Origin of the sequence: Corynebacterium sp. Marseille-Q2823 (assembly GCF_903645345.1) — a bacterium.
Classification (GTDB): Bacteria; Actinomycetota; Actinomycetes; order Mycobacteriales; family Mycobacteriaceae; genus Corynebacterium; species Corynebacterium hiratae.
Genome location: NZ_CAHJXS010000004.1, coordinates 173,015 through 230,685, shown reverse-complemented (window position 1 = coordinate 230,685; position 57,671 = coordinate 173,015). Strand labels below are relative to the sequence as shown.

Here is a 57,671-nt window from a genome sequence, read left to right as displayed (position 1 = left end):
TGGCCAGTGGACGCTGAAGCGCTGGGCGGATACCGAGGTTTAGTTTCGCTCTGGCTACGGTAGGCGCCTACCCCCAGCCGAGCTCGTGGAGGCGGTCCTCCTCGAAACCGAAATAGTGCCCGACCTCGTGGAAGACGGTCACCATGACCTCGTGGGCGAGCTCCTCCTCGGAGTTGCTGATGGCCTGCAAAGGTTGTCGGTAAATGGAGATGGTATCCGGCAAGTAGCCGGTGTGCGAGGCGGTGCGGTGCGTGAGCATCACGCCTTCGTAGAGGCCCAGCAGGTTAGGGTTTTCTGGGTTTTCTTCCTCCACCAAGATGACCAGGTTGCGCATCTGGTCGACGAATCGATCGGGGATCTTATCCAGGGCCTCACCGACTAGCTCTTCGAAGCGTTCCTCGCTGACCTCGTACATGTGCTTACTCCCTGTGGAATAGTCGGGGTTTATTGGGCCGGCGCCGGTGCAGTAGTGGCGGCAGGAACGGCACTGTCGCCAGCCGGCTGGGAGTTCTCGCCGCCCGGCTGGGTGTTCTGATCACGCAGCGGGTTGCGCTTCGGCTGCTCGGTGGGCGGGGCGCCGTTGATGTTCAGGGAATCTCGTCCCTCCGCAGCGGAGCCGGTAATGGTGGAAAACAGACCGTCGTTGACGTGGATGAGGGAGCAGTTCACCGAACGGGAGCCGGCTTCCCAGGACTCGCGGTTCATCGCGCCCCAGAAAGGCTGCAGTGTGGATTGGTAGAGGTTTTCCTCGCCGCCCAGGTAGTCCATGGCGTCCTGAGTACACGTTTCGGAGAGGAACTTATCCATGTCCTCGTCGTTGGGGTAGCCATCGGGGAATTTCTCGGCGAGGTTAATGACGGATACGGTCTCCATCTGGTGCGGCTCGCTACACGGAACGGTGCTGAGCACTTGGTTCTCGTCCACCTTGCGGCATTCGCCTGGCTTGGCGACGACCGCCTGGTCCACCTCACTGACCTTGCCAGTGGATTCCTGGGGGACGCCGTTGGCGTCGGTGGTTTGCAGGCCGCACAGCAAGGTGCGGTCGCCCTGCTCCCAGGAGGCGGCCGGCGGCAGGATGGAGGCGATGTCGTAGCGGCCGTTGGGATCCCACTTGCCGTTGAGGTAGCTCACCGTGGGGGCTTCGCACAGCTCGTCGCGCAGGGCGTTTTGCCGTGTGATGTCGGGGCGCTTGGCATTGGGTCCGAACTCGCTGGTGGGGTAGGTGCTGAGGTCCTCGCGGGAGGAGACCTCGAAGCGGTGCGGCTTATCGCAGCTGGTCTGCTCGAAGCCGGTGGCAGTGCCGTCTGGGGCGATGTCCCATGTCACGCACGAACCAGCGGAGGCGGTAGTAAAGGATGCGATCTCTCCTTCGGAGGGATCGGCGGCCTGACTGCCGTCGGCGTTGGGGGTAGCGGAGCCTTGTGCGGCCGAATCGGTGCCGGTTGGCTCGCCGCTAAAGAGGCCGTAGGACGCCATGAAGGCGGCCGCGGCCACGGCTGCAACGAGGACGACGCGGATGGCGGAGGCGGAGCGCCACGCAGATGAAGTGCTCATAGAACTCTTCATACTACTCCCTTGGCGGCCCTGGCTTCTAGCCCGCCCGGCGCCGTGCGGGAGCACGGCGCCGCTAGATACGTGCGCGGGAGACGTGCGTTGTGAGCCGGTAGCGGTCTGTGCGGTAGACCGAGGAGCACCACTCCACGGGGCGATCGCCGGAGCGGGCGAGGCGGGTGATGTGGAGGAGAGGGGTGTTCGGGGGGACGTCGAGAAGCTCAGCGATGTCCTCCTCTGCTGCGACGGCCGTGACCGTCTGCTCGGCCCCGGTGATGGGGACCTCGAAGGTGCTATCCAAAATCGCGTAGACGGAATTGTAGATGTCATTCTCCAGCAATGACGGAGCAAAGGTGGAGTTATACCAGCCATCGTCGATGGAATAGGGCTCGCCATCGCCCAAGCGCAGGCGCCGCAGGTGGGTATGGGCCACGGTGGTTTCCGTGCCGAAAAACTCGCAGACTTCGCTGGGGGCGGCGCTGCGTTCACCCAGCAGGATGCGCGAGGAGGCTTGTACTTTCTGATAGCCCATCTCATCGGAGAAGGACGCCAGATGGAGCCGGGAGACCAGTGGGTTCGGAGCCACGAAGGTACCTTTACCGCGCACGCGGCGCAGGCGGCCCTCCGCCACCAAGTCACCAATGGCGCGGCGCACGGTGATGCGGGAGACGCCGTAGGTTTCCTCGAGAATGCGCTCGCCCGGGAGGATGTCACCAGGTTTGAGGGTGGTGCGGCAGAGCTCGGAGAGAATATCCCGCAGCTGAGCGTGCTTGGGCACGGGGCCGTCGGTAATAATGTGAGCTGCCATGTTTTCCATGATAGCCAGCTGGTTATGACCAGCGCAAAGGTGTGGCCGTGCGCTAGACTATCCGGCGTGATTGATCTCAAATTTCTTCGCGAAAATCCCGATGTCGTCCGCGCCTCTCAGGTAAACCGTGGGGAGGACCCCGCCCTGGTGGACCAGCTGCTCGCCGCCGATGAGCAGCGCCGCGCGGCAATTGTGAAGGCTGACCAGCTGCGCTCGGAGCAGAAGGCCTTTGGCAAGAAGATTGGCCAGGCCTCCCCGGAAGAGCGCCCCGCGCTGCTGGAGGGCTCCAATGAGCTGAAGGAAAAGGTCAAGGCGGCCGGCGAGGAAGCGGCCGCGGCCGAAGCCAAGGTGGAGGAGCTGCAGTACCAGCTCTCCAACGTGGTGGAGGGTGCCCCGGCTGGTGGTGAGGATGATTTCGTCGTGCTCGAGGAGGTCGGCGAGAAGCCGCAGTTCGACTTTGAGCCGAAGGATCACCTGGAGTTGGGTGAGACGCTGGGGCTTATCGACGTCAAGCGGGGCGCCAAGGTCGGCGGCGCACGTTTCTACTACCTCACCGGCGACGGCGCCTTCCTGCAGCTGGGCACGCTTATGCTGGCTGCGCAGAAGGCCCGTGAGGCCGGCTTTAGCCTCATGATCCCGCCGGTGCTCGTGCGCCCGGACGTGATGCAGGGCACCGGTTTCTTGGGTCAGCATGCGGATGAGGTCTACTACCTGCCGGCGGATGATCTCTACCTGGTCGGTACTTCGGAGGTGGCTCTGGCTGGCTACCACAAGGAAGAGATCATCGACCTGTCCAAGGGCCCGCTGCAGTATGCGGGCTGGTCCTCCTGCTTCCGCCGCGAGGCGGGTTCGCACGGCAAGGACACCCGCGGCATTCTGCGCGTGCACCAGTTCGACAAGCTGGAGATGTTTGTCTACTGCAAGCCGGAAGACGCCGAGGAGATGCACCAGAAGCTGCTGAACATGGAAAAGGACATGCTCGCGGCGATGGAGCTGCCCTACCGCACCATCGACATCGCGGGCGGAGACCTCGGTTCTTCTGCAGCCCGCAAGTTCGATAACGAGGCGTGGGTGCCTACCCAGGGCACGTACCGCGAGCTCACTTCGACCTCGAACTGCACCACCTTCCAGGCGCGCCGCCTCTCCACGCGCTACCGCGACGAGAACGGCAAGACCCAGTACGCCGCCACGCTCAACGGCACCCTGGCTACCACCCGCTGGCTCGTGGCCATCCTGGAGAACCACCAGCAGGCAGATGGCTCCGTGGTGGTTCCGGAGGCCCTGCGCCCATTCGTGGGCAAGGACGTGCTGTACCCCGTAAACTCCTAGAAGAACGCGGTGCGCGGGGCTTCGCGCGCCGCCCTCTCTTGTCCCTCCTCGCTGCTCTCAACGGCGGGGCCTTAGCTGTTTGGAGCACCATGAGCGCTGTGACTAACTTCCTCTACCGGCAGATCACACACATCGGCCGCGGGGTGACTCTGGCCCAGGGGCTCAAGATGCGCTTGTCCGGGGAGGAGAATATCCCGGATAAGGGCGGGGCCGTCATCGTGTGCAACCACACGGGTTACATGGATTTCCTTTTCGGGGCCTTCTTGGCTTACCGCAAGCGCCGTTTGGTGCGCTATTTGGCTAAGGCCTCCATCTTCCAGACGCCGGTGGCCGGTCAGCTTTTTCAGGTGATGGGGCATGTTCCGGTGGATCGCATCGATGGCGGGGCGTCGATTGTCAAAGGCATCGAGCTGGCCAAGAATGGCGAGCTCGTGGGGGTCTTCGCTGAGGGCACGATTTCCCGCAGCTTCGAGATCCGCAGCATGCGCAACGGTGCGGCGCGTATCGCCCACGGCGCGGGTGTGCCGATCATCCCGCAGGTCATCTTCGGTTCCCAGCGTATTTGGACGAAGGGCCAGAAGAAGCACCTAGGCCGCACCAAGACCCCAGTGCTGATCACGGCTCTTGAGCCCTACTACACCACGGGCGATTTCGATGCGGATATCACGGAGGTGCGCCGCCGGATGCAGGAGGCTCTGGAGGGACTGTGGGCTCAGTACGAGGAGGAATTCGGCCCGATGCCGGCCGGCGAATACTGGGTACCGGCCCGCAAGGGTGGGGGCGCGCCGACGCTGGAGGAGGCCGAGGCCCAGGATTCCGAGGTGGAGACTGAGCGCTACCGCGTGCGCCGGCTGCGCGATGATCTGACCAACCTCAAGGAGCACGTGTCCGAGGCCACCGTGGAGCTCATGCGCGATCGGATGGCGTTGATGAAGCCGGGCAGTAATGAGGAAACCGGTACCGCAGAAGCCGGAGCCGAGGCCACCGAGAAGGACCGCCCGCGTACCGCGCCGGAAACCCTCGAGTGGATCAAGGAAAACCTCAACTCGGTGGTGGAAGAGGCTATGCGCGGTGTCGAGGAGGGCCGCGACAAGGTCACGGGGGTGATGGCGCAACTGAAGTCTGATGTCATGGAGGCCCAAGCTTCCATGGCTGCGAGCAGCAAGGAAATCTTCGCTGGCTCCGTGGTGGAACAGGGGTTGCTCTCCGCGGCGACGCAATCTCGGCTCATTGTCTCGCGCCTGCCCCACCGCGTGAAGGCTCAATACTCTGAGGTGCCGCGCGTGATCGTGGCGGATCAGAGTGCGCTGAGCATGGAGAACGGGGAAATCTCGGCGCGGCTCCAGGAAGCGCTGACGCAGCTCCACCCGCAGGTTGAGGAGTTTGTCGTGCTCTCGCCGCAGGGCGAGGTGCTGGACGCTGCCGCCTTTGGGGACCTTCCGCAATCGTGTTGGCGCATCGCCTGCTCGGAAGGTGCCGAAGGGGTGCAGTTCAACGATGCCCCCGGGGGAGTGGTGGCGACGGCTTCTTCCCCCGCGGAAGGGCTGGCGGCCGTGGTGAAGAAGATTGGGGCCGAGCCTAAGGATCTCCTGTTCTTTGCCAATGAGCCCGGGGATGAAACCTTTGCGGAGGGCGGGGACGGCGTCGCCGTGCGCATGGTGGCGCTTGAGACTGCGCCCATTGAGGTGATTAAGGCTGCGCAGGCGGTGACGTATTCCACTGAGCGCTACGGAATGGCCGAGGTGCTGGAGGCGATGGCGCGCTTGCAGTAGGAGAAGAAATAAGTCTTGACACCCTGGACTTAAGAAGCGTTCGCAACGCCCGTTAGCACCCCCGGAAGGGGGTGTTATTTTATTTTGTCATCCTATGAAACGGCTTAGAAACTCCAGCTTACGGCGGCGGAACTTACGTGTGAGTAGCGTCTCCGGAGAGAAAATCGGGTGATCTATAGCATTGGCAGTGGGAGAAAACTTCTTCTTCATCCGCTATCCGAGCAATTAGCCGAGGAATCGGCACACTGGGTGCGTGGTGGATGAGCACAATATGCTGCGCATACCGTCAACGAGGGCAGGGCTTTCTGGCGCCGTGCAGCGAGAGAGGAGACTCGGTCAACAATGACCACGACGAGTATTAACAGCTTCAACCCTGAGTATTTTGAAAAGACATGGAACGACTACTCCACCGAGGACTATGACGTTGTCATCATCGGCGGCGGCTCAGTCGGCGCTGGTGCTGCGGTGGATGCGGCCACCCGCGGTTTAAAGACGGCCGTGCTGGAATCCCAAGACTTTGCGGCAGGAACGTCCTCGCGTTCCTCCAAGATGTTCCACGGTGGCTTGCGCTACCTGGCCATGTTCGACTTCCGCCTCGTTGCGGAGTCCCTCAAGGAGCGCGAGCTCAACATGTCGACCCTGGCGCCGCACCTGGTCAAGCCGCTGAAGTTCATCTTCCCCCTGACCCACCGTGGTTGGGAGCGCGTCATGATGTTCGGCGGCTTTACCCTCTATGACCTGATGGGCGGAGCCAAGAGCGTCCCGATGCAGAAGCACCTCACCCGCAAGGGCGTGCTCAAGGTCACCCCGGGCCTTAAGGAAGACGCCGTCGTCGGTGGCGTGCGCTACTACGACACGCTTGTCGACGACGCCCGCCACACCATGACCGTCCTGCGTACCGCCGCTGAATATGGCGCAAGCGTGCGCACCGGCACTGAGGTTATCGGCTTCGAGAAGGACAACCGCGGCCGCATCACCGCCGCAAAGGTCCGTGACCTCGAGACCGGCCGCGAGACCACCGTGAAGGGCAAGGTCTTCATCAACGCCACGGGTGTCTGGAACGACAAGATCCAGGACATGGCCGGCGCGGAGGGCAAGTTCACCGTCCACGCTTCCAAGGGCGTGCACATCGTGGTTCCGAAGGATGCCCTCGATGCCGACGCCGCGCTGTGCTTCGTCACCGAAAAGTCCGTGCTCTTCGTCATCCCGTGGGGCGAGTACTGGATCATCGGTACCACCGATACTGACTGGGAGAAGGGCCTGTCCCTGCCCGACCCGGCCCCGACCAAGGCAGATATCGACTACATTCTGGACCAGGTCAACCAGCGCGTGCGCAACAAGATCACCCGCGAGGACATCGTTGGTGTCTACTCCGGTCTGCGCCCGCTGCTGTCCGGTAAGTCCGACTCCACCACCAACCTCTCCCGCAACCACGCTGTTGCCCGCGTAGCCCCGGGCATGGTCTCCGTTGCTGGTGGTAAGTACACGACTTACCGCGTCATCGGTAAGGACGCGGTGGACCTGGCCGCCAAGGAACTGGGCTTCAAGGTGGCAGAATCCGTCACCGAGCGCACTCCGATCTTGGGCGCGGACGGCTACCACGCTCTGGCCAACCAGGTTCCGGCGCTTGCTCGCCGCTACAACCTCGACGAGAAGCGCATCGAGCACCTGCTTGGCCGCTACGGTTCGCTCATCAGCGAGGTGCTGGCTCCGGCCGCCGAAGATGCCTCTCTCCTTGAGCCGATTCCGGGCGCTGAGAGCTACATCTGGGCAGAGGCCCGCTACGCCGTCACCCACGAGGGCGCCCTGCACATCGACGACATCGTCTCCCGCCGCCTGCGCGTGGCCATCGAGTTCGCCGACCGAGGCGTTGCCGCTGCTCAGCCTATTGCTGAGTTCGTCGCGCCGCTGCTGGGCTGGGACCAGAGCGACATTGAGCGCGAGGTTTCCCACTTCAAGCAGCACACCGAGGCGGAGCTTGCCGCCGAGGCTGCCCTCACCGACCGTGAGGCAAATGACATTCTCGAGCGCGCTGGCAGCGCACGAGCCACTAAGGAAGAAGCCTAAGCATCACGGGCCCAGCGAGGACGTTTGCTGTCTCTCGCTGGGCCTTTGGCCTAGGCAAAAGAGAAAGGACAAGTTATGACCGGAACTGATGCATTCCTGTGGGAGTTCCTTGGCACGGCAGTGCTGCTCCTGTTGGGTAACGGCGTCTGCGCCACTGTAAACCTCCGCACCTCCGCGGCGCGCGGTTCAGACTGGATCGTTATCGCAATGGGCTGGGGTCTCGGCGTCTACTTGGGCGCTAGCATCGCGGACCCCACTGGCGGTCACCTTAACCCGGCGGTGACCATCATGCTCGCTGTCAATGGCTCTCTCGAGTGGAGCCTCGTGCCTTATTACCTCCTGGGTCAGATCCTGGGCGCCATGCTTGGTGCCTTCCTGGCGTGGGCAACGTTTAAGCAGCTTTTCGACGCCAACAATGTCGACGAAGCCGGCAACGTCACCGGAGCCAACAAGAACACCGGCGGTATTTTCTTCACGAACCCGGCGCACCCGAACAACGGCTGGAACGCAGTGACGGAGTTCATCGCTACCACTGTGCTGCTCATGTTCATCGCCTTCGGTCCTACCGGCGGCGAGCTCGGCCCGCTGAGCTACTTCGGCGTTGCCTTCGTCATCGTGTCTATCGGTCTGTCCCTCGGTACCCCCACCGGATACGCCATCAACCCGGTCCGTGACCTCGGTCCCCGCATCATGTACGCCTTTGTCCTCCCCATCAAGGACAAGGGCACTGGAAACTGGAGCTATGCCTGGGTTCCGGTCGTCGCGCCGATGCTGTCGGCCGTCGCCGTTGGCCTGCTATCCATAGCCCTTTAAAACACCCCCGACAAGGAGAAAGTTATGTCCACCAAGAGCTACGTTGCAGCGATTGACCAGGGCACCACGTCCACGCGCTGCATTATCTTTGACCACGACGGCGAGCAGGTGTCCGTCGGCCAGCTCGAGCACGAGCAGATTTTCCCAGAGAAGGGCTGGGTCGAGCATGACCCAGAGGAAATCTGGAGCAATACCCGCCGCGCGGTGGGTGAGGCCTTGGCCAACGGCGACATCAACGTTGAAGACATCGCCGCTTTGGGTATCACCAACCAGCGTGAGACCACCGTTGTGTGGGACAAGAACACCGGCAAGCCGGTCTACAACGCCATCGTGTGGCAGGACACCCGAACCACCGACATTTGTAAGGAACTCGCCGGCGACGACGGCGCGGACAAGTGGCGTCGCCGCACCGGCCTCATCATCAATTCCTACCCGGCCGGCCCGAAGGTGAAGTGGATCCTCGATAACGTCGAGGGCGCCCGCGAGCGCGCTGAGAAGGGCGAGCTGCTCTTCGGCACCATCGATACCTGGCTGCTGTGGAACCTCACCGGTGGCGCCGACGGCGACAACGGCCAAGAGGCCCTGCACGCGACCGACGTCACCAATGCCTCCCGTACCCTCCTCATGGACATCGAGAAGCTTGAGTGGGATGAGGAACTGTGCAAGGAGATGGGTATCCCGACCTCCATGCTCCCGGAGATCCGTCCGTCCCTGGGCGACTTCCGCACCGTCCGCGAGCGTGGCTCGCTGTCCGGTGTGCCGATTCGCGCCATCCTGGGTGACCAGCAGGCCGCCATGTTTGGCCAGGGCTGCTTCCGCCCGGGTTCTGCCAAGAACACTTACGGCACCGGTCTGTTCCTCCTGCTCAACACCGGTACCACGCCGAAGTTCTCCGATAACGGCCTGCTCACCACCGTGTGCTTCCAGCGCGAGGGCGAGCGCCCAGTCTATGCGCTCGAGGGTTCCGTCTCCATGGGTGGCTCCCTGGTGCAGTGGTTGCGCGATAACCTGCAGCTTATTCCGAACTCCGCGTCCATTGAGAACCTGGCCCGCGAGGTCAAGGACAACGGCGGCGTCTACATCGTGCCGGCCTTCTCCGGCCTCTTCGCTCCGTACTGGCGCCCGGACGCTCGTGGTGTCATCGTGGGCTTGACCCGCTACGCCAACCGCAAGCACCTGGCCCGCGCGGTCCTGGAATCCACCGCGTACCAGACCCGTGACGTCGCCGATGCCATGGTGGCGGACTCCGGCGTGGAGATCACCGAGCTGCGCGTCGACGGCGGCATGACCATGAACGAGCTGCTCATGCAGTTCCAGGCGGACATGCTTGGCGTGGAGGTGCACCGCCCGAAGAACGTGGAGACTACCGCCACCGGTGCGGCCTTTGCCGCCGGCTTGGACTCCGGCTTCTGGGATGACCTCAGCGTGCTGGGCTCCCAGCAGGGAGACTTCAAGGTCTGGAAGCCACAGCGCGAGAAGGACGAGGTAGACGCTCTCTACCGCGACTGGAAGCGCGCCATCAAGCGTTCCCTGAACTGGGAAGACGTGGACGATGACGACATTATCGCCTAAGTCCTAAGCTGCAGTCTTTGCAGGCAAGCGCGGCTGTCACGAGCATTCTCGTGGCGGCCGCCTTCGTCGTTGTGTGCGTGGCGGACTGCGGCACGGTGGTAGGGGGTCAACGCTGCAGTGGACGTTGTTGTGGCTGCCAGCGTTGCAGGCGCGCCCTCGTGTGCATCGCTCTGACGTAGACTCAGGTCTATGGCCAGTGACGTATTTTCGGACCGCGCTCCGCGCCTCATCATCAGCGATATCGACGGCACCTTGTTGGATCGGAACCACCGAGTTCCCCGGCGAAACCGCGAGGCAGTGGCCCGAGCAGTTGCCGCGGGCAGCGAGTTTGCGCTGGCAACTGGCCGCCCCTTCCGCTGGATCATGCCCGTGCTGGAGCAGCTGACCGTGCGCCCGGTGTGCGTGACCTCAAACGGTGCGGTGATTTATGACTCGGCGGAAGACTGCGTGCTCTCCGCCCACGAGCTCTCGCCGGAGGCCCTCGCGGAAATCGTGGAGGTGGCCACCAAGGTACTCGAGCCCCATGGCGGCGTTGGCTTCGGTGCGGAACGCACGGGAGGCTCGGTTATGGATCCGGTTGAGGAACTCTTTGTGGTTGAGTCGCACTATTCGGAAAACGCGCTCTTCGAAGGCTTTGGGCTGGTTAGCGTGGGGGAGTTGGTGTCCCGGCCGGCGGTGAAGCTGTTGATTCGCAACACCGCATTCTCCGCGCCGGAGCTCTACAGCCTCATCGCTCCCCACATCGATTCCGAGCTTGCCCACGTCACCTATTCGATGTCCGAGGGCATCCTCGAGGTGGCGGCCCCCAACGTGACGAAGCAGCGCGGAATTAAGTGGTTGGCTGAGCACCACGGTATCGCCCGCGAAGACATCATCGCCTTTGGCGATATGCCCAACGATATCGAGATGCTCGAGTGGGCTGGGTGCGGTGTTGCCATGGAGAACGCACACCCGGATGTAGTGGCAGCCGCAGATACTGTGGCGCTAGCGCACCACCAAGCAGGCGTAGCAAAGCTCCTTGAGCGTTGGTTCTAGCGCTGATGTACCCCGCCGCGCTGTAGCCGTGAAAACCCGCGCTACCTGCCCTGCTTGTAGCGGAGCCTGAGAGTTTTTGCCTCCGGTTGCGGGGTGGGTGGTGGTGTTTTAGTCTCTTGGCCATGGGGGATTTGGAGACTTATTTCTCCTACCGCAGTTCGGGGTTGGATCTTGTGGGGCTTGCGGTAGGCAGTGTGGATGATTTACGCGCGCGTGGTGCATCAAGGGCTGATGCTGCGGAGTTGGCTGGGTTGCATGGGGTGTATTTCGGGTCGACGCGTTTTACGGGCAAGCAGCGCCAGGCGCGTGCGGCTGCGGTTGCTCACAAGCATGATGTGGCGACGTTGAGTTTGATTGAGTCGTATACCGCCAGGGTGAAGAAGGAGTTGGATGCGTGGAATCTGCGTGTCCGTTTGGCGGGCACCCCAGCAGACCGTATCCCGAAGGTGGCCAAGGAGAGGTTGAAGCAGTTGCGGCCGCGGCGGGTGCCGGAGGGTGGGGTGCGTCTGACGTATCGGGCGTCGGGTCCGCATTCGTTGACGATTACTGATTCGCCGCTGCGCATTAGTGAGATGCGTGGGGTGTTGGAGTCGATTAATCCGGCTGATTTGTTGGATGCGGCCGGTCAGGTGTTTTTCTACCAGGCGCATGGGGGCACTAAGCCTGCGGTGGCGACCAACGTGGTGGTGACCTTGGATGAGTTGGACCGGATTGTGCGGGGTGAGGGTGATGATATTGAGCTGGTACTCACCAATGGCGGGCGGATGACGGGTCGGGAGTTTGTCACTTATAAGTTTGCTGAGGTTGGGTATGTGACGTTGGTGCATCCAACGATTGGGCCGGTGTGGTTGCACAGGGTGCGGCGTTTGGCTGGGTTTGAGCAGCGGATTATGGCTAGTGCGGAGCATCCGACGTGTGCGCGTGAGGGGTGTAATAAGCCGGCGGATTATTGTCAGGTGCATCATTTGGTGCCGTGGCAGGCGGGTGGGACCACGGATCCGCCGAATTTGACGATGTTGTGCGCTTATCACAATGGCATTAATGATGATGATCCGGATAAGCCGACTGGTGCTGGCTATGTCTTCCGGTTGCGGGGTGGGGTGGGTTATGTGCCACCCTGGGCGGAGCCAATTACGTCCCAGCCGGCGTACAAGGCAGCGCAAGCAGCATTGCAGCAGCAGGCCACAGGAGACTTAGCGGGCACAGCGCCACCGGATACCTAAACCCCAATCCCAAACAAACGCCGAAGCGGAAGCCACCGGGTGGCTCCCGCAACATCGGCGATCCCACAGAGCCGCACGCGCACACGGTGCGGCTGGGATTAGTTCGTGAAGACCTGAATCTGCTCAGTCTCCGGGTTGTAGACAATGGAACCGCCCTGGAACTGCACGCGGACTTCCTTGCCGAAGCCGGTGGGGAGTTCGTCGGACGTCGGCAAGCCGAGCGTCGCCGAGTTGTCGCCCGACGCCCATTCCTTGGCGATGCGTCCCACCAGAGCGTGCGTACCGGTGTCCTCGGAGCTCAGCACGACGCCGTTCTGGAAGAGCTGGTAGATGATGCCGGCGGATTCATCCGGACCACCAACAGCCAGACCCAGCGCTGGGCCGAAGGCATTAAGGACTGTCGTCCACGTTTGCTTCAGGCCCTCGTTCTTGCTCAGGGACAACACTTTGGTCACGATGCCCGGGATCTGCTCCACCGGCAGGCCATTGACCGTCTTATCCGTGTCAATCTGCTGGTCCGAGCGGGCATACATGATGGCGAAGAGCGTGCCAGCCAGGCCGACTAGTGCGGTGATGGTGCTCATCGGGATTTCAGTATCGCCCAGCGAGGACGTTGCCTCCTGTGCGGGAGCTGCCGGTGCAGGAGCGGAAGGCGCGTGGTTGTCGTTCGGCGTGGAGTCGGAGGTATCCGGCGTAGGGGTATCCACGCTGCCCCAGTCCGTGGAGGTCGAACCAGACGCGCCCGACTTGATGGCGAGGTACTTCTTATGCGCTGCCGCACGGATCTGCGGCCAGCGGGCAATGGTGTACTGGCCCGGGCACGCGGTGTAGTGAACGTCGCTGTGGCCGAAGAAACCGTAGACTGGGGCATCCGAACCGGCCGGGTACTTCGAGCCGCGGAAGTTCTCCGCCGAGCGCAGGGAAACGCGGGAGGTCGGATCAACACCGGAAATCGCGCCCTTCCAGCCGGCAAGATCGGTGACGGACTCCAGCAAGGCTTCCGTTGGCTGAGCCGTCTCGTAGTTACCAATCATGGAAATGCCCCACGTATTCCGGTTGAAGCCACCGATGTGGGCGCCCTGCACGGCTTCATCGAGTCCGCCGTAGCGGCCCTCGTAGATAGTGCCGTACTTATCCACCAGCGCGTTGTATCCGATATCGCACCATCCCAGGTTCTGCGCATGGTACTTGTACGCGGCGCGCACCTGCGCGGCCGCCTGCGCGCGGGTGTAATTATTGGAGCCCGCGGTGTGGTGCAGCGCAATGGCCTCCACACCATCGTCATAGGTGGGACTCGAGCAGCGGATGCTCTCATCCGCGCCCCAACCTGCGCGCGAGACCACGCGCGGCATACCGTCGGTCTCGGCGGTCGGCTCAATGACCTCGCCCTCCTGGGCGTTGCCGTCCATGAAGACAGCCTCCAGGCCTTCCACGTCGCTATTGACGGGAAGTTCTTCGGTCTCGGCGACGGGGGCGATGTCGCCGACGTTGAAGGAGGCGTCGTCAAGCGCGGTGTCCTCAACGGGAGTCTCGGTGAACTCTTCGTCCAGATTCGACCCGGTTACCAGATCCACATTGTTGATGGAGACCTGCACGTCGTTGGTATCGCCCACGAAGATGAGCTCGGTGCCATTCGTAGCGTTGGGGTCATCGTTGTTGTAGGACATAGAGTCCATGTCGTACCACTCGGACCAAGACCCGTCCGGCTGCTTGGCGCGGGCGAAGGCTGCGACGTCGCGCGCACCCTTCCACGTGACGGCGAAAGAAGAGAAGGTCTCATCGCGGTGGAATTGCTTGACGGCGCGCGGGCCTTCGCCCTCGCCCTGGGCGGCGATGGCCGGGTCATCCACCACGACCGTTTCGCCGGACCTGAAGGATTCGGAGGCCGAGCTCACTTCGATGGGGCCGCTGCCCGCTTCCTGGGTATGGATGAGGGTTTGGCCACCCACGGCTGCGGCAGCGACCACAGCGATCGAGGTGACCGTAGCGATAACCGGCGTAGACCACGTCGATTTCGCGGGAACAAGACGACGTTTGAGGTGCACTGTTACTCCCTAGGGTGGTGTGCGCCACGAGGTTAAGAGAAGCGCAAAAAGTTAACTAACGGGACAAATGTTACGTCAGGTGTTGAAGTGAAAGAAGGTGTGACACGCGAGTTTTCTCGCTTGGGTGTCACCCGCCGTTCTGTGCGTGCTACTGCTTTAAGCTGATGCTCATGACTGCATATGACCTCATTGTTGTTGGATCTGGATTCTTCGGCCTCACCGTGGCCGAGCGCGCAGCCTCCCAGCTGGGCAAGAAGGTGCTCATCGTGGAGCGCCGCGAGCACCTGGGCGGCAACGCCTATTCGGAGGCCGAGCCGGAGACCGGCATCGAGGTCCACAAGTACGGCGCGCACCTCTTCCACACGTCGAATAAGCGCGTGTGGGAGTACTGCAACCAGTTCACGGATTTCACCGACTACCAGCACCGCGTCTTTGCCATGCATGACGGCACGGCCTACCAGTTCCCGATGGGTCTGGGTCTGATTAACCAGTTCTTCGGCCGCTACTACTCCCCGGATGAGGCGCGCCAGCTCATCAAGGAGCAGGCTGGTGAGTTCGCCGTGGATGAGGCGAAGAACCTGGAGGAGAAGGCCATCGCGCTCATTGGCCGCCCGCTCTACGAGGCCTTCATCCGCGATTACACCGCCAAGCAGTGGCAGACCGACCCGAAGGAGCTGCCAGCCGGCAACATCACGCGCCTGCCGGTGCGCTATACCTTCAACAACCGCTACTTCAACGACACCTACGAGGGTCTGCCCGTCGACGGCTACGCGGCCTGGCTGGAGAAGATGGCGGAGCATGAGCTTATCGACGTCCGCCTCAATATCGACTGGTTCGACGTGCGCGAGGAGCTGCGAGAGGCGTCGCCAAACGCGCCGGTGGTCTACACGGGCCCGCTGGACCGCTACTTCGACTTCGCTGAGGGTGAGTTGGGCTGGCGCACGCTCGATTTCGACATGGAGGTGCTGGAGACCGGTGACTTCCAGGGCACCCCGGTGATGAACTACAACGATGCGGACGTGGACTACACCCGCATCCACGAGTTCCGCCACTTCCACCCGGAGCGCGCCGATAAGTACCCCAAGGATAAGACGGTGATCATGAAGGAGTACTCGCGCTTCGCGGAGAAGGGTGATGAGCCGTACTACCCGATTAACACCCCGGAGGACCGCTCCAAGCTGGAGGCCTACCGCAAGCTCGCCGCCGCTGAGGCCCGCGAGAACCAGGTCCTCTTCGGCGGCCGCCTGGGCACTTACCAGTACCTGGACATGCACATGGCCATCGCGTCTGCGCTGAGCCTGTTCGATAACAAGCTGGCCCCGTTCTGGAACGAGGGCAAGGCGCTGGAACAGGAGCGCGGTCACTAGGCTGCGGTGCTGCCCCGGCTGCTCGCGGTAGTGCAGCGTGGCGCGCTATGCTGAAACACCTCGATGGAAGGAGGTGACGGCATGGCGCAGCGCAAGAAGAAGCGCGCAGACCGCAGCATGTGGAAGATGTCCCCGGAGCGGCTCGAGGAACACCTCAAGCTGCGCAGTCGCGCAACGCGCATTCCCGATAAGAAGAAGGAACAATCCAAGAAGGCCTGCCGGAACACCCGGCGGGCCTTTGGCCGTTTATGGGGGACGTTTTGCCAGCGTGCGGAACTAGACCAAAGAAAATTAAAACTTGTGGTCTGGCCAACAATCACTTAAGGTTAACAGTAGGTTAACAATAGGCGAACAGAAAGTGAGTTTAGAGATGACTTCCCCGAACGCCCGCCGTTTCGATACGTTGCGCCAGGATTTACACGCAGATTATGGCCACGAGTACACCGCGCAGGAGATTGACTCCTTCCTCGATGCCACTATTGAGCGTCACGAGGCTGGCGCGACTTTAGAAGAGTTCATTCCCGTGATGGTGGAGCGCGAGGTGCGCGAGCACTTCGGCCCCCATCGCATCCACGTGCGTTTCTCGGCAGGTGCCGACCATGCGCTGGCGCAGGCAGCCGTGGCTTTGACGAAGAAGTATGCCGGTAACGCGCTGCTGGTGGACGCCGCCGTAGCCCACCCCGAAAATGATCCGGACTCGCACATGGCTCACGTGCTTCAGGAGCGCGGCATGGCGGAGCACCCGGACCGCTACGTCGAGGACCTGCGTCTGGTGACGATCCCGGATTACATCGTGTATCTCGGCCGCGAGGTGCCGCGCGATGAAGCCGGCAAGGACGTCAAGATCTGGGACATCGCCACCGCCGAAACCGTGGAGGAGACCCGTGAACTGGCCGATGACCTCGGCGCCCGCGTGCTCTACATGCTCAACCGCCTGGGCATCGATCCCATCTCGGAGGATGCCGCTGTCACGGCCTAAATCAGCTGGATAAAGACTTCCTCAACGCGGTCGACACTGCGCAGGGAATCTGGAAGGTTAAGACCGGCATGGGCGATGACGTAGGCGTCGCGTACATCGGTCTTGGAGTTGCCGACGTGGATGCGAGAGAGCTGTCGCATCGCAAGCCCCGGTAGATAGCGAACATCTGCCCCCATGTCTTGGGCGACTGCGACGGTTAATCGGCCGATGTTGTTGGGCTGATCGACAATGACAAGGACCGAGGCGTTGTCGGCGAGGAATTGGCCGAAGAGCTTGCGTAGCGAGCCTTCATGCTGATTGATGCGTTTGGACAGGACTTGCCTGCCTTGGGGATCGAGGACGCAGGCGTGGTGGAAGTATTTGCCGACGTCTACGCCAATGACGAAGTCATAGGCCATGGGTGTATGCCTCCTAGCGATGAATTAGAAGTTGGACTATTTAAGCTTCATCGCTGGGGTTGTCGGACATGCTTGCGCTGGCATCCACATTACTGTGAGACCTCATACCACCTGGGCTGGGTCGGGTTCCTATTAGCAGTTTGAGGATGTCACTGTCTTCGGCGGCATCACCCCCGGATCATTTTCGGACAGGGGCGGGAATAAGCCATACCGAAGCCAGCGACTAGTTCCACTGTCCTTTCAGACGGAGGGACCGGAAATAAACATAACCAGCCCAATCGGGTGGACAGGCTATGAATCTTCGGTGCCCTGAGGTGGAACTGCTAACAACGTAATGGGGGGAAGCGGGGGCAAAGTCAATAATTCGAGTCTGGCATAAGTTGATAAGGATTGCCTAACCTAATACTGTTTCAAGTTATGTTCCGATCGGGAATCGGCAACGGAAGCGAGGCGGCGACGATGAACAGAAAACGTGGATCGACCAGAGAACCCCTCTCCGGAGGGGGAGTCGGGGACGCGGGCCCGGACGGGACGGGCGACGGCGACGCGGTGGCGTCGCAGACGGACGACGGGCGGTTGGTACACGTCGCACCGGTCGCAGCGGGTGGCCGACCATCCACCCGCGATATGCTCGTCGCCGCCGCGATCGGCGTCGCGGGGTCTCTCGTCGTCGTGCCCCTGACCTACCTGCAGGTGTTCGCCGGCATCGCCCACGTTTATCTCGTCGCGGCGACGCTCGGGTTGTGGTTCCTGCAGTGCGTCGTTCCCCTCATCGTCGTCCGCAAGCCTGGCGCGAGCCTCATTGCGTGCCTTGCCATGGGCGTCGTGTCCGCGGCGACCACCCCGTTCGGCGTCGCCGCGATCGGGGCGCTGATCATGGAAGGATTGCTCATCGAGCTTCCATTCATGGTCACCCTGTACCGGCGGTGGACGCGTACCCAGTTCGTGGCGTCGGCGATGTTGTTCTCCGCGCTGATGGGAACGATGGCCCCGCGCGCAGTTGGCGTCGACTCGCCGACCACGCCCATGACCCTGATCAGCTTCGCCGTAGCCTTGGCATCGAGCTTGGTGTTTTTGGTCCTGGGCTTTGCCGTCGCAAAGGGGCTTCGCAGCCGCGGGGTCACCCGGTGACCGGCGGAGCACCCGCGTGCGCCGGTGCGACACGCGGGACGGCCCCGGCCCGGTTACGGGTTAGGGGCGCGGGCGTGCGGCACGCCGATGGGCGATGGGCACCCGACATGGTGGATCTCTCCTTCGATTTCGGCACGATCAACGCCATCACGGGACCCGTGGGATGCGGAAAGACAAGCCTGGCCCACCTCATCGCTGGACTGATTCCCTCGCACATCCCCATCGACCATGCCGGATTCGTGCACATCGTCGATGCCGACGGCACCGAACGCCCCGTGGACGGGGACCGGGTCACCTTCGTCGGGCAAGACCCGGCGACGCAGGTGCTCACGCTCCGAGTCGTCGATGACGTGGCCATGGCCCTCGAGTTTTCCCTCGTGGAAGCCGGTATCGTCGCAAAGCGATCAGCCGAGGCTCTATCGGAGCTCGGGCTGTCAGAGCTCGCGGAGAAGGATCCGTGGGCTTTGTCGGGCGGGCAACGCCAGCGGATGGCCATCGCTGGTGCGGTGGCCAGGGCGCCGGAGGTCATGATCTTCGACGAGCCCGCGGCCCACGTCGACGAGGACGGTCGCCGGTCGCTGTTCGCCGCCATCCGTGATTTGCGGGCCCCGGGGCGCGTCATCCTGGTCATCGAGCACGACCTCCGTCCGTTCGACGGGTGGGTCGACACGGTGACGATCCTCGATGCGGACGGGAGCGTCGCCGCCCACGGAGCGCCGGATGGCATCGCGGTGAAGGGCATTGCGACGACGGCCGCGACCGCCGGAACGCCGGACGCCAGTACGCCGGGCACGGGGGCACCGGACCGTCTCAGTCCGGACCGGCGGCGAAGGCCCCGGGGAGCCGGGGATGGCGCCGATCCGGAATCGGAGGCGGACGCCGTTCCACTGCTGGCCTTGACCGGAGCCCATGTGGCCCGGGGCAGGGAGCGGATCCTGAACGGGGCCGATCTGACACTGGAACGGGGCGAGATTCATGCCCTAGTCGGTGCCAACGGAGTCGGTAAGTCCACCTTGCTGGCGGTGCTGTCGGGCCAGATGAAGGCGGGAGCGGACCTCCGGATTGACGGCGCGTCCGCCCGGCGCGTCCCCGACGCCTTCGCGTCGTTGGCGTTCCAGAACCCCGAGCACCAGTTCACCCGCGCGACCGTCGCCGCGGAAATCGACTCCGCGCTGGCCGGCACGGACCCGCACGGACCACTCGGCGCCGATGAGCTGTGGAAACTGCGGGAAGCCTTGTGCCCCCGGGCACTTGACCCCGTCTCGCCGTTCGTCCTGTCGGGCGGACAGAAAAGACGGTTGGGCATCTTCCTGGCGGTGGCGGCCAATCGCCGTTTGCTGCTTCTCGACGAGCCGTTGGCGCATCTGGATTCGCCGAGCTCGCGCATCGTACTGGATGCCCTAGCGGAATACGCAGGGGCCGGCGGAACCGTTGTGTTCACGTGCCACGACCGCCGTGCTGCGCGAACGTGGGCGGATCGGGCGAGCATCGTCGCCGAAGGGAAGGTCGCCTGGTCCGGTCCCGCAGCCGACGTGCCGGCTTCCCCGGAGTCGTCCCGGCGGGATCGCGCACTGCCCGCGGCCGGCGCACGGACGTCCTTGGACGAAAGCCCCTGGACCAGTGGATCCGCCGCTCGAAGGCGCGCGGGGTTGAACGCCATCACGATTGTCGCGGCGGTGATGCTCGTCCTCGTCGCCGGGCTGCTCTCCGGCGGAGACGCCGTTCTCGCTCTGACGGGGGTCGCGTTCCTCGCACTCGCTGCGATCGCGGAACGTGACGTTCGGGCGACGGCGGGGAAGGTCCTCCTCGTCCTGTTGATCGGGGTGTTCTTCGGCCTGCTCGGGTGGCGCTCCGAGTTCTACGGCAGTGGGGATCCAGCGGAGGCTGTCCGCCACGGCATCCATCACGGACTGCTACTGACGGCCGTGTTTGCGGGGACGGTCCTGGTCTCCGCGTGTATGCGCGTCGAGGAGCTTTTCGACGCCATGGTGCAACGCCTCCGGGTGCCCTACACATGGTGCACCATAGCGATTTCCGGGGTGAGCATCGCGGCGTTCCTGCGCAGCGAAATCCCCCAGCTGACATGGGCGATTAGATTGCGCTCGATGCGACCGGGGCAGTCTTTCCGCTCCGGCTTCATTCGCGCGACGACGCCCGCGCGCATCGCCTTTCCCCTGTTCGTCAGCGCCGTGCGCTGCGCCGAAAAGCTGTCCCTGACCCTGGCGATGCGCAACTTCGGCCGCCATCCGCGGCGTACCTTCCGCACCGATCACCCCTGGCGAGTGCGTGACGGTTTCGCGGCCGCAGCGTCCGCCGCGGCCTTCGTTGCCGCCCTGGTGTCCGCAGTGACTTGACGGGCACCCGGAACCGGCGGGTCCCGGGCCCGCGAGCGTTTCCGAGCTTGTGCGGAGACGCGCCCCACCCAGTTGCTTCACCCTTTCAACCCTTCAGACACATCCTCCGGGTCACGCCATGCGGGCCCGGTCCGCCCGGCACCGGCATGGCGCCGACAACCGAAAGAGGTACCAATGAACACGATCCGGACCATCAGCGACGTGCTTCGGGACAAGGCCGATGAGACGAAGAAGGGGATCACCTTCGTCGAGAATCGGCGGGACGTCCTCGTCCCGTACGGCCGGGTCCATGCGGAGGCGGTGGCGGCTGCGACTCGGCTGGCCGAAGCCGGCATCGGCCCGTTCGAGGTGCATGCAGACTCACTCGCCCGTGCTTGCATCGACTCAGGCACCGGGTACATCGACGTCAACGATTCGATCGACGCCCGCCGCGCAATCATGGCCCTCGACGGGGATGCTCGGCGGGAGGGGGTTCCCGTGCTCACCGGGTTCGGCCTGTGCCCGGGCTTGTCGACGGCCCTGTTGATGCTCGGGGCCTGCGCTGCGGGGGCCGAAGAGGTCCGCGATGTGCGGGTCGATCTGCGAATTGGCGCCGACCAGGAATCCGGGCCGCGGCGGGCGAGGCGATGCTCCGGACCATTCGCGGCGGATACCGCGCGATGCTCGGCGGCGCCATCGTCGAAGTGTGGCGCAACCTGGTGTCGTCGCAAAGCGGAATCGGCTACGAATGCCCGGACATCGACGTCGTACGCGGGGTGTGCCCCTCGATCCTCGGATTTTCCTACCACGTCGCCTTCGATGCTCTCCCCGATGAGTCGGTGGAGAAGATCCGCACGTCGAGACTGTACGCGATGTCCGTCGTCTCCGGTCTGCTCGCCCGTCTCGGGGCGGCCGTGACGTCGCGGAAGGCGCGGGCGAACGGCACTCCGCAACCCGCCGAGCTGGTCATCGCACTGTCCTCCGCCGGCACGGGCGATGCGGGGTCGGCGGCCGAGACGACCGTAGTCCGGGCGACCGGCCCAGGTTCCTACAAAATGACCGCGGCGATTGCTGCCGCCACCGTTGCGTCGGTCGCGGGGAAGCCGGTCGCGCCGGGGTGCCGGGATCTCGTCGGCCACCCCCGGCTCCTCGAACCGGTCCTCGCCTTCGCCCGCGATGCGGGCATCCATATCGAAACGCCGCATGACAACCCGACCACGGGGCCACTGCCGGCAGCGGCCCACTGCGACACCAAAGAAAAGGAGAAACGATGACAGATCAAGCTGAACGGGGTGCGGCGATCGTCGTCCGCGACCTCACGAAGAGCTACCCGATTGCGGGCAAAGCCGGCACCGCGCCCGAAGGCGGGGCAGGTGCTCCGCCGGACGGCGGGCGCAAGGGAAAGCGCGGCGCCCGGATGCGCAAGCATGTGCTCGACGGCGTGAGTTTCACCGTGCCCGCCGGGTCGATCGTGTCGTTCCTCGGCCACAACGGCGCAGGCAAGACCACCCTCATCCGAATCCTGTCGACGCTCATCACCGCAGACTCCGGCGAGGTGAGCATCTTCTCGCGCGATGTGAAAGAGGATCCGGCGGGCGCGCGTGCCGACATTGCCACCACCGGCCAATTCGCGGCGATTGACGAGAACCTCACCGGCCGGGAGAACCTGGAGTTCTTCGGGCGTCTGCGCGGACTCGACCGCGCCGACGCGGCCGCCCGCGCGACGGAACTGCTCGCGCAATTCTCGCTCGCGGACAGTGCCTCGACGCTGGCGTCGGCCTATTCGGGTGGCATGCGGCGCCGCCTCGACATCGCCGCGTCGCTGTGCGTCGTGCCCAGGTTGCTGTTCCTCGACGAACCCACGACGGGGCTGGACCCGGTCAGCCGCGAAGAGTTGTGGGGCTTCATCCGGCAACTGCGGGACGACGGAATGACCCTGGTGCTGACCACCCAGTACCTGGAAGAGGCGGAGGCGCTGGCAGACCACGTCCATCTGCTCAAGGACCGCCGCATCGTCGCCAGCGGAACGCCGGAGGAATTGCGCCGCGACTTCGGGTCGCACGTGCTCCGCGTGTCCTTTGCCACCACCGCCGAGGCGGAGGCGTTCGCCCGCTGCCTAAGGGGAGCGTGTCTGGACCGTGCCCGCGTCGCGGGGAAGTTGGTGTCCCTCGACGTCGACCCCGGACCGCAGGTCCTCGAGGCGGTGGCGCGGGCGATGGAGGCCTCGGAAACGTTGCCGGATTCGCTGAGCGTGTCGCCGCCCACCCTCAACGAAGTGTTCATATCGATGAACGCGGGGGGTGCGGCGCGATGAGTGCGACGTCGGTCGCGGCGTTTCTCCGTCGGGATCTGCTGCTGCTGCGACGCAACACCGCGTCGCTGATCTCCATGTTCGTCGTTCCTCCCCTCTTCCTGCTGTGCCTGTACGCGGTGTTTGGGTACTCGGCAGGGCAATCCGGCTTCGGGTACCTGCGTTTCGTGCTCGGCGGCTGCCTGTTCCAGGCGGCGATGTTCACCGCCGCGGCGTCGGCGATGGCGGTGGGACAGGACGTCGAATCCGGGCTCGTCGACCGTGTGCGCGTGTTGCCCGGGGCCACGGGCGGCTATGTCGCCGGCAGGCTCGCCACCGATGTGCTGCGGATGTCCGCGTCGATCGCGGCGCTGCTGATCGTCGCGTGGGCCTGTGGCCTCGACATGGCTCTCGGTGACGTCGCGTGGACAGTCCTGTGGTCACTGCTCGCCGCCGCGGTCCTGTCCCTGGTCACGGACGGGGTGATCCTGATGGTGCCCGCCCCGGTGTCGACAGCCTCATCGATCCAGGCGCTGGAAATGCTGCTGCTCATGTTCTCCACCGCGTTCATTCCGGCGACCGCTTTGGACGGCTCCCTGCGCGACGTCGTACGTCACATGCCGTTTTCGCCGATCATCGAGGTGATCAGGGCGGCGTCCCCGGATGCCTTCCCGGATAGTGCCGGGGAAGAGGCAGCCCTGTGGCTCGGTGTCGCGGCGGTCGCCGGAATCGTCCTGTTCATCCGCCGGTTCACCTCGAGGAGCGAATCATGATCGGCCCCATCTTCGTGCATCTGCGGCGCATTGCCCACATTTGGCTGCGGCGCCCCGACTTCTGGTTCATGACGTTCATTGCTCCGCTCGTGTACCTGTTCATCGTCAACCGCATGTTCGGTAGCCTGGTCAGGCAGCTCACCGGAGAGTTCGAACTCCCGAACGCGGTCATCCTGGTCGTGACGACGTGGGCGTTCATCTTGGCCATCACGGGATCGTCCACTGTGTTCGTTGAACGCAGCAATGGCCTCCACGAGCGGTTGATCACCATGCCGGCACCGTACGCGGCCGTGCCGACCGCACGGATCATCGCCGAGTTCATCCGGATCATGGCGATGACGGTCGTCGTCGCGGCGATGGCCGCCTTGCTTTCCGACAGCCCCCCTGAGGCGTCCTGGTGGTGGAGGATCGCGGTGACCGGCGCGATGGTTGCCGCGGCGGCCGCATGCACCGGCACGTACATCGCGTTCTCCATCACCAGCCCCCAGGGATCCGTGGCCCTCATCCCGTTAATCATCGTTGCGATGTTCGTCAACACGGTGCTCATGCCCGCCGACCACTTCCGTCCCCTCCTGCGCGGAATCGCCGGGCACACCCCCGTATCCGCGGCCGGCGAGGCCGTCAACGGCACCGGGGCTGCGGGTCTGGTGGTCTGCGCGGCCTGGTTCTTAGGCATCGCCGTGCTTGCGGCGTGGGGCATCGCCGTGAAAACGAGGCCGGGGGAGTCTGCATGACGGGCACGTCCACGGGGGCATCGCCGCCGACGACGGCCCGCGAATCCGAGCATCTAACCCGAAACCGCCGCGTGGACGCGGCCCACACACCCGGAGACAGAACCAGATGAAGTCGATCGCCCAGATCGTCCAGAACAACCGCAGGCTCCTCGCGGCCTACGAGGACAAGGTCCAGCCGAGGTTCCTAAGCCGCTATGCGCGCGAACCGATGGACGCCGCCGCCGTGTACCGGAAGCTCCGTGCGCTGGATCCCGGGCCGGATGCGCCGGCCCGGGTCCTCGACCTCGGTTGTGGAACCGGGTGGCTCGCCCGCACGCTCGCCGCTGAGTCTCGCTATCGCAGGGCGAACATCGTCGGCTACGACCTGTCGCCCAATGCGATCCGCATCGCCCGCGAACGCGCCGCCGCCGACGGGCTCGGGGCCCGGACGGATTTCCACGTTGCCGACATCCTCACGCCGCTCGCGGGAGAGCCCGGCGGGGCCTGTGAAATCTGGGTGTGTGGCGCGCTCCACCAAATGAAGGATGCGGGAGCCGCGCTCGGCAGGGGCTCCGGGCTGCTCGCCGACGGCGGCATCGCTTACGTGCAGACGTTCGTCGAGGATCCCGACGTGAACGAGCGGGCCGACATGGCCGGCATGGCGAAGATGGGCCACCGGGTGTTCCGGGGCAGCGAGCTCGAGGACCTCGCCGAAGCCAACGGGCTGAAGCTGGACGGAGCCTCACGCGCCGGCATGGTGTATTTCTGCACTCTCGCGAAGAAAAGCGCGATCGGGGAGGCGGGGAAGTGAGCGCCGTGGACGGGACCGTCGGCCCGTGGTCGCTGCTCGCCCCGATCCGGACCCGGATGCGTGCGGTGGTCGCGTTGTCCGTCCTGTCGTCGGTGGCTACCGTCGCTTCGCTGGTCGGCATCATCGACATCGCGATGACGTACCCGGAGGCCCCGGTGCATCGGACGTGGTTGGCCGTGGTTGTCATCGTCGTCGCCGCGACGGTGCGAATGGCTGCGGACGGCGCCGCCGGCATGCTCTCGCACCGGGCGGATAACGACCTGCAGCTCTACCTCCGGCGCCGGTTGGTTGCCCATATCCGGAAGCTGCCGCTGGGTTGGTTGGACGCCCGGCGCTCGTCGGGGATCATCGGGTCGGTTGAGAAGGACGTCGCGGCCGTCCACCAGCTCATGGGCCACACCGTCGGCGAGACCGTGGTGGCGGTGCTGGTGCCCCTGCTTTCCCTCATCGCGCTCGTCGCGGTCGATTGGCAGATCGCGGCGGTGGCGGTCGTCCCGGTGCTGGTCACCTTCGCCCTGATGGGCGTGATGATTTCGCGCGGAGCCGGTCTTCAGCGCGACTACGAGCGAGCCTCCGAAGGAGTGACGGCCGCGGTCATCGAGTTGGTGCGCGGTATCCCGGTGATGAAGTCCTTCGGACGCGCCAACCAGGGCGCGGGTCGCTACGATGCCGCGGCGTCGTCGTTCGTCCGCGCGTGGTCCGCCTGGTCCCGGCAGTCGAACATCTATCTCGGGCTCATCGACGTGGTGACGTCCCCGACCACAGTCCTCGCAGTGGTGTGCGGCGCCGGCCTCGCTCTGAGGGACACCGAGGGCGGCAAACCGGAGGGTCTCGTCGCCGGGCTGGTTCTCGGCCTTGGACTCTCCGCGGCGATCGTGAGGGTGGCTATGAACTCCGAACCCATCATCGCGGGGATCGCCGCCCTGAAGTCCATCGCGGAGGTGCTGGGCACGCCGCCGATCACCGAGTCCGCCGAGCCGGTGCCCGTGCACGGAGGCGCGCTCGAGGTTCGGAACCTGGTCTTCTCCTACGGCGATGGGCCGCGGGTCCTCGACGGGATGTCCGCGACGTTCGAACCAGGGACCCTCACGGCGCTGGTGGGGTCCTCCGGTTCCGGAAAGTCCACCGTCGCCCGGCTGTTGGCGCGTTTCCACGACCCCGTTGAAGGCTCGGTGCTGCTAGGCGGCGACGATCTTCGCGACATCGCCGTGCGCGACGTGCACCGCTCGGTGTCGGTGGTGTTCCAAGATCCGCAGTTGTTCACGCTGCCGTTGCGGGAGAACATCCGGCTGGCCAGGAGAGACGCCACCGACGATGAAATCATGGCGGCCGCGAAGCTCGCGAACCTCGATACGGTCATCGCGGCGCTGCCGAAGGGCCTGGATTCGGTGGTCAACGTCGACGTGACCTTTTCCGGTGGTGAGGCGCAGCGCGTGGCCATCGCGAGGTCGATCGTTACGGACGCGCCGGTGCTCATCTTCGACGAGGCAACCGCTTACGCGGATCCGGCTTCCGAGGCCCTCATTCAGTCCGCAATCGAGCGTTTGGCTCGTTCGCGGACGGTGATCGTGATTGCGCACAGATTGAGCACGATCCGCAACGCCGATCGCATCCTCGTTCTCGATGGGGGAGCGGTCGCGGAGGCGGGTACCCACGACGAGTTGCTTGCGCGCGGTGGCCGCTACCGGGATCTGTGGCGCGCGTTCGCGCTCGACGACGAACCATCCGCTCCGCGGGGCACTGAATCAGACGATGAAAAGGCAGGGAACCGATGATTCGGGACTTGTGGTCGATGACGGATCGGCTCTCGAGAATGACACTGGTGTGGCTCATTGCGTTGGCCACGCTTGCCGCGCTGGCCCAGGGAGCGGCGTTCGTCGCGCTGCTGCCGCTGCTGTCGGCTCTGGCCGAGGGAGATGATGCGACGGCGTGGCGTTTCACCGGCGTCATCGCCGGCCTCGCGGCCGCCCATGCGGTGCTGTCCCTCGCCGCGGGGACGGTCGGCAGAGCGAATTCCGCAGCGGTGCTGTCGTCCCTGCTGCGTTCCCTGGGCGAACGCGTGCTGACGTTGCCACTCGGGTACGTCACCAAGTCCACGGCCGGCCGCTTTTCGGAGATGGCGTCGTCGGGTATCGCGTTCGCGGCGTCCGTGCCGCACGTGATCCTGCGGCCCGTCATCGCCGCGGTGGTTACGCCGACCGTCATCGCCTTCGGAATTCTGGCGGTGGATTGGCGCGTCGGTTTGGTTCTTGTCGCGTCGGCACCGGTGCTCTTCTTCGCCTACCGGGCCATTGGCCGGGTCGGCGGGGAGTCGGACGAAGCGCATGCTGACGCCGTCGCTGCCGTCTCCGGCAGGCTGATCGAGTTCACCCGCGGCCAGCAGGCGATTCGCGCCGCGGGCGACGGTTCGGCGGCGGACGCGATGGTGGATGAGGCGATCCGGGCCCAACACGATGCGTTCGCGAAGGCGACGTCGACGCAGGGGGCGGCCATCGGACGGTTGGGTTCGGTCGTCCATGCGGTGTTCACAGCGGCGGTGATCGTCGCCGTGGCAGTCGCCGCGACGGTGGACGCCGACGCATTTGGCGCCGATGTCCGTCTCGTCCAGTTCACGGCCGATCACGGGGAGCGTAGCCGCGGCGTGCCTGCCGTACCTGCGCATCCGGCGTTCACCTCTACCGCGGAGCTGCCCGACGGGCATGACGTGGAGTTCCGCGACGTGAGCTTCGGGTACGGGGATAAGAAGGTTCTCGACGGCGTCAGCTTCCGTGCACCTCAGGGAGCACTGGTTGCCGTAGTGGGACCGTCGGGGGCGGGCAAGACGACGGTCATGCGGCTGCTGTCGCGTTTTCATGATCCAGACTCGGGGGAGATCCTCATCGGCGGGGTGCCCTTGCCTCGGATCGGCACCGACGGCGTGAACTCGCTGGTGACCCCGGTGTTCCAGGAGACGTTCCTCTTCGACGCGTCCGTGCGGGACAACGTGGTCTTCGCCGACCCCGGATTCGGTTCCGGGCCCGGCGACGGAGACCGCTTGCGCGAGGCCGCCCGGCGATCCGGGGTGGACCGCATCGTGGAGCTGCTGCCTTCCGGTTGGGATAACCCGGTGGGGGAGGAGGGGACGCTGCTGTCGGGAGGCGAGCGGCAGCGCCTCGCCATCGCCCGGGCGCTTCTGAAGGATTCCCCGGTGGTGCTTTTCGACGAGCCGACGTCCTCGCTGGATGCGGCCACTGAGCGGGCGATTGTCGGCACGATGGAAGCGTTGCGCGGCGATCACACCGTGATCGTCGTCGCCCATCGCCTGCACACCGTCCGCGATGCCGACCTCATCGTCGTGCTTTCGGAGGACGGGACGGTCGCAGAACGGGGCACGCACGATGAATTGCTGGCGAAGGGCGGCCGCTACGCCGAGTCGTGGACGTGCCGGACGGGAGGCTCCCCGGGCGCCTGATCCTCGTCCGTCGAGGACTATCGCTCCGGTACCGGTGCAGTGGTCCCGCCACGCCGTCCCGGTCAGCGGGTCCTCGACGATGCCCTGGGCGATAGGGTCGTAATTGAAGCCGTAGTGCTCGGTGCGGTGGGCGGGGCACACGTCTTGGACGGTGATGTTGGTGACGCCGGGTTCCCGCACGAAGGAGTTTTAGTGGGGGAGCACGGCATTGTCGTGCCGCGTGCCCAGGAAGGTGTACCGCACGCCCGGTCTCGTGATGTCGCCGATGGTCAGCTCATTCAGCAGCATGGAACCGGAGATCTGCTGTTCCCAGGCAAGCGCGTTCGTTTTGCCGGCGTTTCGGGAGTATCCGTGGCGCATCTCGGGGTGGAGGTCAAAGCGATCGGCTGCGCTGTGCGCCCGGGGCCTGTGGTTCGAGGCACCGGTACCGATGAGCTGTTCGACGACCCGGTCCCCGGAATGAGGATGACGGGCAATTCACCGTCCCGGGGCGGCACCGGAAGTCGTTGGCGCCGGGGGCACCAGACCGGGCTTGGCCATGGACAGGGCCCGGGCGGCCGCGGGTGAGGTTTGCCGGCGGCCGGGCCACCGGTCGGGAAACCGCCGTCCGACAGCGACGAGGGGATTCTCGTCACCTCGTCGGGGGTGTTCCTATATAGGTTGTGAACTCCACGGGTGGGCTTGGGGCCTGACCCCCGGAGAGTAGACACGTCGGGGGTCAGGCCCATCCTTGGTTCCTCATTGGGGCATGTGATGGCGGGGATTTCTCTGAAGGTTTCGTTTTCCCTTGCTGGCGTTCTTTTTGCAGCATTTCTTGTTTGTGCCGGCGTTTATCTCACTTGGGGAGCAGTTGGGAAGAGGTTCGCTAAAGTCGACTCTTTGATCTGACTGAAATAGGAAGAAAGACACTCTGATCATGTGTTGCTATGAGGAGTATCCTTCTTATTGTACAGAGTTAATAGTTGTCAGTTAGCGAAAAATTAGTCAGTATTGTTCTCTACTTTCTCAATCTCCCTCCGATTCGACACTCTCTTGAGCCTCTGACAATTGCGGCCACGAGTTCGTGACCATCGAGGTCGATTTCCTTTTGGCGCCGCAATCATAGGCGACGAAGTCGGCAAGGACATCAAGATTTGGGATATCGCTACGGCAGAAACCGTAGAGGAGACCCGCGAGCTGGCTGACGACCTCGGCGCCCGCGTGCTTTACATGCTCAACCGTCTGGGCATCGAACCCATCTCGGAGGATGCACCCCTCTCGGCTTAGCTTTCAGCCGCGTGGGAACTCAGTGCAGCAGTACTTAACCACTAATCTTGGTTTCTGAATACTGTCGAAATCTGTGTGGAGAACCGAAGATATCGTGACTGCCAACAATACTGCTGCGTACGAACCCGTACAGCGCATCCTGCTGCCCAAGCGTGGCGAGCCGGTCGACGTCCGCATGCTCTACCTCATCGAGTCCGAGCAGAACCGCGAGCGACTCAGCTGGAGTGGCCGCACCTCCGTGACCATCCCGGCCGGCGAAGAGGCCTCCTTCGAGACCTATTTCAACGCGTTCCCGGCTGCCTATTGGCGCCGCTGGTCCCAGCTGAAGTCCATCGTGCTGGTCATGGACGTCGAGGGCGAGGCCAACATCTCCCTGTACCGATCCAAGCAGGACGGCCAGCGCATCGCCGTGGCCAACCACGTGGTGACCACCGGCCACCACGAGTTTGAGCTGCCCCTGAAGAACTTCGAGGACGGCGGCCTGCTGTGGTTCGATGCCTCCGCCGTTGAGGACACCGTGCTTGCCGACGCCTCCTGGTGCGCCCCGCACGCCCCGAACCCGCAGCTCCTGCCGGACGGCAGCGAGTACCCGGCGCAGGAGAAGCGTGTGGCCGTGGGTATCCCGACCTTCAACCGTCCCACCGACGCCGTCGCGGCGCTGCAGGCACTGGCGGAGGACCCGGTGGTGGACGGCATCATCGACTACGTTCTCATGCCGGACCAGGGCAACCAGCACCCGGCGGACGAGCCGGGCTATGACGAGGCCGTGGCGCACTTTGGTGAGCGCTTCCGCGAATTCCGCCAGGGCAACCTGGGCGGCTCGGGTGGGTATTCCCGCATCATGTTCGAGGCGCTGGAGAATACAGACTCGCCCTACATCCTCTACATGGATGATGACATTGCCATCGAGCCGGATTCCATCCTCCGCGCAGTCCAGGCGGCGCGTTATGCCGCCAAGCCCTTCATCGTGGGCGGGCAGATGCTTAACCTGCAGGAGCGCTCCCAGCTGCGTACCACCGGCGAGCGCGTGAACCGCGCTGACTTCATGTGGGGCGCGGCCGAGCACGCCGTCTACGACCACGACTTTGCCAAGTACCCGCTGCGCGCCATCGGTGACGCGCAGTCCCGCCTCGACCCGAAGAAGTATGACTCCCGCGCGCTGCACCGCCGCGTCGACGTGGAATACAACGGCTGGTGGATGTGCCTCTTCCCGCGCGTCGTCGCGGAAAGCATCGGGCAGCCGCTACCGCTGTTTATCAAGTGGGACGACACCGAATACTCCCTGCGTGCTGCCGCCCACGGTTTCCCCACGGTGACCTGGCCGGGCGCGGCCATCTGGCACATGGCATGGGCGGATAAGGACGATGCCATCGACTGGCAGGCCTACTTCCACCTGCGCAACCGCCTCATCGTGGCGGCCCTCTACCACGAGGGCGATGCGCGCGGGATTACCAAGTCCATCTTCAAGTCCACCCTCAAGCACACCATGTGCATGGAGTACTCCACCATGGCCATCCAGTTGGAGGCTATGAAGGACTTCCTGGCCGGCCCGGATCAGCTCTTCGACATCCTGGAGTCCTCGTTGCCGCGCATCGCCGCAATCCGTAAGGAATTCCCGGATGCTGTCATTATCGATTCGGCGGACCAACTGCCCGCGCCCACCGGCGCGCCGGGCGTGCCGACCCGCAATGTCGGTGGCCGCCTGGGCAAGATCAAGAAGATCCCGTGGCTCATCAAGTCTGCCAAGCACTTGGTCACCAAGGAAGATCCAGCGCACCATGAAGCGCCGCAGCTCAACCTCACCCCGGAGGAGGCCCGCTGGTTCACGCTCTCCCGCGTTGATTCGGCGACTGTTTCCACCGCGGGTGGCACCGGCGTGGCCTTCCGCAAGCGCGACCGCGAGCTGGCCCTCGAGCTGGTGAAGTCCACCCGCGAGCTGCTCAAGGAAATCGAGGATAACTTCGATGACCTGCGCGCCGAGTACCGCGCGGCCCTGCCGGAGCTGACCTCCCGCGAGTCCTGGCGAAAGGTCTTCGATGCCCAATAAGCTTTCTGTCGCCGAATCCCACGTCCTTGAAAAGATTCAGGACGCGGCCTTTGATGCGCCCGGTGTTCTGCCCACCGCGCGGGGTTTAAGCCACTTCGGCGAGCACGCCCTGGGCTGGCTGGCGCTCTCCGGCTTAGGTGTCGCCGTGAATTACCAGAATCCGGCGCGTCGCCGCCAGTGGCTAGCCGTCGGTGCGGGTGCTTTCACGGCGCACGCGGCCAGCGTTGTGATCAAGCGCATTGTGCCCCGCAAGCGCCCGGACTATGACTACGTCAAAGTCGGCGTGAAAACCCCTTCTAAGCTGTCCTTTCCTTCTTCGCACGCGACGTCGACAAGCGCGTTCCTCGTGGGTGCCGCGCACGTTCTGGGATCCCCGGCACCGCTCGTTGGTGTGCCGGTCATGATGGCCTCGCGTATGGTGCTCGGGGTACATTACCCATCCGATACGGCGATCGGTGCCCTGCTGGGAGCCGCCACCGCGGAAGCATGCTATCGCTATGAAAGGAAGACCGCATGAGCGAACGTCCTAACCGCGTCGACGACGGTGAGCAGAGAGTCTTCCACTCTGAGCCGCACACCTCCGGCATTGATACCGGCCGCAAGCGCAAGCCGCCGAAGAACCTCGCCGACGGCATGGTGAAGGCCCTGCGCCCCAAGCAGTGGGTCAAGAACGTTTTGGTCTTGGCCGCCCCTGCGGCTGCGGGCGCGGAGTCGCTGTTCCACACGCGCGTGCTTCTCGACGTCCTCCTCGCCTTCATCGTCTTCTGCATGGGCGCGTCCTCCATCTACCTCATCAACGATGCCCGCGACGTGGAGGCGGACCGCGCGCACCCGACGAAGCGCTTCCGCCCGATTGCGGCGGGTGTGCTTCCGGTGGGCCTGGCCTATGCCATGGCGGCGGTGCTCATCATCGGTTCGATTGGCCTGTCCTTCCTGGCCACCGCGGGCCTGCAGCTCGCCATCGTCATGGCCATCTATATCGGCCTGCAGCTGGGCTATTGCTTCGGGTGGAAGCACATGCCGGTGATCGATATCGCCCTGGTGTCCTCCGGTTTCATGCTGCGCACCATGGCCGGTGGTGTGGCCGCGGGCATCGTGCTCTCCCAGTGGTTCCTGTTGGTGGCTGCATTTGGTTCGCTGTTCATGGCCTCGGGCAAGCGATACTCGGAGATCCTTCTGGCGGAGCGCACGGGCGCCAAGATCCGTAAATCCCTGGAGGGCTATACGCCTACTTACCTGCGCTTCGTGTGGACCTTGGCCGCCACCGCCGTGGTCATGTCCTATTCGCTGTGGGGCTTCCAGCTCTCCAACGAGTCTGATGGCCCGGCCAGCGTGTGGTACCAAATCTCTATGGTGCCGTTTACCATCGCGATCCTGCGCTATGCCGCCGACGTGGACCGCGGCAACGGCGGTGCTCCCGATGAGATCGCTTTGGAGGACCGCGTTCTACAGATCTTGGCCCTGCTGTGGCTGGCCTGCATCGCCATGGCTGTTTACATCATGCCGGTCATGATGGGCTAAACTCTCTCCCCATGCGAAAATCCGATACACGTACCGCGGCGGCGCTCAGCGCGCTGGCCTCGGTCATCGTGATCGGAGTTTTCTCGTTGTGGGGTGGCTTCGCGCGCCGCTGGATTTCCGATGACGGCCTCATCGTCCTGCGTACCGTGCGCAACCTGGAGGAGGGCAACGGCCCCGTTTTCAACGTGGGTGAGCGCGTGGAGGCCAATACCTCGACGCTGTGGCAGTACCTCATCCTCCTCGCCCGCTGGGTCACGAACGCCCCGCTGGAGTCCATCGCCGTCAACCTGGGATTGCTTCTGGCGGTCGCGGCCATGATGTTGGGGGCGTGGGCCACAGCCCGGGCCTTCTTCCGCTCGGGCCAACTCGCCACCCCGCTTCTGGCGCCCGCGGGCGCGCTGGTCTACCTCGCGCTGCCGCCTGCTCGTGACTTCTTTACCTCCGGACTCGAGTGGGGCCTGTCCATCTTCTACCTCGCCGCCCTGTGGGCGTTGCTCCAGCACTGGGCGCAGTCTCGTGACAACGCCAGCGCCTACTGGCTGGCGCTGTGGGCCGGGTTGTCCTGGCTCGTGCGGCCGGAATTCGCGCTCTACGGCGGGCTGGCCGGCCTGCTCCTCTTGGCGGCACACCGCAACTGGAAAGTCTGGCTCGGCATTCTTGGCGCGGCTCTGCCCATCCCGGCGGGTTACCAATTCTTCCGCATGGGCTATTACGGCCTGTTGACGCCGCACACGGCGGTGGCCAAGTCGGCGTCGTCAAGCGCGTGGGGCAGCGGCCTGGACTACGTGGGTGACTTCGTTGGGCCGTATGCCCTGTACCTGCCCGTTCTCGTGCTGGCGGGTGCCGCACTGTGGACCTTCCGTGCCCACCTGCGCCCGGCAGCCCTGCGAAGCTCCACGACCGTCACTTATCTGCTGGTCGGTGCGGCGGTGGTGCATGTGGTGTACGTGCTGCGCGTCGGCGGCGACTTCATGCACGGCCGCATGTTGCTGCTGCCGCTGTTTGCCGCCCTCCTGCCGGTCTTCGTGCTGCCGCTGAGAGGCCTGGTGTCTGGGCTCGCGGCGGCCTTCTGCGCGGTGTGGACCGTGGTGGTCGTGCTGCGCGGGCACCCCACGGACTGGGAGGCCTACGAGCAGCCGCTGTCCATCGTGGACGAGCGCGACTTCTGGACCTACGCCACGAACCGCGAGGCGGGTTACCCGCCGCGGTCGGCACAGGACTACATGACGATGAAGTTCATGCGCGGATACGGGGAAGTCGCCGAAAAGTTAGCGGACGGCGATGCGCTGGGTGTTATCTACGTAGAGGACGAGGAAAAGGACCTTCTCAATTGGCTCACCGTCCCGCGCGAGCCGGGCGCGGAGGAGCCGCCGACGGTCTACCTGGTCAACCTGGGAATGACCTCAATGAACGCGCCGCTCAACGTGCGGGTGCTCGACACCATTGGTCTGGCCACGCCGCTGGCCGCACGGATGCCCCGCGAGGAAGGCGGACGCGTGGGCCACGACAAGCACCTCGAACTGGAGTGGCAGGCGGCGCTGACCGGCGCGGACATTGAGTACCTCCCGCCGTGGTATGACAAGGACAAGACTCGGCAGGCGCGGGCGGCGCTGGCGACGCCAGAGGTGCAGGAGCTTGTTGCTTCCTACAGCGAGCCCCTGACGTGGGAGCGCTTCCGCGCGAACCTGGCCTTCTCTTTGACCACGGGGCGCACCCTCATGTTTTCTGCCGATCCGGCCGATTACCCTGCCCACTAGCTTGGGGCGGGCTGGCAAATACCCCCACGGGGAGGCAAAAATTGCCAGGGTGCGTTACGCTACAAAAGATTCTCGTTATTGATCCGTAACTATCGCTGGCGTGTTGGCGATGTAGTAATGGCAGTAAAAATGTTAAGGAGAAACATGAGTTCACTAAGCTCTGGCCTGCGGACTCGGGTCCTCTCAGTGGTGGCCGCTATCGCCGTGGCCTTGGGCCTGGTCGTGACCGCCGGCACCCAGGAAGCATCCGCGGCTCACCGTGACTGGCTGCGCGCGGACGCCACCGGCACCTGCGAGTGGGATCGCGTTGGCTTCTGGGTGCAGCGCTGCGATGTGTGGTCCCAGGCGATGGGCCGAAACATCCCGGTGCAGATCCAGCCTGCCAAGAACGGCGGCAACGCGGGCCTCTACCTGCTCGATGGTCTGCGCGCGACCGATTCCACCAACGCGTGGATCCATGACGTCAACGCCGCGCGCACCTACGTGGATCACAACATCACCCTGGTGATGCCGGTGGGCGGCGCTGGCTCCTTCTATGCAGACTGGAACGGTCCGGCTACGTACGATCTGGTCAAGCCGGTCAACTACCAGTGGGAGACCTTCCTGACGCAGGAGTTGCCGGCTTACCTTGAGGGCAACTTCGGCGTGGCCCGCAACAATAACTCCATTGCTGGTCTGTCCATGGGCGCTACCGCAGCGATTACCCTCGCTGGCAAGCACCCCGAGCAGTTCCGTCAGGCGCTGTCCTACTCCGGCTACCTCACCACGACGTTGCCGGGAGCCCAGACCTTTATGCGCCTGGCGCTTCTCGACGCCGGCGGCTTCAACATCAACGCCATGTACGGCTCCGTCATCAACCCGAAGCGCTTCAGCAATGATCCCTTCAACCTGATCCCGGATCTGGCTGCAAACGGAACGGATGTTTACGTGTCTGCTGCCTCGGGTGTCCCGGGGCCGCTGGATCAGCAACGCTACCTGCCGCAGCACATCGCGTCCGGTATGGCGTTGGAAGCCTTCGCCAACGGCACCACCCGCCTGTGGGAGCTCAAGGCTCGGGCGATGGGTGTTCGCCTGCAGACGGATTACCCGGCCCAGGGCCTGCACAACTGGGAGCAGTTCGGTTACCAGCTGGAACGCTCCAAGCCGCAGGTGCTCAACGTTATGAACGCCTGGTAACTAGCTAGCCGCCGTGCCCTTGGGCGTGGCGGCTTTTTCATCCCGCCGCTGGGCGTGTCCCCCTACCGAAAGTCTCAAGTTAAACTTAAACTTGAGAACACACTAGACCGCTCACCACGCGTGCGGCGGCGAGTTCCGCAGGAGGGGAACCTGCGGAGCTCGCTCGCGGCACCGCGTGCCCTTATCTCGATATACCCCTTAAAAGGACTCTTCAATGCCGAACACTGCGTCATCTCAGCCTCGCCGGTCCGCTAAGGATTCCGGCCTGCGTTCCCCGTCCGCAGCCCGCAAGGGCCTGACCATCGCTGCGCTGCCCACCGCCGTGGCAGTGGGCTTTGCGTTGCTGCCTATCGCAAACGCGCAGTCCTCAAGCTCCTCGAGCGAGGGCATTACCGACCTGCTGGGAAGCTCTAACTTCTCCGATTCTTTCGCCCCGTCCAACCCACCGCAGCGTACTCCGGTGGAGACGGAGTACCCGAAGATCGAGGGCCTGCCGGAGGGCGTGTCCGTCTCTCGCGTGGAATATCTGACCAACCGCCACCTCAAGGTCTACATTAAGTCCGCTGCGATGCCGGACAAGGAGCAGGTCGTGCAGATTCAGCTCGCGCGCGATTGGTACTCCAGCCCGGACAAGACCTTCCCGGAGGTCTGGGCACTCGACGGCCTGCGCGCGCGTGACGATGAGTCCGGTTGGACCATCGAGACCAACATCCTGTCCCAGTACGCCGACCGCAACGTCAACCTCATCATGCCGGTGGGCGGCGAGTCCTCTTTCTACTCCGACTGGCAGAAGGAAGACAACGGCACCCACTACATGTGGGAGACCTTCCTGATGAAGGAGCTCATCCCGATCCTGGAGAAGGGCTACCGCTCCAACGGCAAGCGCGCCGTGACCGGTATCTCCATGGGTGGTACCGCCGCCATGAACCTGGCCGAGCGCAACCCCTGGGCCTTCAAGTATGTGGGCTCTTTCTCGGGTTACCTCGACACCACCACCACCGGTATGCCGGAGGCCATTACCGCCGCGCAGGCTGATGCCGGCGGATTCACCTCCACCAACATGTGGGGCGATCTCTACTCCCAGGATTGGATCGATCACGATCCGAAGCTGGGTATTGAAAACCTCAAGGACATGAAGGTCTACGTCTCCGCCGGCAACGGCAAGGACGACTACGGCCAACTCGGCTCCGTGGCGAAGGGCCAGGCCAACATGGCCGGCGTGGGCCTAGAAGCAATCTCGCGCATGTCCACCCAGACCTTCGTTGACTACGCCAAGCGCGTCGGCGTCGAGCCGGTCGTGAAGTTCCGCCCGACCGGCGTTCACAGCTGGGAATACTGGCAGTTCGAGATGACCGAGGCATGGCCCTACATCGCCGATTCTCTCGGCTTGGACAAGAGCGACCGTGGCGCGGACTGCACCCCGGTTGGGGCCATCGCTGAGGCCACCAAGTCCGGCATCATCGGCTCCTGCGTGAACAACGAGTATGACGTCGCCGAGCGCGGCAAGGCCCAGGACTTCCAGGCCGGTACTGCCTACTGGTCCCCGGAGACTGGTGCGCACGCCGTTATCGGCCGCATCGGCGCACGCTACTCCGAGCTCGGTGGCCCGACCTCCTGGTTGGGTTTCCCGAAGACCGGTGAGGAGAAGACCCCCGACGGTCGCGGACGCTACGTCCACTTCGAGCATGGCTCCATCTACTGGACCCCGGAGACCGGCGCCTGGCCTATCTCGAAGGACTTCTTCGACGCCTGGGGCAAGAACGGCTTCGAGGGCGGCGACCTCAAGTACCCGGTAGCCGAGCCGCGCAAGGTCGGCGACGGCGAGGTCCAGGAGTTCGAGGACGGCGTACTGACCCGCAATCCAGACGGTTCCTTCCACATCGTGCACGGTGCTATCGGCGCGAAGTACAAGGAGCTGAAGGCTGCTGACTCCGAGCTGGGCTTCCCGGTGGGTGAGGAGAAGGCCGTCAACGGCGGCTTCTTCCAGGAGTTCGAGCACGGCAACATCTACTGGTCCATGGACTCCGGCGCGCACTACATCCTCAAGGGAGAGATCTTCGATGAGTGGGGAAAGCACGGCTACGAGCAGGGCGAGTTCGGCTGGCCCACCGAGGATTATGCGACGATCCCGGCCGGCGGGCTGACCCAGACCTTCCAGCACGGTGTTATCCGCAAGGTCATGGGCCAGGTTCAGGCGGATAAGAAGTAGGGACGGCTATGCGATTTTTCTCCGCCCGTCCCGGTGCGACAGCCGGCGCGGCCGTGTTGCTGGCCGCCGGTGCGCTGTTGACCGGCTGCGGTTCCGCCACCGTCGAGGAAGGTGAGGCCACCGAAACATCGGTGGCGCCGCTGGAGCGCTCCTCGGGGGCGAGCGGTGAATCGTCGTCAAGCAAGGCGTCGTCCAGCTCAGCGTCGGCGTCGCCCTCCGAGCAGAGTGAGCGAGCGCAAGGCGACGAGCCGGAGGACCGCGGCGCGCGCGAGATCTCCGAAATTCCCGCGCCCGCGCCTGAACAGGGCCCGGACCAGGACTTCCTGGCCACAGTGGCTGAGAAGGGCGTGAACATTGACGGTGTGGAGGACCAGCTGGTGGGTGCCGCGCAAGCCTCCTGCCAGGGCGATACCGTCACCGTGCCCGCGGTGGCCGGGCAGCTCATCGAGCAGGGCCGCAGCGAGCTCAGCCACGAAGAACTCGTCCAGCTCATCACCGAGCAGGGCCGCGCGCTCTGCGCTCAGTAATGTGGCAGGGATTCCCCAGGGAATCCCGCACCTTTCCAAGGTAGAAATTTCTTCATGCGTAAAACCATGCGTAACACACTGACCGTCCTTGCCGTGGTCGTCCTCCTCGCCCTGATTGGCGGGGGAGCGGTTCACTTCCTCAACACCCGTGAGGAAGGGGAACAAGGAAACCTTGCGGAGCCTGCCCCTTCCCAGGAGGAGGACAACACGGCCCCCGAGCAGCCGGACTGGTGCCCGCGCGTGGAATTCATCTCCGCGCCGGGAACGTGGGAATCCGCCGCGGACGATGATCCGATCAACCCGGGCGCGAACCCGAACTCCTTCATGCTCTCGATCACGAATCCCCTGAAGGAGGCCTACGTCCCCGAGGACGTTAAGGTGTGGACGCTGCCGTACACCGCGCAGTTTAAGAACATCAACGCGCAGCACGAGATGAGCTACGACGATTCCCGCAACGAAGGCACCTCGCGCCTCGAGGGCGAGCTGACCTACATGCACGAGACCTGCCCGGACACGAAGTTCATCCTGAGCGGATTTTCGCAGGGAGCGGTCATCGCGGGTGATGTGGCGGACCGCATCGGCGGCGGCAATGGACCCATCCCCGCGGAGAGCGTGGCGGGGGGGGGCCTCATTGCGGACGGCCGGCGCCAGGACGGCGTGGGCATTAACCCGGGTGCGCACGTCGGCGGCGTGGGCGCGGAGATTGCCCTGCAGCCGGTGTCGACCTTGATTCAGGGCATCGTCCCGGGCGCCACCATGCGCGGTGCGCGCGCCAATGGCTTTGGGGAGTTGGCGGACCGCACTTTCCAAATCTGTGCGCCGAATGACTCTATTTGTGATGCGCCCCTGGACGTGAGCAACGGGCTCGAACGAGCGCGTGACCTCATCGACGCCAACGGCGTTCATGCACTGTATGCCTACAATCCGGACGTTATCGAAGGGGTCACCACCAACCAGTGGGTCACGCAGTGGGCTAAGGACACCATCGACGCGCAGTAGCGCTTGACGACGTCCCGCCCGCGCGCCATGTAACGTTCGGCACACTCCTTCTGATATTTTCAATGTCAAAAGTACGTGAAGCAGGGGTGCGCGCCCCTCTCTACCCTACGAAGGAGCTTTCCCACATGGACCTGAAAGCCTTGATCGGCCAGTTCTTCGACGACAAGGGCAACATCGCCCTGCCGCCTCACCTCACGTTGGCGGGGCTCGCCGAACACGTCTATGCCGCGGAGCAGCAGGCGGGAATCCCGGATCGCCCGGTCATGCGCCAGTGGGTCTATACCGATAATCCGGAGGGCACCCCGCGCGATATCACCCGCTCCCAGGTCAATACCCGCATCAAGGCGGTAGCAGCGCGCCTGCAGCAGGTGGGCAAGATGGGGGATCGCGTGGCCATCCTGGCGGGCAACTCCCCCGAGTACATCTTCGGCTTCCTGGGCGCGATGTACGCCGGTATGACCCCGATCCCGCTCTATGATCCGAACGAGCCCGGCCACACCGATCACCTGCGGGCGGTCTTCGGCGATGCCAACCCGTCGATCGTGCTGACCAACAACACGTCCGCTGCCGCCAACCGCGCGTACTTCTCGGACCGCCCAGCAGCCGAGCGCCCGCGCATCATCTCCATCGACTCCCTGCCGGATTCGCTGGCACAGAGCTGGGTCAACCCGCTGGAGACGGAGGAAGGCAAGGCCGCGCTTGCCGCGCTACAGACCGCGCCGCTGGATCAGCCGGCCTTCCTGCAGTACACCTCCGGTTCCACCCGCACCCCGGCCGGCGTGCTGCTGACCAACCGCAACATCATGACCAACGTGCTGCAGATCTTCACCGCGGTACAGATTAAGCTGCCGGCCCGCGTGGTTTCCTGGCTGCCGATGCACCACGACATGGGCATCATCCTGGCGGTTTTCGTGACCATCCTGGGCGTCAACCTGGAGATCATGACGCCGCGTGACTTCGTCCAGCAGCCTAAGCGCTGGATTGACCAGCTCAAGCGTCAGCCCATCGATGAGCAGCTGCAGGGAACCTACGCCGTGGTTCCCAACTTCGCCCTCGAGCTCGCCGCGCGCTACGGTGCTCCGGCGGCGGGGGAGACGCTGGACTTCAGCAACGTCGATGGCATCGTGATCGGCTCGGAGCCGGTCACGGAATCTGCGGTGAACTCCTTCTGGGAGACCTTCGGCAAGGAGGAGTATGGCCTGCGCCGTGAGACCCTGCGCCCGTCCTACGGCATGGCGGAGGCCTCGCTGATTGTGACCACCCCGCAGACTCTGGAGCGCCCGATCATTTCGCACTTCGATCGCGAGCGTCTGGCCGAGGGCGAAGCGGTCATCGTCGAAAAGTCTGCGGACTCCGTGGCCTACGCCTCCTGTGGTCAGAGCGTCGTGGCTCAGCACCTGACCATCGTGGACCCGGAGACCAAGGTCGAGTTGCCGGATGGCCGCGTGGGCGAGATCTGGCTGCATGGAGAGAACCGTGCCGCCGGCTACTTGGACCGAGCGGAAGAAACTGCCTCTACCTTCCACAACACGCTCGGCGAGCGTTTGGCGGAGGGCACCCGCGTGCCGAACGCGCCGGAGGACAACAACTGGCTGGCCACCGGTGACCTGGCGGCCATCGTGGATAACCAGGTGTACATCACCGGTCGTCTCAAGGACCTCATCGTGGTGGCTGGCCGCAACCACTACCCGCAGGACATTGAAGGCACCGTGCAGGAGGCCTCGGACCACGTGCGCGCGGACTCCATCGCGGCCTTCTCCGTGGAAGGCGGCAGCACCGAGGAGCTCGTGCTGCTCATCGAGCGCGCCGACGACGCCAACCCGGCCGATGACGCCGCTGCATCCGAGGTCATCCGCTCCGCGGTCTCCGCGAACCACGGCGTGACCCCGGCCGTCATCCAGTGGTTCGGCGCTAACGAGATCAAGCGCACCTCCTCGGGCAAGATTGCCCGCCGCGTGGCCAAGAAGAGCTACCTCGCCTCTTAAAGGCCCCGCACCATTCAACCCCCGTTCCCCGCGTGAGCCGTGGGGGCGGGGGTTGCCGCTGCCTGTGGGTATGTCGGTTATGAGACCTAAGTTAACAAAGTGAGATTATCGTCCGATAACCCCTATAGACGCATCGATGTGCGCGCTTTTGTGCTGCGCAAAATCGACCGCATAGATAGAAAATTTTAGTCCGCGTAAGAAAGCTAGAGATTTATGACCGTTGAAGAGCTTCGTGGCTGGCTGCGCACCTGGGTTGCGCAGACCACCGGCCTGTCGGCAGAGGAAATCACGGACACCAAGCCACTGGAGAATTTCGGGCTGTCCTCGCGTGACGCAGTAGTCCTCTCCGGCGAATTAGAAAACCTCCTCAGCATCAAGCTCGAGCCCACCGTGGCCTACGAGTACCCCACCATCGCGCAGCTGGCCGAGCGTCTCGTCAACGGCGCCGCCGGCGCCCCGGCAGACAGCGCGCCGGGAGCGGCGGCACCGCGCTCGGCCGCCATCGCGGGCGGGGACATCGCCGTCATCGGCTATGCCGGCCGCTTCCCGGGCGCCAAGAATGTCGACGAGTTCTGGAACATGCTCGTCGAGGGCCGCGCCGGCACCGGCCCGCTGCCCGTCGGCCGCTGGTCGGAGTACTCCTCTGACCCGATTACCAGCGAGAAGATGGAGCAGCAGAACACCGACGGCGGCTACATCGAGGATATCGCTTCCTTCGACGCCGAGTTCTTCGGCCTCTCCCCGCTGGAGGCGGCCAACATGGACCCGCAGCAGCGCATTCTCCTGGAGGTGGCGTGGGAGGCCCTCGAAGACGCCGGTCTGCCCGCCAACCAGCTGCGCGGCACCGCCACCGGTGTCTACATGGGCTCCACCAACAATGACTACGGCATGCTGATTACCGCCGACCCCGCCGAGATGCACCCTTATGCGTTGACGGGCACGTCCTCGGCGATCGTGGCCAACCGCCTGTCCTATGCCTTCGATCTGCGCGGGCCTTCCCTCAACGTGGACACCGCCTGCTCGGCTTCCCTCGTGGCGGTCAACCAGGCGGTCAAGGACCTGCGCGTGGGCGCAGCTGATACGGCTCTCGCCGGCGGCGTGAACATCCTGGCCTCGCCGCACGCCTCCATCGGCTTTAGCGAACTGGGTGTCACCTCGCCCACCAGCGCCATCCACGCCTTCTCCGACGACGCCGACGGTATCGTCCGCGCGGACGCTGCCGGTGTGCTCGTGCTCAAGCGCCTCGAAGACGCTGAACGCGACGGCGACACCATCCACGCCGTCATCAAGGGCTCCGCAGTCAACTCCGACGGCCACTCCAACGGCCTGACCGCCCCCAACCCAGACGCGCAGGTCGACGTCCTCGAGCGCGCTTACGCCGACGCCGGCATCCGCCCGCAGGACGTCGACTACGTCGAGGCCCACGGCACCGGCACCATCCTCGGTGACCCCATCGAGGCCACCGCGTTGGGGCGCGTGCTGGGCCCGGGCCGCCAACCGTATAACCCGACCCTGCTGGGCTCCGCCAAGACCAACATCGGCCACTCCGAGTCCGCGGCCGGCGTGGTGGGCCTCATCAAGGTCATCGAGGGCATGCGCCACGGCGTTATCCCGCCAAACATCAACTACGCGGGCCCCAACCGCTATATCGACTTCGACGCCGAGCACCTCGAAGTCGTCGAAGACCCGCGCGAGTGGCCCGAGTACTCCGGCCAGAAAATCGCTGGTGTCTCCGGCTTCGGCTTTGGCGGCACCAACGCCCACGTGGTGCTGACCGACTACCGCGGGCTGACCCACCAGGACGCCCCGCAGGTCGCCATCGGCGAAGGCCACCCGGTGGCCCTGCCCGTTTCCGGCCTGCTGCCCTCGCGCCGCGCCGCAGCCGCAGCCGACTTAGCGGACTACATCGAAGCCGAGAACCCGAACCTGCTCTCCCTGGCCCGCACCCTCGCGCGCCGTAACCATGGGCGCTCGCGGGCGGTAGTGGTGGCGTCGTCAAGCGAGGAGGCCGTCAAGCGCCTGCGCCAGGTCGCCGAGGGGACCGTCTCCGTCGGCATCGCCGCCGCGGATTCTCCCTCCGTCCACGGCCCCGTCTTCATGTACTCCGGCTTTGGCTCCCAGCACCGCAAGATGGCCAAGGACATGATTGAGATCTCGCCGCTGTTCAAGGAGCGCCTGGAGGAGCTCGACGCCATCGTGCAGCGCGAATCCGGCTGGTCCATCCTGGAGCTGGTGCACGACGACGCCCAGACCTACAACACCGAAACCGCGCAGGTGGCCATCACCGCCATCCAGATTGCGCTGACGGATCTGCTTGGTACCTTCGGCGTGCGCCCGGCCGGTGTTATCGGCATGTCCATGGGTGAAATCGGCGCGGCTTATGCTGCGGGCGGCATCACGGCAGCCGACGCCATGCTCATCGCCTGCCACCGCGCGCGCCTGATGGGTGAGGGCGAGGCTTCGCTGCCGGAGGACCAGCAAGGTGCCATGGCCGTCGTCGAGCTCTCCGCCGAGGAGATCGACGCCCTGCCAGGCTCCATCGAGCCCGCCGTCTACACCGGCCCCGGCATGACCACCGTGGGCGGCCCGCGCGAGGAGGTCCTCGCGCTGGTGGAGAAGCTCGACGGCGAGGGCAAGTTCGCCCGCGCGCTCAACGTCAAGGGCGCGGGGCACACCTCCGCTGTGGATCCGCTGTTGGGTGAGCTCTATGCGGAAATCGCCGGCATGGAAGCCGCTCCGCTGCACACGACGCTCTTCTCCTCCGTCGACCGCGGCAAGGTCTACCGCCCGGGTGCGGTGCTGCACGATGAGGATTACTGGATCCGCATGACCCGCAAGCCCGTCTACCTGCAGGATGCGACGGAGGCGGCGTTTGCGGCTGGGCACACGCAGATCGTGGAGATCTCCCCGAACCCGATTGCGCTCATGGGCCTGATGTCCACCGCCTTTGCCGCGGGCAAGGCGGATGCGCAGCTGCTTTACAGCCTGAAGCGCAAGATGGATCCCACCGAGTCGCTGCTGGACCTGTTGGGCAAGCTCTACGTCACGGGTACTCCGGTGGACTACACCAAGGTCTTTGGTTCCGGTGCGCTTGTCGCCGCCCCGCATACCCGCTTCCGCCGCCAGCGTTTCTGGACCAACGCTCGTCCTTCTTCTGGCGTATCCGGCCTGCCGGGAGCGCGCGTGACGCTGCCGGAGGGCGCGGTGGCGTTCTCCACGAACGCTGACCAGGCGCCGAGCGCGCTGGCCATCCTGGAGGCTGCCGCCGAGGCCGTGACCCCGGGCGCCCACATCGCGGCGAGCGAGGAGCACCTCGACCTGCCCGCGAAGGGCGAGGTCACCACCATTGTTCGCCGCACGCTGGGCGGGCTGTCGGTGGCGGTGCACTACGTGGATGGAGCGACCACCAAGCTTGTTGCGGAAGGTTTTGCCTCGACCCTTAACCTTGCAGAACCCACCCCGACGGCCGAGCCGAGCCTGCCGCAGGCTGTGACCGCGCCGCAGTTCGCGGACCCCGACGTGGGCGTCGATGCCGTGCGCTGGGACCCGGCGACGGAGAGCGTGGAGGAGCGCTTGGCACTCATCGTGTCGGAGTCCATGGGCTACGACGTCTCCGATCTCCCGCGCGAGCTGCCGCTCATTGACCTGGGCCTGGATTCGCTCATGGGCATGCGCATCAAGAACCGCGTGGAGAATGACTTCCAGATTCCGCCGCTGCAGGTGCAGGCGCTTCGCGACGCCTCCCTCGCCGACGTCATCACCATGGTCGAGGAAGCCGTGTCCGAACAGCCCGGTGCTTCCGCGCAGGCGCCGTCCGACGCGGCCGCCGATGCCGCAAGCGCCGAGGCACCTTCCACGCTCACCACGGAAGGCAACTCCACTGAAGACTCGTCTGATGTGAGCGCGAAGGGCGGCGAAGGCGTGGGCGTGGCGCCGCGCGATGCCTCCGAGCGCATGGTCTTCGGCACCTGGGCCACCTTCACCGGTAAGGCCGCGGCCGGCGTGACGTCCGCGCTGCCGCAGGTCAGCGATGAGGTGGCTGAGAAGATTGCCGAGCGTCTCACCGAGCGCGCCGGCATCGAGGTCACCGCGCAGCAGGTCCACGAGGCCGAAGCGCTGGAGAATCTGGCGGACCTCGTCCGCGAGGGCCTGGAGACCGAGGTCGAAGGCAACATCCGTGTCCTGCGCGAGGCCGACGGCCCAGCCGTCTTCATGTTCCACCCGGCCGGCGGCACCACCGTGGTCTACCAGCCGCTGACCCGCCGCTTGCCTGCCGACGTCGCCGTCTACGGCGTGGAGCGCATCGAGGGCAGCCTGGAGGATCGCGCCGCCGCCTATATCGAGGACATCCTGCACTACGCGCGCGGGCGCAAGGTCGTGCTCGGCGGCTGGTCCTTCGGCGGCGCGCTGGCCTATGAGGTGGCCTACCAGCTGCAGGAGCGCGCCGACCGCGGCGAGGATACTGCTGAGGTTGCCTTCATCGCGCTGCTGGATACCACCCAGCCGGCGCATCCGGCCCCGAAGACGCTGGAGGAAACCAAGGCTCGTTGGGGCCGCTATGCCGCCTTTGCCAAGAAGACCTACGGCCTCGACTTCGAGCCGCCCTACGAGATGCTGGAGACCGTGGGCGAAGATGCGCTCATGGCCATGCTCGCGGAATTCCTCAGCTCCACCGATGCCTCCGAACATGGCCTGTCCGCCGGCGTGCTGGAGCACCAGCGCGCATCCTTCGTGGACAACCAGATTCTGGGCTCGCTGGATATGGGACGGTGGGCGTCGGTAAGCGTGCCCGTCATCCTCTTCCGCTCCGAGCGCATGCACGACGGCGCCATCGAGCTCGAGCCTGCCTATGCGGAGATTAACCCGGACGGTGGCTGGGGCGTTATCGTGAAGGATCTGGAGATTGTGCAGCTGCCGGGCGACCACCTGGCGGTTCCTGACGAGCCGGCAATCGGTATCGTGGGCAAGCACATGGAGGAATGGATCGAGGAGAAGATTCGGAAGTGACTAGTACCGCTGACAAGCTAGCGGACCTACGCGAGCGCCTCGAGCGCGCCCAGGACCCCGGCAGTGAACGCTCCCGGGCCCGTCGCGATGAGGCAGGGCGCTCGACTCCGCGCCAACGCATTGCCGCGCTTCTCGACGAAGGCTCCTTCGTCGAAACGGGTGCCCTGGGCAAGACCCCCGGCGACCCGGATGCGATTTACTCCGACGGCGTGGTCACCGGTCACGGCCGCATCAACGGCCGCCCGGTGTGCATCTACGCACACGATAAGACCGTCTATGGCGGTTCCGTGGGCGTGACCTTTGGCAAGAAGGTCACCGACATCATGGACCTGGCCATCAAGATTGGTTGCCCAGTTATCGGTATTCAGGATTCCGGCGGTGCGCGCATTCAGGACGCGGTGACGTCTTTGGCCATGTACTCCGAGATTGCCCGCCGCCAGCTGCCGCTGTCCGGCCGCAGCCCGCAGATTTCCATCATGATGGGCAAGTCCGCCGGTGGTGCGGTGTATGCGCCGGTGACCACGGACTTCATCATCGCCGTCGATGGTGAGGCGGAGATGTACGTGACGGGTCCGAACGTGATCAAGGAAGTCACAGGCGAGGAGATCTCTTCCCATGACCTCGGCTCTGCGCGCCAGCAGGAGCTCAACGGCAACGTGTCCGTCGTGGTGCCTTCCGAGGATGAGGCCTTTGACTTGGTGCGCGATTTGCTGGACCACCTGCCGCTGACCTGCTTCGACGAGTCCCCGGTCTTCGACGCACCTTCTGATGACGAGGTAGCTGAAGACACCGAGCTGGATTCCTTCATGCCGGATGACACGAACGCCGGCTACGACATGATGGACCTGCTGACGCAGCTTGGCGACGATGACGAGCTCATCGAAATCCAGGAGAACTACGCCCCCAACGTCATCACTGCCTTTGGGCGTATTGACGGCAAGGCCGTGGGTTTTGTGGCGAATAACCCGATGCATTCGGCGGGTTGTATCGATGCGGATGCCGCCGATAAGGGCGCGCGCTTTATCCGTATCTGCGATGCCTACAACATCCCGCTGGTCTTCGTGGTGGATACGCCGGGCTACCTGCCGGGCGTGGACCAGGAGAAGGCCGGTCTGATTCACCGCGGTGCGAAGTTCGCTTTTGCTGTGGTGGAGGCTACCGTGCCGAAGGTCTCGCTGATTGTGCGCAAGGCTTATGGCGGCGCCTATGCCGTGATGGGTTCGAAGAACCTGACCGGTGATATCAACTTGGCGTGGCCGACGGCCCAGATTGCCGTGATGGGCTCGGCCGCCGCCGTGGTCATGATTGCGGGCAAGCAGCTCGAGGCCGCCGAAACCCCGGAGCAGCGCGCCATGACGAAGAAGATGTTCATGGACTTCTACGACGAGACCATGACCGCACCCTATGTCGCCGCGGAGCGTGGCTACCTCGACGGCATGATTAAGCCTTCTGAGTCGCGCTTGGCCCTGCGCCGCGCGCTGCGCCAGCTTGCCGATAAGCAGGAGAAGGACTTGCCCAAGAAGCACACCATCTCCCCGCTCTAGCGTCGTCTGAGCCAGGATAGAGGCTGAAGAAGGCCTGCGGATCGCGCTGAACTTTGTTTCTCGGCGTAACGTGCGGGCCCGTTCTATCCGATAAGTTTAAGGACTAGGAATTCAATCAAAGGAGCACTTCAATGCTGTCTAGCGTTCTTGACCTCAGCGGCGACGTTATCAACCTCGTTATCATGCTGCTCAACCGCGTCGGCGTGACCATCTCTGGCTCGTCCCTGAGCTCGAAGTAGCGTTCGCGCGCACCCCTCTCCGCCACACGTGCGGCTCCCCGTTGGACTGATTGCTCAGTCCAACGTGAGCGGCTCAGAAGCGGGGAGGGTTTCTTTATGCCCTGGCTCGTGTGGCCGAGGGAGTCAACGCGCCTTGAGAAGGCGCGGTGCGCTAAAACTCTGAATGCGGGATCGCCGAAGAGCCCTAGGGTCGCGGTGCGACTCAGGGGTGCGGGAATTCCTACCGCAGGTCAGCCCAGACGGGGCTGGGTATCAGCACTGGTGGCCCACCGCCGGGTGGTAGCCACGCCATCCGTCCCTCGATGCGGTCGATGTGCCCGCGATAGGTGGGCCGGGCGGGATCATCATCATTGATCGCGTTGTGGTACTTACACAGCGGGACGAGGTTGTTGATGTTGGTTGGCCCGCCATCTTGCCACCGTCTGATGTGGTGCATCTGGCATTCCGCGGCCGGTTTATTGCACCCGAGCCAGGCGCACGTCGGATGCTCCGCGCTGAGCAGGAGGCGCTGTTTGTCGCTGGCGAAGCGGCTGCCGTAATAGAGATTGACGGGTCCTTCGACGGGGTGGAAGAGCGAGACGAAGCCGCGCTCGGCAAACTGCGTGCGGAGAAACTCTGCGCCGGTCATGGTGCCGCCGTCGGTTGCTTGCAGAATGATGTCGTCACCCTCGCCGCGCACGATGGTGTCGAGCTGATCCAGGCGCACAAGAACGTGCGCATGCAGCACAGGTGTGGGCGCGCCGCCTCCTGCAAAGACTTCGTGGACCGCCTTCAGCAGGTCCGCGGAGGTGGCTTTGAGCGTGCCCACCAGATTCGCAATAGCCCGCGGGCGATCCGTGATGATGAGGCTGTGCATGCCGCCTTTTCGGCGCAGCACCCGCACTCCGGGGCTGGGCTCGGGCCTGAGCTCCGCGAGGCGCCGCTTCGCCACGCCCGCGATCTCACCCGCCGGAGTCTCGCACAGCTCCACTCTCAGGTCCCACGCCTTGCGCGAGTCCTTGACTCGCGCGACATGGCGCTCAATCTGCACCAGCGTATCCAGTGCGTGTTCAGTTTTACGCGCGCGGCGCTGCTTGGCAGTGAAAGCAGTCTGGCCAAAATAGATGCGGTGCAGGCCTTCGAGCTGCCGCGCTACGCGCGGCGTCGCACCCAGCGCGAGCATGTCATCGCGTGTGTGGCCCGCGCACAAAGAAACGACGTGCATGCCGCGAGCAAGTACCCCGAGTAAGTCCCCCAACTTCATGCCCACACACTAAACCGGGCCGCACACCCCCGCAACCGGAGCGCTAAAAACCCAGCTCAAACAGCCACTCGCAAGGCCCCACAAGGCTGGATCCAGGTGTGTGAGGCCGACAGGTAGCAGGCCATGGAAAACTTGGTGAAGTTCTAGGCACGCGAGCGGGACGCAAAGGCCGCGATGGCTCGCCAGCCAAAGAAGAACAGCGCCGACATCACGGTGGCCACGATGAGGAAGGACCAGTGCGGCAGCCGGCCATTGACCAGCATCCATAGGGCCATGCCGCCAATAATGGCACTCAGCCACACGACGACGCCTTCCCTCCACAGGCCGCTCAGTTTCGCTGCCATGATGATGACCCAGCCCACGAGCGCGCCCACGGTCCACGGCCAGAAGGCATCGACCCAGGAGCTAAAGCTCAGGCCGCCGTGCGCCAGGCGGGCGAGGATGGCGAAGAGGACGAGCGAGATGACGTCGATAAGCGGGGCAACGCGCATTTAGGATTCCTTCCGGTTCAACGCCGCGTAAGAGAAACCATCGCGGGCGTAGTGGGCGAAGTAGATGACCCATCCAATGATAGTGATCAGCGCAAAGGAAATAAGCCGGTAGATGATGGCCGCGGAGGTGGCATGCACCGCGGTGAGGCCCGTCGCCACCAGCGGGGCGATGAGCGCGGCCTCCACCGTACCCACGCCACCCGGGGTGACCTGCGCGGAGCCAGCCAGCTTCGCCGCCAGGAAGGCCAGTGCGACGCCCGCCAGGGTGGTGTGATCGGCGCCGGCACGCAGCCACGGAATCTCGCCGGTTACCGCCCACACCGAAGCCCACAGGGCGGCCATATCGGCTAGGCGGTGCACAAGGGAGGCCCCGGCAACCACAGCGAAGGGGCCACGCGAAAGGTGGACCTCGCCGAGGTTGCGCATCTCCTGAATCGCGCGGTCCCGCTTCGGCCCCGGTCGCAGCTTGCGCAGCCAGCGCTCAAGGGTCACCGGGTGCGAGGTCAGCCAGAAGATGCCGCCGAGTGCCGCGAGCATGAGGACAACCGTGGTGATCAACGAGCCCAAAGCCATGTCGGCGTTGAGGAAAAACACCCCGCCCAGGCCAATGAGCGCGAGGAACATCGAGCTAATAATCGAGGACAAAAACAGGAAGTAGCTGCACAGCGCCACCGACGCACCCCAGCGACGCTGCACCTGGAAGGTGAGCAAGGCCGAAAAGGCAGGGCCCGCCGGCAGAGTCGTGGACCACGCATTCGAGGCGAGCGTAATGGCGTAGGTTTCGCGCAGCGGCACCTTGACGCCGCCGGCGCCGATGAGCCGCTTCATCACCTCCGCCATGCCCGCGATGGACAGCAGCGCGAAGAACACCACCAGCACCACGGGGAAAGGTTCAGCGTGGCGCAGGCGGCGCAATCCCTCGGAGATAAAGTCCAGCTGGTCGCGGAAGAACCACGCCAGCGCGGCCAGAATCAGAAGGGAGATTATCCAGGTCAGCCAGTTCTTCTTATTCATCGACCGTCCGTGGACTTCAGGCGCTGCACCAGCTCGGAGAAGGGGATGAGCTCGGTGTCGGTGTCGGCGCTGCGGTCCCCGCGTACAGGAGCTTCGCTTGCCGACGCCTCCTCGACCTGTTCAGCCGAAGTCACCGGGGAGTGATGCGGGGCTGCCGGCTCGGCAGCCGGGGCGTTGTCGCCGCCGAGGCGATGGGTCAGGCGGGTGAGGAAGCGCGGGGCCCACCAGTTGTCCTCGCGCAGCAGGTGCATGACGGCGGGGACGAGGAGCATGCGGACGATGGTGGCGTCGATAAGCAGTGCAAAAATCATGCCGAAGGCGATGTACTTCATCATCACGATGTCGGAGAAACCGAAGGCACCTGCGCCCACGATCATGATGAGCGCGGCCGCCGTGATGATGCCACCGGTGTGCGCGGTACCCGCCGCGATGGCTTCGTCCGTGGACGCACCCCGGCGGCGGGCCTCCACCATGCGCGAAACCAGAAAGACTTCGTAGTCCGTGGAGAGACCAAAGACGATGGCGATGATGAGCACCAGAATCGGGCTCATGAGCGGGCCGGCGGTGAAGTTGAGCAGGCCGGAGCCGAGGCCGTCGACGAACATGAGCGTCAAGATGCCCAGCGTCGCACCCAGGGAAAGCAGCGTCATGATGATGGCCTTGAGCGGCAGGATGAAGCTGCCGAAGACCAGCGCCATGAGGATGAAGGTGGCCAGCACCACGTAGAGGGCCATCCAGGGCAGCGTGTCGAAGAGCGCGTCGAGGGACTCGACCTCCATGGCTGGGGTGCCGCCGACGTAAAGCTCCACGCCTTCCGGTGCCTCAATGTCCTCGAGCTCGTGGACGATCCGCGCGTAGTCATCGCGGTCCTGAATGCCGGCGCCGAGGACGGTGGTGCCGTCGACAGTCGCGGTCTTCGGGCCCATCGGCTCGGTCAGACCCTGGATGGAGCGGGCTTGCATGACGACGTCGACAAGCTGCTCGTTCGTCGCGTTCTTCACCACGAGCTTGACCGGCTCGGTGCGGAAGGAAGGGAACTGCTCGTTGAACTGGTCCTGCGCCACGCGCGCGTCCTGGTTGGGTGGCAGGTAGGTCTCGTTGATGCCGCCGAATTTCACGCCCAGCACCGGCAGGGTCAGCGCGATGAGCAGCGCGCAGATAGCGGTGGTCATCAGACCCGCGCGGCCCATGGCCCAGCGCGGCATCCGGTACCACCACGTGTTCTCGATGCGGCGGCCGCGCCGCGAGGTCTTGCGCACGGTCCATTTATCGATGTTGGGGCCCAGCATGCCAAACAACGACGGCAACACCATCACCGACAGGAGTGCGGCGAGGCCGACGGCGGAGATGGAGCCATAGGCCACGGACTTGAGGAAGGCCTGCGGGAAGAGGAAAAGCCCGGAGAGGGACACGGCCACCATGGCGGCGGAGAAGACCACGGTCTGCCCCGCGGTGGCGGTGGTGATCGCCACGGCCTCTTGGGTACTGCGGCCCTTGTCCAGTTCCTCGCGGAAGCGCGAAACCATGAACAGGCCATAGTCGATGGCCAGGCCCAGGCCCAGCAGCGTCACGACGGCCTGCGCAAACACATTGACCTGCTGGAAGCCAGCCAGGATCGAGAGGATTCCCAGCGAGCCCAGGATGGATAGCCCGCCCACGACGAGCGGCATGAAGGCCGCAACGACGGAGCCGAAGACAATCAACAGCAGCAGCCCGACGAGCGGCAGGGCAGCCTTCTCCGCGCGGGAGATGTCTTTGGACATGCCTTCATCCAGTGCGTCGGCCACGGCGGTGGCACCCGCTACCTGCACAGGGACGTCGGCAGCGTGCAACGAATCCTCGATGGCGCGGAAGTCCTTGAGGGTCTGCTCGCCGTCGCCTTTCAGCCCGATGGCGGCGAAGGCCGTGGAGTGGTCCTGCGTGATGAGGTTCGGGTTGCGCTTATCAAAGTAGCTGGTCACGGAGTCGATCTGCTCCGGATACTGGGTCTGGAGATCGTCGAGGAAGGCTTTGGCCTCGGCGGCGTGGGCATCGGGGTCGTCGAAAAGCAGGATGACGTCGCCGGAATTATCGCGGCCGAAAGTCTCGAGCTCGATCTGTGCAGCGCTTGTCGACGCCGCCCCCGGGTCCTCCCAGCCCTCCTGACTCATGCGCTCCTCGAGGCGCGTGCCGAAGCCGAAGAAGAGGCCAAGGATGAGACCCACGATGATGAGCGGGATGACCTTGCGGTGGGCATAGGAGAAGCGGCCCCAAGAATAAAACATGCGGCTCCTAACTGTGCTCGGGCGCGCGGTCCGGAAGCAGCGCGGACAGCGGGCGGAAAGGCTGCAGCCAGGCGCCGCCTGGAGGCAGATTATCCAGGTTAACGCGCGGCAGCGGCTCGCGGAAGACCCCCTCGATGTCTTCGAGGTCGACGAACTCAATCTCCGGATGGGTCACAGCCCAGGAAGCGTGCTCGTGGAAGCCGAGGACGCACGTGGGCAGGCCGGAAGCAGAGAGCTGTTCCAGCAGGTGCTGGAAGTTCTGGCCGTCGGCCGAGGCCACGATGACACCGGAGAGGTTCTCGCGGTTGGCCTTGATGTATTCGACCATGTCGGGGTCGACGTCATCGTCCTCGTGGAGCTTCGGCTTGGCAAAGACGGCGAAGCCGACGTTGCGGATGGCCTCGACCCAAGGGCGGATGACGTCGGCGCCGCCGGGAGTGACGTTGGTGAAGACGGCGGCTTCAGGGGTGGCGTCGTTGTCAAAGGCCAGCTCCACCAGCCAGCGGCCGATGGCATCGAAGCGTGGGCGGTAGGCGGCGGTGGGGCGCCCGCCGAGGATGGCGCCGAGCCCCATATCCATGTTGGGCGCATCCCACACCAGAAGGTAGGTGCCGGCCATTACTTCTTCTCCCACAGGTACTCGGTGATGACGTGTTCCTTATCCAGGCCCTTGCCCTCAAACTTGGTGATGACCTGGCGGTCGGTGAGGATGGGGCACTCGGGCCAGGGCCAGCCCTTGTAATCGAGGGAGGGCTCGACCTCGACGAGCTCATCAATCCACTCGGCGTAGCCGGCGTGGTCGGTGGCCACGTGGAGCACGCCGCCGGGCTTCAGGCGGGAGGCGAAGAGGTTGAGCGTGCCGGATTGGATGATGCGGCGCTTGTGGTGGCGGGCCTTGGGCCACGGATCCGGGAAGAAGATGCGGATGCCGTCGAGGGACTCGGGCGCGAACATGCGCATGAGAACCTCGATGCCATCGCCGCGCACCATGCGGATGTTCTCAATATCATTGCGCACGATGGAGCCCAGCAGCTTGGCCAGGCCCGGCTTGTAGAGCTCGACGGCGATGATGTTGGTGTCCTGCTCGAGTGGCGCCATGGCTGCGGTTGAGGTACCGGTGCCGGATCCGATCTCGACGATGGTCTTAGCCCCCTCGCGGCCGAACCAGGCGGGGATGTCGAGGGGTTCGTCGGCCAGCAGGCGTCCCCACTGTGGCCAGTACTCCTCGAAGAGGGCGTTCTGGTTGTCGGTGAGGGTGCCGCGACGGAAGGTCACGTTGCCGAGGCGTGGGTAGTCCAAATCATTGTTGAACTCGGCGTTGAAATCCGTCTGGAGGCCGCGGCCATGAGGCATCTGCGCGGCGGGATTCTGGGAGGAGTCTGCACTATTCATCAGTTGACATTGTTCCCTTAAGCAGGGGTGAAGGGCAACGTGCCGCGCCGTGCGGGACGCCCGGGTGATGCCCGATCGGGCGAGTCGGGGGTAGGAGTACGGCCGTACGGTACGTGTCGAGAGAGGATTTTTCACCCCCGTGCAGGGGTGGGTTTCTCCCTGCCGTGCTGTATTTCACAGTCCTATACCCTTGGGATAGTCGGCGTGAGCTGGGTGGATATAACCAGGGTGGCCCTTATTACACATCTTGGTATCACCAGCGTCCGTACTCTGGAAGGCGAGACGTCGATGGTGGAGAAGATCCCCACCGACGCTAAGAAGTGCCCTGGCCCACCGAACACAGGAGAATATGAAATGACCGCAACTATTCCAGGCCTTGTAGGTGACTTGCCCACGAAGAATGAGAAGCTCATTTCGTGGATCAGTGAGAGTGTCGAGCTCTTCCAGCCGGAAGAGGTTGTCTTCGTAGACGGCTCCCAGGAGGAGGCGGACCGCCTCGCCGCTGAGCTCGTGGAGAAGGGCACCCTGATTAAGCTCAACGAGGAGAAGCGCCCGAACTCCTACCTGGCGCGCTCGAACCCGTCGGATGTCGCGCGCGTGGAGTCCCGCACCTTCATCTGCACCGAGACTGAGGAGGACGCAGGCCCGACCAATAACTGGGCCCCGCCGGCAGCCATGAAGGAAGAGATGACCGAGGCCTTCCGCGGCTCCATGAAGGGCCGCACCATGTACGTGGTGCCTTTCTGCATGGGCCCCATCAGCGACCCGGACCCCAAGCTCGGCGTTCAGCTGACTGACTCGGCTTATGTTGTCCTGTCTATGCGCATCATGACCCGCATGGGCCAGCAGGCTCTGGACAAGATTGGTGAGAACGGCGATTTTGTCCGCGCTCTGCACTCCGTCGGTGCTCCGCTGGAGCCGGGCCAGGAGGACGTCGCGTGGCCGTGCAACGAGAAGAAATACATCACGCAGTTCCCGGCAACCAAGGAGATTTGGTCCTACGGCTCCGGCTACGGCGGAAACGCCATCCTGGCCAAGAAGTGCTACGCGCTGCGTATCGCTTCCGTTATGGCGAAGGAAGAGGGCTGGATGGCAGAGCACATGCTCATCCTGAAGCTCACCAACCCGGAGGGCAAGAAGTACCACATCGCGGCCGCTTTCCCGTCCGCCTGCGGTAAGACCAACCTGGCCATGATCACCCCGACCATCCCGGGCTGGAAGGCTGAGGTTGTGGGCGATGACATTGCCTGGATGAAGTTGCGCGAGGATGGCCTGTACGCCGTGAACCCGGAGAACGGCTTCTTCGGTGTGGCGCCGGGCACCAACTACGACTCCAACCCGATTGCCATGAAGACGATGGAGCCGGGCAACACCCTGTTCACCAACGTCGCGCTGACCGACGACGGCGATGTTTGGTGGGAGGAAATGGGCGAGGCGCCGGAGCACCTCATCGACTGGCATGGCAATGACTGGACTCCGGATTCCACCACCAAGGCTGCGCACCCGAACTCCCGCTACTGCGTGCCGATCACGCAGTGCCCGTCTGCTGCTCCGGAGTTTGATGACTGGAAGGGCGTCAAGATTGATGCCATCCTCTTCGGCGGCCGCCGCGCGGACACCGTCCCGCTGGTGACCCAGGCCTTCGACTGGAACCACGGCACCATGATCGGCGCCCTGCTGTCCTCTGGCCAGACCGCTGCCGCTGAGGGCAAGGTCGGCGCTCTGCGCCATGACCCGATGGCCATGCTGCCGTTCATGGGCTACAACGCCGGTGACTACCTGCAGCACTGGATCGACATGGGTCAAAACGGCGGCGACCGTATGCCGGCCATCTTCCTGGTGAACTGGTTCCGCCGTGGCGAGGACCGTCGCTTCCTGTGGCCGGGCTTCGGCGAGAACTCCCGCGTTCTCAAGTGGATTGTGGACCGCATCGAGGGCAACGTCGACGCTGTTGAGACCGTCGTGGGCCACACCGCCCGCCCGGAGGATATCGACCTCACCGGTCTAGACTTCGACATCGAAGACGTCCGCGAGGCCCTTGCTGTGAACCCGGCCGATTGGGCTGGCGACATGGAAGACAACAAGGAATACCTGCACTTCTTGGGCTCCCGCGTGCCGTCTGAGGTGTGGGACCAGTTCAAGGCGCTCAAGGAGCGCGTTGAGGCTGCCTCCTAACGCCGCTTTCCGCGCCGCTGCTTTCCGACGCCCCTCCACCCAGCAGTGGCGGGGCGTCGCCGCGTTCTGGCATGTTAGGTTGGCCACAATAAGGTTAGGGTGACCTTTTAAATGGAGAAAGTCTCGCATATTCTGGGTGTATGACAACTTCTTCTTTGCCCATGCACGATCGTCCCAACTCCGAGGTTGGTGGACACTGGCTCCTCGCCCGCCTGGGAAAGAAGGTGTTGCGCCCCGGCGGGCTGGAGATGACCACCACGCTAATCGACGCCGCCGAGCTGAAAAACAAGGACGTGGTGGAGCTGGCCCCTGGACTCGGGCTCACTGCCCGCCAGATCGTGGCGGAAGGCCCGC

General features: G+C 64.4%; 45 protein-coding genes and 2 pseudogenes (2 of these 47 running past the window's edge). 35 read left to right on the top strand and 12 right to left on the bottom strand.

Features of this window, described 5'->3' with window-relative positions; genetic code table 11:
• Positions 1-43, top strand: partial view of a histidine phosphatase family protein gene (locus HWX44_RS06580; RefSeq protein ID WP_071409552.1) — the end only. It extends 605 nt beyond the left edge of the window; only the last 43 of its 648 coding nucleotides appear in the window; its start codon lies off the left edge, out of view; it ends in the stop codon at positions 41-43.
• Positions 44-67: 24 nt separating this feature from the next.
• On the opposite strand, the gene HWX44_RS06575 is transcribed toward HWX44_RS06580, so the two are convergent.
• From HWX44_RS06575 to HWX44_RS06565, 3 genes are all read right to left on the bottom strand, one after another.
• Positions 68-415, bottom strand: a complete 348-nt coding sequence (locus HWX44_RS06575) for a metallopeptidase family protein (RefSeq protein WP_049156893.1) — start codon at positions 413-415, stop codon at positions 68-70.
• Between the two features lie 29 nt (positions 416-444).
• Positions 445-1,554 (bottom strand): septum formation family protein, encoded by a 1,110-nt coding sequence (locus HWX44_RS06570; protein WP_175973836.1) that lies wholly within the window; start codon positions 1,552-1,554, stop codon positions 445-447.
• A 73-nt stretch (positions 1,555-1,627) separates the two neighbouring features.
• Positions 1,628-2,359, bottom strand: coding sequence for a GntR family transcriptional regulator (locus HWX44_RS06565; protein ID WP_118779535.1), 732 nt, complete (start codon positions 2,357-2,359; stop codon positions 1,628-1,630).
• A 66-nt stretch (positions 2,360-2,425) separates the two neighbouring features.
• Between HWX44_RS06565 and serS the strand changes: the two genes are divergently transcribed.
• The 7 genes from serS to HWX44_RS06530 all read left to right on the top strand — a co-directional run bounded on the left by serS (position 2,426) and on the right by HWX44_RS06530 (position 12,170).
• Positions 2,426-3,688, top strand: coding sequence for a serine--tRNA ligase (serS, locus tag HWX44_RS06560; protein ID WP_175973834.1), 1,263 nt, complete (start codon positions 2,426-2,428; stop codon positions 3,686-3,688).
• Between the two features lie 89 nt (positions 3,689-3,777).
• Positions 3,778-5,460, top strand: coding sequence for a lysophospholipid acyltransferase family protein (locus HWX44_RS06555; protein WP_175973832.1), 1,683 nt, complete (start codon positions 3,778-3,780; stop codon positions 5,458-5,460).
• 342 nt (positions 5,461-5,802) lie between these two features.
• On the top strand, positions 5,803-7,527 hold the full coding sequence (locus HWX44_RS06550; protein WP_175973830.1) for a glycerol-3-phosphate dehydrogenase/oxidase: 1,725 nt from the start codon (positions 5,803-5,805) through the stop codon (positions 7,525-7,527).
• A 75-nt stretch (positions 7,528-7,602) separates the two neighbouring features.
• A complete protein-coding gene (locus tag HWX44_RS06545) occupies positions 7,603-8,340 on the top strand; it encodes an MIP/aquaporin family protein (RefSeq protein WP_175973828.1) in 738 nt (245 codons plus the stop codon).
• Between the two features lie 24 nt (positions 8,341-8,364).
• Positions 8,365-9,912: a glycerol kinase GlpK gene (gene glpK, locus HWX44_RS06540; protein WP_175973825.1), complete on the top strand. Its 1,548-nt coding sequence runs from the start codon at positions 8,365-8,367 to the stop codon at positions 9,910-9,912.
• 189 nt (positions 9,913-10,101) lie between these two features.
• Positions 10,102-10,947, top strand: coding sequence for an HAD family hydrolase (locus HWX44_RS06535; protein WP_175973823.1), 846 nt, complete (start codon positions 10,102-10,104; stop codon positions 10,945-10,947).
• Positions 10,948-11,069: 122 nt separating this feature from the next.
• Complete coding sequence (locus HWX44_RS06530) at positions 11,070-12,170, top strand: HNH endonuclease signature motif containing protein (protein ID WP_175973821.1); 1,101 nt, start codon at positions 11,070-11,072, stop codon at positions 12,168-12,170.
• Positions 12,171-12,268: 98 nt separating this feature from the next.
• Here HWX44_RS06530 and HWX44_RS06525 read toward each other — a convergent pair whose 3' ends face one another.
• Positions 12,269-14,215, bottom strand: a complete 1,947-nt coding sequence (locus tag HWX44_RS06525; protein WP_175973819.1) for an N-acetylmuramoyl-L-alanine amidase — start codon at positions 14,213-14,215, stop codon at positions 12,269-12,271.
• A 170-nt stretch (positions 14,216-14,385) separates the two neighbouring features.
• Between HWX44_RS06525 and glf the strand changes: the two genes are divergently transcribed.
• The 3 genes from glf to HWX44_RS06510 all read left to right on the top strand — a co-directional run bounded on the left by glf (position 14,386) and on the right by HWX44_RS06510 (position 16,561).
• Entirely contained in the window at positions 14,386-15,582 is a 1,197-nt protein-coding gene (gene glf, locus HWX44_RS06520) for a UDP-galactopyranose mutase (protein ID WP_175973817.1), read from the top strand.
• A gap of 81 nt (positions 15,583-15,663) precedes the next feature.
• A complete protein-coding gene (locus HWX44_RS06515; RefSeq protein ID WP_175973815.1) occupies positions 15,664-15,906 on the top strand; it encodes a hypothetical protein in 243 nt (80 codons plus the stop codon).
• Between the two features lie 46 nt (positions 15,907-15,952).
• Positions 15,953-16,561 (top strand): three-helix bundle dimerization domain-containing protein, encoded by a 609-nt coding sequence (locus tag HWX44_RS06510; RefSeq protein ID WP_175973813.1) that lies wholly within the window; start codon positions 15,953-15,955, stop codon positions 16,559-16,561.
• 2 nt (positions 16,562-16,563) lie between these two features.
• Here the strand turns inward: HWX44_RS06510 and HWX44_RS06505 are convergent.
• A pseudogene (locus HWX44_RS06505) lies at positions 16,564-16,959 on the bottom strand (IS110 family transposase); the annotation flags it as partial.
• A 627-nt stretch (positions 16,960-17,586) separates the two neighbouring features.
• On the opposite strand from HWX44_RS06505, the gene HWX44_RS06500 reads away from it, so the two are divergent.
• Positions 17,587-18,090, top strand: a complete 504-nt coding sequence (locus HWX44_RS06500; protein WP_230307979.1) for an ECF transporter S component — start codon at positions 17,587-17,589, stop codon at positions 18,088-18,090.
• Between the two features lie 107 nt (positions 18,091-18,197).
• Complete coding sequence (locus HWX44_RS06495) at positions 18,198-20,444, top strand: ATP-binding cassette domain-containing protein (RefSeq protein WP_254868129.1); 2,247 nt, start codon at positions 18,198-18,200, stop codon at positions 20,442-20,444.
• A 111-nt stretch (positions 20,445-20,555) separates the two neighbouring features.
• Here the strand turns inward: HWX44_RS06495 and HWX44_RS06490 are convergent, their stop codons facing one another.
• Complete coding sequence (locus tag HWX44_RS06490; protein WP_175973616.1) at positions 20,556-20,798, bottom strand: hypothetical protein; 243 nt, start codon at positions 20,796-20,798, stop codon at positions 20,556-20,558.
• A 272-nt stretch (positions 20,799-21,070) separates the two neighbouring features.
• Between HWX44_RS06490 and HWX44_RS06485 the strand changes: the two genes are divergently transcribed.
• The 20 genes and pseudogenes from HWX44_RS06485 (at position 21,071) to HWX44_RS06390 (ending at position 48,499) form a co-directional block, all read left to right on the top strand.
• On the top strand, positions 21,071-21,697 hold the full coding sequence (locus HWX44_RS06485; RefSeq protein ID WP_254868128.1) for a hypothetical protein: 627 nt from the start codon (positions 21,071-21,073) through the stop codon (positions 21,695-21,697).
• A complete protein-coding gene (locus tag HWX44_RS06480) occupies positions 21,694-22,737 on the top strand; it encodes an ABC transporter ATP-binding protein (protein ID WP_175973809.1) in 1,044 nt (347 codons plus the stop codon). The genes HWX44_RS06485 and HWX44_RS06480 overlap by 4 nt, the downstream gene beginning before the upstream one ends.
• Positions 22,734-23,486, top strand: coding sequence for an ABC transporter permease (locus HWX44_RS06475; RefSeq protein ID WP_175973806.1), 753 nt, complete (start codon positions 22,734-22,736; stop codon positions 23,484-23,486). Before HWX44_RS06480 ends, HWX44_RS06475 begins: the two co-directional genes overlap by 4 nt.
• A complete protein-coding gene (locus HWX44_RS06470; protein ID WP_175973804.1) occupies positions 23,483-24,220 on the top strand; it encodes an ABC transporter permease in 738 nt (245 codons plus the stop codon). The genes HWX44_RS06475 and HWX44_RS06470 overlap by 4 nt, the downstream gene beginning before the upstream one ends.
• Before the next feature lie 106 nt (positions 24,221-24,326).
• Positions 24,327-25,010, top strand: coding sequence for a class I SAM-dependent methyltransferase (locus HWX44_RS06465; RefSeq protein ID WP_175973802.1), 684 nt, complete (start codon positions 24,327-24,329; stop codon positions 25,008-25,010).
• On the top strand, positions 25,007-26,785 hold the full coding sequence (locus HWX44_RS06460) for an ABC transporter ATP-binding protein (RefSeq protein ID WP_175973800.1): 1,779 nt from the start codon (positions 25,007-25,009) through the stop codon (positions 26,783-26,785). Before HWX44_RS06465 ends, HWX44_RS06460 begins: the two co-directional genes overlap by 4 nt.
• On the top strand, positions 26,782-28,461 hold the full coding sequence (locus HWX44_RS06455) for an ABC transporter ATP-binding protein (RefSeq protein ID WP_175973798.1): 1,680 nt from the start codon (positions 26,782-26,784) through the stop codon (positions 28,459-28,461). Before HWX44_RS06460 ends, HWX44_RS06455 begins: the two co-directional genes overlap by 4 nt.
• A gap of 39 nt (positions 28,462-28,500) precedes the next feature.
• Positions 28,501-29,028 carry a hypothetical protein gene (locus tag HWX44_RS06450; protein WP_175973797.1) on the top strand — a complete coding sequence of 176 codons (528 nt, stop codon included), beginning with the start codon at positions 28,501-28,503 and terminating at the stop codon, positions 29,026-29,028.
• 540 nt (positions 29,029-29,568) lie between these two features.
• Positions 29,569-29,727, top strand: a pseudogene (locus tag HWX44_RS06445) (three-helix bundle dimerization domain-containing protein); the annotation flags it as partial.
• 94 nt (positions 29,728-29,821) lie between these two features.
• Positions 29,822-31,774 (top strand): glycosyltransferase, encoded by a 1,953-nt coding sequence (locus HWX44_RS06440; RefSeq protein WP_175973795.1) that lies wholly within the window; start codon positions 29,822-29,824, stop codon positions 31,772-31,774.
• Positions 31,764-32,291 carry a phosphatase PAP2 family protein gene (locus tag HWX44_RS06435; protein WP_175973793.1) on the top strand — a complete coding sequence of 176 codons (528 nt, stop codon included), beginning with the start codon at positions 31,764-31,766 and terminating at the stop codon, positions 32,289-32,291. Before HWX44_RS06440 ends, HWX44_RS06435 begins: the two co-directional genes overlap by 11 nt.
• Positions 32,288-33,295 carry a decaprenyl-phosphate phosphoribosyltransferase gene (locus tag HWX44_RS06430; protein WP_158381428.1) on the top strand — a complete coding sequence of 336 codons (1,008 nt, stop codon included), beginning with the start codon at positions 32,288-32,290 and terminating at the stop codon, positions 33,293-33,295. The genes HWX44_RS06435 and HWX44_RS06430 overlap by 4 nt, the downstream gene beginning before the upstream one ends.
• A gap of 11 nt (positions 33,296-33,306) precedes the next feature.
• On the top strand, positions 33,307-35,052 hold the full coding sequence (locus tag HWX44_RS06425) for a hypothetical protein (RefSeq protein WP_175973791.1): 1,746 nt from the start codon (positions 33,307-33,309) through the stop codon (positions 35,050-35,052).
• 144 nt (positions 35,053-35,196) lie between these two features.
• Entirely contained in the window at positions 35,197-36,228 is a 1,032-nt protein-coding gene (locus HWX44_RS06420; protein WP_175973789.1) for an alpha/beta hydrolase, read from the top strand.
• Positions 36,229-36,523: 295 nt separating this feature from the next.
• Positions 36,524-38,437 (top strand): alpha/beta hydrolase-fold protein, encoded by a 1,914-nt coding sequence (locus HWX44_RS06415; RefSeq protein ID WP_444843288.1) that lies wholly within the window; start codon positions 36,524-36,526, stop codon positions 38,435-38,437.
• Between the two features lie 8 nt (positions 38,438-38,445).
• Positions 38,446-38,964, top strand: coding sequence for a hypothetical protein (locus HWX44_RS06410; protein WP_175973785.1), 519 nt, complete (start codon positions 38,446-38,448; stop codon positions 38,962-38,964).
• A 66-nt stretch (positions 38,965-39,030) separates the two neighbouring features.
• The gene (locus HWX44_RS06405; RefSeq protein ID WP_175973937.1) at positions 39,031-39,963 is read left to right on the top strand and encodes a cutinase family protein; all 933 of its coding nucleotides are present in this window, start codon (positions 39,031-39,033) and stop codon (positions 39,961-39,963) included.
• A gap of 125 nt (positions 39,964-40,088) precedes the next feature.
• The gene (locus HWX44_RS06400) at positions 40,089-41,948 is read left to right on the top strand and encodes a FadD32-like long-chain-fatty-acid--AMP ligase (RefSeq protein WP_175973783.1); all 1,860 of its coding nucleotides are present in this window, start codon (positions 40,089-40,091) and stop codon (positions 41,946-41,948) included.
• Between the two features lie 213 nt (positions 41,949-42,161).
• Positions 42,162-46,955 carry a type I polyketide synthase gene (locus HWX44_RS06395; protein ID WP_175973781.1) on the top strand — a complete coding sequence of 1,598 codons (4,794 nt, stop codon included), beginning with the start codon at positions 42,162-42,164 and terminating at the stop codon, positions 46,953-46,955.
• Positions 46,952-48,499, top strand: coding sequence for an acyl-CoA carboxylase subunit beta (locus tag HWX44_RS06390; protein WP_347948341.1), 1,548 nt, complete (start codon positions 46,952-46,954; stop codon positions 48,497-48,499). Before HWX44_RS06395 ends, HWX44_RS06390 begins: the two co-directional genes overlap by 4 nt.
• A gap of 459 nt (positions 48,500-48,958) precedes the next feature.
• Here HWX44_RS06390 and HWX44_RS06385 read toward each other — a convergent pair whose 3' ends face one another.
• The 6 genes from HWX44_RS06385 to trmB form a co-directional block, all read right to left on the bottom strand.
• Positions 48,959-49,981, bottom strand: coding sequence for an HNH endonuclease signature motif containing protein (locus tag HWX44_RS06385; protein ID WP_175973779.1), 1,023 nt, complete (start codon positions 49,979-49,981; stop codon positions 48,959-48,961).
• A 143-nt stretch (positions 49,982-50,124) separates the two neighbouring features.
• Positions 50,125-50,472 (bottom strand): DUF3054 domain-containing protein, encoded by a 348-nt coding sequence (locus HWX44_RS06380; protein ID WP_070510938.1) that lies wholly within the window; start codon positions 50,470-50,472, stop codon positions 50,125-50,127.
• Positions 50,473-51,486, bottom strand: coding sequence for a lysylphosphatidylglycerol synthase transmembrane domain-containing protein (locus tag HWX44_RS06375; protein WP_175973777.1), 1,014 nt, complete (start codon positions 51,484-51,486; stop codon positions 50,473-50,475).
• On the bottom strand, positions 51,483-53,750 hold the full coding sequence (locus HWX44_RS06370; RefSeq protein ID WP_175973775.1) for an MMPL family transporter: 2,268 nt from the start codon (positions 53,748-53,750) through the stop codon (positions 51,483-51,485). Before HWX44_RS06370 ends, HWX44_RS06375 begins: the two co-directional genes overlap by 4 nt.
• Positions 53,751-53,757: 7 nt before the next feature.
• A complete protein-coding gene (locus tag HWX44_RS06365) occupies positions 53,758-54,369 on the bottom strand; it encodes an NYN domain-containing protein (protein WP_175973773.1) in 612 nt (203 codons plus the stop codon).
• Entirely contained in the window at positions 54,369-55,142 is a 774-nt protein-coding gene (gene trmB, locus HWX44_RS06360) for a tRNA (guanosine(46)-N7)-methyltransferase TrmB (protein WP_175973771.1), read from the bottom strand. The genes HWX44_RS06365 and trmB overlap by 1 nt, the downstream gene beginning before the upstream one ends.
• 354 nt (positions 55,143-55,496) lie before the next feature.
• Here trmB and HWX44_RS06355 point away from each other — a divergent pair, with 354 nt between their 5' ends.
• On the top strand, positions 55,497-57,317 hold the full coding sequence (locus HWX44_RS06355; RefSeq protein WP_175973769.1) for a phosphoenolpyruvate carboxykinase (GTP): 1,821 nt from the start codon (positions 55,497-55,499) through the stop codon (positions 57,315-57,317).
• 140 nt (positions 57,318-57,457) lie between these two features.
• Positions 57,458-57,671: the start of a class I SAM-dependent methyltransferase gene (locus tag HWX44_RS06350; RefSeq protein ID WP_071409532.1), read on the top strand. 599 nt of this gene lie beyond the right edge of the window; the window shows 214 of its 813 coding nt (coding positions 1-214); it begins with the start codon at positions 57,458-57,460; its stop codon lies off the right edge, out of view.

Coding starts and splice junctions, on each gene's coding strand:
- HWX44_RS06410 (WP_175973785.1), top strand. CDS start 38,446: ATGCGATTTTTCTCCGCCCGTCCCGGTGCGACAGCCGGCGCGGCCGTG.
- HWX44_RS06375 (WP_175973777.1), bottom strand. CDS start 51,486: ATGAATAAGAAGAACTGGCTGACCTGGATAATCTCCCTTCTGATTCTG.
- trmB (WP_175973771.1), bottom strand. CDS start 55,142: ATGAATAGTGCAGACTCCTCCCAGAATCCCGCCGCGCAGATGCCTCAT.
- glpK (WP_175973825.1), top strand. CDS start 8,365: ATGTCCACCAAGAGCTACGTTGCAGCGATTGACCAGGGCACCACGTCC.
- HWX44_RS06510 (WP_175973813.1), top strand. CDS start 15,953: ATGACTTCCCCGAACGCCCGCCGTTTCGATACGTTGCGCCAGGATTTA.
- HWX44_RS06515 (WP_175973815.1), top strand. CDS start 15,664: ATGGCGCAGCGCAAGAAGAAGCGCGCAGACCGCAGCATGTGGAAGATG.
- HWX44_RS06435 (WP_175973793.1), top strand. CDS start 31,764: ATGCCCAATAAGCTTTCTGTCGCCGAATCCCACGTCCTTGAAAAGATT.
- HWX44_RS06355 (WP_175973769.1), top strand. CDS start 55,497: ATGACCGCAACTATTCCAGGCCTTGTAGGTGACTTGCCCACGAAGAAT.
- HWX44_RS06475 (WP_175973806.1), top strand. CDS start 22,734: ATGAGTGCGACGTCGGTCGCGGCGTTTCTCCGTCGGGATCTGCTGCTG.
- HWX44_RS06385 (WP_175973779.1), bottom strand. CDS start 49,981: ATGAAGTTGGGGGACTTACTCGGGGTACTTGCTCGCGGCATGCACGTC.
- HWX44_RS06400 (WP_175973783.1), top strand. CDS start 40,089: ATGGACCTGAAAGCCTTGATCGGCCAGTTCTTCGACGACAAGGGCAAC.
- HWX44_RS06495 (WP_254868129.1), top strand. CDS start 18,198: ATGGTGGATCTCTCCTTCGATTTCGGCACGATCAACGCCATCACGGGA.
- HWX44_RS06430 (WP_158381428.1), top strand. CDS start 32,288: ATGAGCGAACGTCCTAACCGCGTCGACGACGGTGAGCAGAGAGTCTTC.
- HWX44_RS06530 (WP_175973821.1), top strand. CDS start 11,070: ATGGGGGATTTGGAGACTTATTTCTCCTACCGCAGTTCGGGGTTGGAT.
- HWX44_RS06565 (WP_118779535.1), bottom strand. CDS start 2,359: ATGGCAGCTCACATTATTACCGACGGCCCCGTGCCCAAGCACGCTCAG.
- HWX44_RS06480 (WP_175973809.1), top strand. CDS start 21,694: ATGACAGATCAAGCTGAACGGGGTGCGGCGATCGTCGTCCGCGACCTC.
- glf (WP_175973817.1), top strand. CDS start 14,386: ATGACTGCATATGACCTCATTGTTGTTGGATCTGGATTCTTCGGCCTC.
- HWX44_RS06500 (WP_230307979.1), top strand. CDS start 17,587: ATGCTCGTCGCCGCCGCGATCGGCGTCGCGGGGTCTCTCGTCGTCGTG.
- HWX44_RS06380 (WP_070510938.1), bottom strand. CDS start 50,472: ATGCGCGTTGCCCCGCTTATCGACGTCATCTCGCTCGTCCTCTTCGCC.
- HWX44_RS06425 (WP_175973791.1), top strand. CDS start 33,307: ATGCGAAAATCCGATACACGTACCGCGGCGGCGCTCAGCGCGCTGGCC.
- HWX44_RS06405 (WP_175973937.1), top strand. CDS start 39,031: ATGCGTAACACACTGACCGTCCTTGCCGTGGTCGTCCTCCTCGCCCTG.
- HWX44_RS06570 (WP_175973836.1), bottom strand. CDS start 1,554: ATGAGCACTTCATCTGCGTGGCGCTCCGCCTCCGCCATCCGCGTCGTC.
- HWX44_RS06420 (WP_175973789.1), top strand. CDS start 35,197: ATGAGTTCACTAAGCTCTGGCCTGCGGACTCGGGTCCTCTCAGTGGTG.
- HWX44_RS06490 (WP_175973616.1), bottom strand. CDS start 20,798: ATGCACCTCGAACGGGCCGATGCCGGCTTCGGCCAGCCGAGTCGCAGC.
- HWX44_RS06575 (WP_049156893.1), bottom strand. CDS start 415: ATGTACGAGGTCAGCGAGGAACGCTTCGAAGAGCTAGTCGGTGAGGCC.
- HWX44_RS06550 (WP_175973830.1), top strand. CDS start 5,803: ATGACCACGACGAGTATTAACAGCTTCAACCCTGAGTATTTTGAAAAG.
- HWX44_RS06455 (WP_175973798.1), top strand. CDS start 26,782: ATGATTCGGGACTTGTGGTCGATGACGGATCGGCTCTCGAGAATGACA.
- HWX44_RS06395 (WP_175973781.1), top strand. CDS start 42,162: ATGACCGTTGAAGAGCTTCGTGGCTGGCTGCGCACCTGGGTTGCGCAG.
- HWX44_RS06470 (WP_175973804.1), top strand. CDS start 23,483: ATGATCGGCCCCATCTTCGTGCATCTGCGGCGCATTGCCCACATTTGG.
- HWX44_RS06535 (WP_175973823.1), top strand. CDS start 10,102: ATGGCCAGTGACGTATTTTCGGACCGCGCTCCGCGCCTCATCATCAGC.
- HWX44_RS06370 (WP_175973775.1), bottom strand. CDS start 53,750: ATGTTTTATTCTTGGGGCCGCTTCTCCTATGCCCACCGCAAGGTCATC.
- HWX44_RS06485 (WP_254868128.1), top strand. CDS start 21,071: ATGCTCCGGACCATTCGCGGCGGATACCGCGCGATGCTCGGCGGCGCC.
- HWX44_RS06545 (WP_175973828.1), top strand. CDS start 7,603: ATGACCGGAACTGATGCATTCCTGTGGGAGTTCCTTGGCACGGCAGTG.
- HWX44_RS06365 (WP_175973773.1), bottom strand. CDS start 54,369: ATGGCCGGCACCTACCTTCTGGTGTGGGATGCGCCCAACATGGATATG.
- HWX44_RS06465 (WP_175973802.1), top strand. CDS start 24,327: ATGAAGTCGATCGCCCAGATCGTCCAGAACAACCGCAGGCTCCTCGCG.
- HWX44_RS06555 (WP_175973832.1), top strand. CDS start 3,778: ATGAGCGCTGTGACTAACTTCCTCTACCGGCAGATCACACACATCGGC.